Source organism: Streptacidiphilus sp. PB12-B1b (genome assembly GCF_014084125.1).
Lineage (GTDB): Bacteria > Actinomycetota > Actinomycetes > Streptomycetales > Streptomycetaceae > Streptacidiphilus.
Genome location: NZ_CP048405.1, coordinates 1,080,109 through 1,136,798, shown reverse-complemented (window position 1 = coordinate 1,136,798; position 56,690 = coordinate 1,080,109). Strand labels below are relative to the sequence as shown.

Below are 56,690 nucleotides of genomic sequence, written 5' to 3'. Positions count from 1 at the left end.
CTTCCGGCTCCGGCTGGACTTCGACTCGGCCGAGGCCAAGGAGCTGTCCACCCGGATCTCCGAGCGGATCATGCTCGCCGCCTACGAGACCAGCTGCGACCTGGCCGAGCGCCTCGGCAGGCACGAGGCGTACCAGGAGACCCGCGCCGCGCGCGGCCAGCTGCACATCGACCACTTCGACACCGCCACCGCCTGGGCCGACCGCTGGGCCGCGCTGCGCGAGCGGATCGCCGTCACCGGGCTGCGCAACTCGCTGCTGCTGGCGATCGCCCCGACCGCGACCATCGCCTCCATCGCGGGCGTGTACGAGTGCATCGAGCCGCAGGTGTCCAACCTGTTCAAGCGGGAGACCCTGAGCGGGGAGTTCCTCCAGGTCAACCCGTACCTGGTGGCCGACCTCAAGGCGCTCGGGCTGTGGACCTCCGCCGCCCGCGAGTCGCTGCGCGAGGCCAACGGCTCGGCGCTGGAGATCCCCGGCCTGCCGGACGACCTCAAGTCGCTCTACCGCACCGCCTGGGAGCTGCCGCAGCGCGCGCTGATCGACCTGGCCGCGGCCCGGATGCCGTACCTGGATCAGAGCCAGTCGCTGAACCTGTTCCTGGCCTCGCCCACCATCGGCAAGCTCAGCTCGATGTACGCGTACGCCTGGAAGGTCGGCCTGAAGACCACCTACTACCTGCGCTCCCGCCCGGCCACCCGGATCGCCCGCGCCGCCCAGGCGGCCCAGGCCGCCGAGGCCGCGCCGGTCACCGAGGCCGCTCCGCCGCTGAGCCAGCCGGCCGACCTCTCCAACGACCTGCCGATCGTCGAGGACGACGCGGCGATCGCCTGCTCCCTTGAGAACCCCGAGTCCTGCGAGGCATGCCAGTGATGTCCGACCCCGCCACGCCCCGCGCCGCCGAGAAGAACCTGCTCGACCCGGGCTTCGAACTGACCCTGCGTCCGATGCGCTACCCGGACTTCTACGAGCACTACCGCAACGCCATCAAGAACACCTGGACCGTGGAGGAGGTGGACCTGCACTCGGACGTCGCCGACCTGGCCAAGCTGAGCGCGGACGAGCGCCACCTGCTGGGCCGCCTGGTCGCGTTCTTCGCAACCGGCGACTCCATCGTCTCCAACAACCTGGTGCTGACGCTGTACAAGCACATCAACTCGCCCGAGGCGCGGTTGTACCTGTCCCGCCAGCTGTTCGAGGAGGCCGTGCACGTCCAGTTCTACCTGACCCTGCTGGACACCTACCTGCCCGACCCGGAGGACCGCAACGCGGCCTTCGCCGCGGTGGAGAACATCCCCTCCATCCGCGAGAAGGCCCAATTCTGCTTCCGCTGGATCAACGAGGTGGAGAAGCTCGACGCGCTGCACACCAAGGCCGACCGCCGGCGCTTCCTGCTCAACCTGATCTGCTTCGCGGCCTGCATCGAGGGGCTGTTCTTCTACGGGGCCTTCGCGTACGTCTACTGGTTCCGCTCGCGCGGCCTGCTGCACGGGCTCGCCACCGGCACCAACTGGGTGTTCCGCGACGAGTCCATGCACATGGACTTCGCGTTCCAGGTGGTGGACACCGTCCGCGCCGAGGAACCCGACCTGTGGGACGACGAGTTGGGCGCGCAGGTCACCGCGATGCTGGAGGAGGCCGTCGAGGCCGAGCTGCAGTTCGCCCGCGACCTGTGCGGCGAGGGCCTGCCCGGCATGAACACGGACTCCATGCGGCAGTACCTGGAGTGCGTGGCCGACCAGCGCCTCGCCCGCCTCGGCCTGCCGGTCCGCTACGGCTCGGAGAACCCGTTCGGCTTCATGGAGCTCCAGGGCGTCCAGGAGCTCACCAACTTCTTCGAACGCCGGGTCTCCGCGTACCAGGTGGCCGTCGAGGGCTCGGTCTCCTTCGACGACGACTTCTGACCCGGCGTCGACGACCTCGGGCGGGGCGGATCGCGCCTCCCGGCGCGGAAGGCGCGGCGGGAGGCGCGGGTCCGGCGGGTCTAGCCGGCGGAGCGCGCCGCCTGGAGGATGACGCGGTCCACCACCTGCGGGGCGGCGGCCGGGACGTCATGGCCGAGTCGGCGGTGACGCCCCGGGCGCAGGCCCGCTGGGCCATGGAGAACTCGGCCTTGGTCGGGATCGCGTTGTCGTGGAGCGCGACGATCTCCCACTTGGGCACGGAGGCCGGCGGGTTGACGGTGGCCGGCTCCGCCGGCGCGGTCTGCTCCGGGGAGAGGCCGCCGGCGTACACCGAGCTGAAGTCGGCCGGGTTGATGTAGATGTCGGTCCCGCCCGGCTCCGGGCGGGTGAGCAGGTTGCTCCCGGTCAGCTGCGACCCGGGGAACTTGTAGGTCAGCTCCGCGGGGCTCTCGCCCTTCTCGGGGATGCAGGCGGCGACATAGACCAGCGCCTTGACCTCGGGATCCGCCGCAGCCGCGGAGCTGATCAGGAAGCCCGCGTAGGAGTGCCCCACCGGCACGATCGGACCGCTGATGGTCTTCAGGACGCTCAGCAGGTACGCCGAGTCCGACGCCACCCCGCGCAGCGGGTTGGCCACGGCGACGACGGGACAGCCCTTCGCCTCCAGGAAGGCGCACACCCCGCTCACCCGCGAGTCGCTCTCCGGCCTGGACACCCTCATCGTCATCAGCTTCGACTCCGCCCGCACCGCCTCTGGACCAACCTCACCACCCGCCCCACCGCTCTCAGAGCAGGGTCTTCCAGTAGGACCAGAAGCGGATGAGGATCATGCCGCCGATGACCAGGTACCAGAGCAGGGGGCCGAACCAGTGGAGGGTGAGCAGGGCGTCGAGGGGGTTGCGCCAGCGGGCGGGGGTGGGGATGACGCAGTGCTTGAGGTTGTGCAGGGTGACGTACCAGAACAGCGGGAAGATGATCACCCAGACGACCATGCAGTACGGGCAGAGCGCGCCGATGCTGTAGAGGGACTGGCCGACCAGCCAGCAGATCAGGCCGAGGCCGAAGGCCGTGCCGAGCTGCAGGCCGGCCCAGTACCAGCGGCGGTAGCGGGCGCCGGCCAGGAGGCCGGTGCCGACGGCGAGGACGACGGCGAAGCCGGCGATGCCCATCAGCGGGTTGGGGAAGCCGAAGACCGCCGCCTGGGGCTTGGTCATCACATTGCCGCAGCTGATGATGGGGTTGATGCTGCAGCTCGGTACGTATCCGGGCTGGGTGAGCAGCTTGAAGCGCTCGTAGGTGAGCGTGAAGGAGGCCAGGAAGCCCAGGGCGCCGGTGACGACCAGGAACCAGGCCATGGCCCGGCCGGCGCCGACGGGGGCGCCGGCCTCGGGGGCGGTGGTGTCGCGGTCCTGGGCAGCATCAACGTCCATGCTGTCCAGGATCGCCCACGGCCCGGTAGGGCGCGGATAAGACCGGGGCCCGGTCGCGGGCCCGGGGCTCAGTCGTTGGGGACGGTCTCGTAGCGCGGGGTCAGCTCCGCCATCTGCCGCAGGGCGTCCTTGCGGTCCCGCTTGGAGAGCCGGTCGATGTAGAGGTAGCCGTTGAGGTGGTCGGTCTCGTGCTGGAGGCAGCGGGCGAAGAAGCCGGTGCCCTCGACCACGATGTCCTTGCCGTCCTTGTCCTGGCCGCGCACGACCGCGAACTCCGGGCGGGCGAGGTCCGCGTACGCGCCGGGGACGGACAGGCAGCCCTCGGGCGACTCGTCCAGGGTGCGCTGGGCGGGGTCGAGGTCGTCCAGGACCGGGTTGACCACCACGCCGATGTGGCGGACGCCGTCGTCGTCCGGGCAGTCGTAGACGAAGACCCGCTGGGCGACGCCGATCTGGTTGGCCGCGAGGCCCACGCCCTCGGCCGCGTACATGGTCACGAAGAGGTCGTCCACCAGGGCGGCGAGCTCCGGGCCGAACTCGGTGACGGTCGCGCAGGGGTGGTGCAGGACCGGGTTGCCGACGACGGTGACCGGCCGGAACGTCCCCCTGGTCAGGTCCGGCTCCTCGCCGACGACCTGCTGCGGGGCGCGCTCCTCGGCCTGCCCGTCGGCCGGTGCGCCGACGGCCTGCGCGGCGGCGTCCTCAGCGACGTCCTCGACCTGTTCCTCGACCTGCTGTTCCGACATGCCGCTGCCACTCGCCTTCAGTCCGTACACGGGTAAGCCACCAGGGTACGGGGAACCGCGGGGTCAGCAGACTTCTTCCAGGTCACGGTAGGCGCGACCGGCCGGGTTGCCGAGCACCCAGCGGTCCAGCAGCAGGCCGACCAGGTCGGCCGGGGCGGCCATGCCGCACTCGCGTTCGGGGAGCCACAGGGCGCCCGCGCTGCGGTGGCTGAGGTGGCCGAGCTGCCCGTCGTCGTGCGGGTCGTGGTGCTCGCTGTGGCCGTCGTCGGCGGGCATCCGGCTCTCGGAGCAGTCCCGGCACAGCAGCCGCACCGAGGACGTCCAGTCCTCGGCGGCGTAGCCGGCCTCGGAGACCAGCCGCTCCAGGGCGTCCCGGTCGGCCTCGGTCTCGGCCTGCAGCAGCACCACCCAGGTCGGCACCGGGGAGGGCGCCCACAGCTCGATCTCGTCGAAGACCGGGTAGGGGACGCCGTCCGCGACCCGCTCGCCGTGCGGGGTGCCGTCGTGCAGCACCACCTCGCCCCAGCGGCGGCCGGAGGACGGCAGCGGGATCGACAGCACCTCGACCCGGGCCGGGTCGAGTCTGCGGCCCCAGACCACCTCGGACTCGCCCTCCGGGGAGAGCCGCACCGGGGTCGTCCCGAAGTCCAGGCTGACCGGGCCCTCGCCCTGCGGCAGCCGCAGGCCGTACGCCTGCCAGGAGCGCCGGGCCAGGGCCCAGTCCTGCAGCGCGGTCGCGGCGATGCCCAGGTTCCACCAGTCGGGGGCTCCGGGGTTGCGGTCGAGCAGGGCCACGGCGCGCAGCCCGGCCGCCCGCGCCTGCTCCCAGTCCCGGCGGAACTTGTGCAGCAGCGCGAGGTTGAACCAGGAGTCGGACAACCACGGCTCCAGGTCCGCGGCGCGGACCAGCAGCGCCCCGGCGTCCTCCAGGCGTCCGCTCCCGATGAGCGTGAAGGCCCGGTCGGTCGTCTGCCGCCAGCTGGCGGACGGCCTTTGCCGTGCCCGATTGAAGATCTTCACCTCGGCCTGCCACTCGTCCGATTCCACCCGGTGGTCCGGGCTTGCCCGCAGTGGTGCTGTGCGACGTGCGCCTCCACAAGCACGCTACGTCGCCGTGCGCCGCGACGCCACGCACAGCCGTGGTCCTGCTGTCCGCCCCGCCGCCGCATCAGCCGTCTCCTCCGCCGCCTGTCGACGGTTCCACCGACGACGATCGACCGACGACGGCTCACCGACTCCATGCCCGCTCGACGGCCCGCCACACACGTGGGGCCCGCCCCCTTCTCCTGCATCCAACCATGCCAAGGCCCCGGGGCTCGACGCCTCGGGGCCATGGGATGGTTCGGACACTTTCGGTGCGGCCGGGATTTCCGCGCCCGTACGCCGGTCCGCAGGCGGCCCGACCTGGTCGGACCTGCGGCAAGCGGGGAGCGGACGGGGCTCGGCGGCGCGGTCAGTCGCGCGCGACGGCCTCCGCGGCAACGTATGATGCGGCGTCACGACCGGGGCCGGAGTCGGCCGCTGGGGTCGGCACCGGGCTCGCGGCCGAGGATTCGGCGTCCGCCGCGGCCCCGCCCGCAGGCGCGGTGTGAGCGACCAGGTCGCCCTCGACCGGCAGCCCGGCCCGGATCCGCTCGATCCGGGCGAGGACCTTGCCGCGCAGGTCCGAGGGGGCGGTGTCGCACCCGCAGGACCGCTTCACCAGCGCCTTGATGGCCTGCTCGAGGCCGTACTTCTCCAGGCACGGCGAGCACTCGTCGAAGTGCTCGCGCAACTTGGCGCAGTCGCCCTCGCCCATCTCGTTGTCGAGGTACTCGTACAGGTGGTCGAGGACCTCACTGCACTCGGTGTCGTGGTGGTTGCCGCAGCTCATGAGCCCGACCCTTTCGACTGGTCGTGCGGGACACCTGTCCCGGCACCGCTGCCGGCCGGGACCAGTCCGCGCTCGCGGGCGTAGTCCTCCAGCAGCTCCCGCAGCTGGCGGCGACCGCGGTGCAGGCGGGACATCACCGTGCCGATGGGTGTCCCCATGATGTCGGCAATCTCCTTGTACGCGAACCCCTCGACGTCCGCGAGATACACCGCGATCCGGAACTCCTCGGGGATGGACTGCAGGGCGTCCTTGACGTCGCTGTCCGGGAGGTGGTCCAGGGCGACCGTCTCGGCGGAGCGCAGGCCCGTCGACATGTGCGACTCGGCCCGCGCCAGCTGCCAGTCCTCGATCTCCTCGGCGCCGGTGCGCTGGGGCTCGCGCTGCTTCTTGCGGTACGAGTTGATGAACGTGTTGGTCAGGATGCGGTACAGCCACGCCTTGAGGTTGGTGCCCTCGCGGAACTGGTGGAAGGAGGCGAACGCCTTGGCGAAGGTCTCCTGCAGCAGGTCCTCGGCGTCGGCCGGGTTGCGCGTCATCCGCAGCGCGGCGGAGTACATCTGGTCCAGGTAGCCCAAGGCGTCGCGCTCGAAGCGGGCGGAGCGCTCGGCCTCGGACTCCTCGGCGGCGGCCCGGAAGGTGTCGCCGTCCGCGTCGTCGATGGGCACGTCGTGGATGGGCACGGCCCCGATCGGCGCAGCCCCGACCGGCACGGCGGCCTCGGCCTCCCGCGCCCCTCCGGCTGTTCCGGCCTCGTCCTCGGTCCCGGCGACGGGACTCACCTCCTGAGCGAAGAACGCGCGGTCCACGGTGGTGGACCCGCTCGCAAAGGAGCCTATCGGGCTTGTGACGGAACCGCCCATGCCAACGGGCCACTCGGACCAGGACAGAAGCGACCCGCCGACGCCCTCCGGACGCGCGGAGCATGCCGCTGAAACCATGAGCGCTGCCTTCCATGACGTTGCGATGCCGACATGGGAGTGAACCAGGGGACGCGGCCGCACATTCCCGTGTCCGGTTGCGGCTCGCCGAACGGGTGGCCCGCCCCCGGTCCGGGCGGGGATCGGGCCGGGTGCGCGACCCGGGTCAGAACAGGGTGGTTCCGCCCTCCGCGGGCACCGGCTGCCACCGGCGCTGCAACTCGGGGCCGTCGTTGCGGACGCTGCCGACGGCGGCCGACACCGGGCGCACCTCCATCAGCCCCGGCGGCGGCGGTACCAGCAGCGCGCGGACCCGCTCCGGGTCGTTCAGCGCCGGGTCCAGCCACGCGTCCCAGCTGTCGGGGGTCAGCGCCAGCGGCATCCGCGGGTGGACGGCGGCCAGCGCGGGCTCGGCGGCGGTGGTGATCACCGTGCAGGTGGCCCACCAGGCGTCCGGATGGTCCTGCGGGGCCTTGGGGTCGCGCCAGAACTCGTACAGCCCGGCCATGGCCATCACCGAGCCGTCGGCCGGGGTGATGAAGTACGCCTGCTTCGGGGCCCTGCCCTTCCTGGGCGCGCCCGGCTCGGCCTCCGGCGCGACCCACTCGTAGTAGCCGTCGGCCGGCAGCAGGCAGCGCCGGGAGGCGAAACAGCGCCGGTAGGCCGGCTTCTCGTGCACGGTCTCCGACCGCGCGTTGATCATCTTCACCGCCACCGCCGGGGACTGCGCCCACGACGGCACCAGCCCCCACCGCAGCGGACGCAGTTGCCGGACCGGCCCCGCCTGCGGGTCCGCGCCCTTCAGCGGCCGCTCCAGCACCGCGTGCACCGGAACGGTCGGCGCTATGTTCCAGGCCGGCGCGGGCGCCTCGTCGGGATCCCAGGACTCCACCCCGAAGAGCCTGGCCAGATCCTCCGGCTTACGGCTCGACGCATACCGACCGCACATCAGAGTCCCCCGCCTTCCGCCGCCACCGAGGCGTCCAGGATGCCGGATGCCGCACCCCGGCGTCCTGCGTCCGGGCCGTACCGTTCCCGGGGAACCGGGGGCTGCCGCTTTCACATCTGGACATGCGAGGCTTCCCCTCCGTGCCCCGGGCCCGCGGGCACGTGCCGATCAGTCCCGAGCCGAGGTGAGGCGAGTCCATGCAGGCGCACAGCATCAGCGCGGTGTGGAGCGAGGTGACCGGTGTCCAGGCGGCGCCGGACCAGGTCATCGTCTGGGCCACGGCCGCCGTCGCACTGCTGGCGGTGGGCCCGGCGGTGGTGTGGCACTACACCCGGAACGTGGTGACCATCGCCCACGAGGGCGGGCACGGGCTGGTGGCGGTGCTGACCCGGCGCCGGCTGCACGGGATCCGGCTGCACTCGGACACCTCCGGGCTGACCGTCTCCTCCGGCAGGCCGCACGGGCCGGGCATGGTGCTGACCGCCGCCGCCGGGTACTCCGCGCCGCCGCTGCTGGGGCTCGGCGGGGCCTGGCTGCTGTCGGCCGGGCACGTCACCGCGCTGCTGTGGGCGGTGGTGGCGCTGCTGCTGGCGGTGCTGGTGATGGTCCGCAACGCCTACGGGGCGCTGACCGTCGTCGTCACCGGCGGAGTGTGCCTTGCGGTGTCCTGGTTCGGCGGGGCCGCGTTGCAGGGGGCGTTCGCCTATCTGAGCGTCTGGTTCCTGCTGCTGGCCGGGGTGCGTCCGGTGCTGGAGCTGCAGGGCAAGCGGCGGCGCGGCGGCGCCCGGGACTCGGACGCCGACCAGCTCGGACGGCTGACCGGGACGCCGCCGGTGCTGTGGGTGGCGCTGTTCCTGGTGATCGCTCTCGCCGCGCTGGCCACGGGCGGTCGCTGGCTGCTCACCCGCTGAATGCGGCTAGGCTCGGGAGCCATGAGCGACCTGCTGTGGCCCGCACCCACCGCGTCCGACCCTGTGGACGCGGTGGTCTCCGTGCCCGGATCGAAGTCCGCGACCAATCGAGCCCTGGTTCTGGCCGCGCTCGCGGACGATCCCGGCTTCATCCGCCGCCCCCTGCACAGCCGCGACACCCTGCTGATGGCCGACGGCCTGCGGGCGATGGGCGTCGGCATCGAGTCCACGCTGAACAGCAGCAGCGGGGTGCCCGGCGGCGGCGACGCCTGGCGGGTGCTGCCCGCGCCGCTGAAGGGCCACGCCCGGGTGGACGTCGGCAACGCGGGCACGGTGATGCGCTTCCTGCCGCCGCTGGCCGCGCTGGCCGACGGCGAGGTGCGCTTCGACGGCGACCCCCGTTCGTACGAGCGGCCGCTCGGCGGGGTGATCTCGGCGCTGCGGCAGCTGGGCGCGCGGATCGACGACGACGGGCGCGGGGCGCTGCCGCTGACCGTGCACGGCACGGCCGGGCTGGTCGGCGGCACGGTCACGGTGGACGCCTCGTCCTCCTCGCAGTTCGTGAGCGCGCTGCTGCTGTCGGGGGCGCGGTTCCAGCAGGGCGTGGAGGTCCGGCACAGCGGCGGGTCCGGCGGCAGGGTGCCGTCGCTGCCGCACATCCGGATGACGGTGGAGATGCTGCGCGCCGCCGGGGCGCGGGTGGACGCGCCCGAGGACGGCGGCGAGCCGGACGTGTGGCGGGTGGCGCCGGGGGCGCTGCTGGGCCGGGACCTGGTGGTCGAGCCGGACCTGTCGAACGCGGCGCCGTTCCTGGCCGCGGCGCTGGTCACGGCCGGGACGGTGGTGGTCAGGGACTGGCCGCTGCACACCAGCCAGCCGGGGGACCAGCTGCGGGACCTGTTCACCCGGATGGGTGGTTCCAGCGAGCTGACCGAGGAGGGGCTGCGGTTCACCGGCGGCGGCTCCGTGCACGGCCTGGACGCGGACCTGCACGACGTCGGCGAGCTGGCGCCGGTGATCGCGGCCGTCGCCGCGCTGGCCGGATCCCCGTCCTCGCTCCGGGGCATCGCTCACCTCCGTGTGCACGAGACCGATCGGTTGGCAGCGCTCGCAAACGAGATCAATGCTCTCGGGGGCGAGGTCACCGAGACCGCCGACGGCCTGGAGATCACCCCCCGCCCGCTGCACGGCGGCGTCTTCCACACCTACGAGGACCACCGGCTGGCCACCGCCGGCGCCGTCCTCGGCCTGGTCACCGAGGGCGTCCTGGTCGAGGACATCGGCACCACCGCCAAGACCCTCCCGGACTTCCCCGGGCTCTGGGACTCCCTGCTCACCGGCACCGCAGTGAAGGGCTGAAGCACCGCATGCGCCGCTACGGCGAGGACGCCGACGAGGACGACATCCGGGCCCGCCCCTCGCGCCGGGGCTCGCGCCCCCGCACCCGGACCCGCCCGGCCCACGACGAGGCCGCCGAGGGCATGGTCCTCACCGTCGACCGGGGCCGGTTCACCTGCCTGGTCGAGGCCGGGACCAAGCGCGAACGCGAGATCGCCGCCATGAAGGCCCGCGAGCTGGGCCGCAAGGGCGTCGTCGTCGGCGACCGGGTCGCCCTGGTCGGCGACCTCTCCGGCGAGCCCGGCGTGCTGGCCCGGATCGTCCGGGTCGAGGAGCGCCGGACGGTGCTGCGGCGCACCGCCGACGACGACGACCCGTACGAGCGGATCGTCGTCGCCAACGCCGACCAGCTGGCCATCGTCATCGCCCTGGCCGACCCGGAGCCCCGCGCCCGGCTGATCGACCGCTGCCTGGTCGCCGCCTACGACGCCGGGCTGCGGCCGCTGCTGGTGCTCACCAAGTCCGACCTGGCCCCGGCCGAGCCGCTGCTGGAGATCTACCACCCGCTGGGCGTCAACCATGTGGTGACCCGCCGGGACGACCTGGCGGCCGAGGGCGCCGAGCGCGTCCGCGACCAGCTGCGCGGCCTGTCCACGGTCTTCATCGGCCACTCCGGCGTGGGCAAGACGACGCTGGTCAACGCCCTCGTCCCGGCGCACCAGCGGTCCACCGGGATCGTCAACGCGGTCACCGGGCGCGGACGCCACACCACCACCTCCGCGCTGGCGCTGCGGCTGCCCCCGGCGCCCGGCGCGGCCCGGGGCGACCTGCCGGGCTGGGTCATCGACACCCCCGGCTTCCGCTCCTTCGGGCTCTCCCACATCGAGCCCGGACGCGTCATCCTGGCCTTCCCCGACCTGGTGCCCGGCACCGAGGGCTGCCCGCGCGCGTGCAGCCACGACGAGCCGGACTGCGCGCTGGACGCCTGGGTGGCCGAGGGCCACGCCGACCCGGCCCGGCTGTACTCGCTGCGCCGGCTGCTCTCCACCCGCGAGGCCCGCGAGGGCGACTGAGCCCGCCGCAGCCTCAGCCGCCGCCGCGCAGCCCCCGCAGCCCGCAGCCCGCAGCCCGCGCCCGGACGCGCTCCGGATGCCGACGCCGGGATCGCACGCGACCATGTGATCACCGGCGCGATCGGCGTCCGGCGGTCCACTGGCGGCGAGCGGCGAGGGAGTGCGCGGATGGCGTGGGCGATGGTGATCATCGCGGGGTTCCTGGAGACCGGCTTCGCCGTCTGCCTGAAGCTGAGCCACGGCTTCACCCGGCCCTGGCCCGTGGTCGGCTTCGCGCTGTTCGGCGCGGGCAGCTTCGGGCTGCTCTCGTGGGCGCTCAGAAGCCTCCAGGTCGGCCCGGCGTACGCGGTGTGGACCGGCATCGGCGCGGCCGGCACCGCCGTCTACGGCATGGCCTGGCTCGGGGACACGGTCTCGGTGCTGAAGATCGTCTCCATCGGCCTGGTGCTGGCCGGCGTGGTCGGCCTCCAGCTCAGCGGCATCGACCACTAGCCCGGGCAAGGCCCGCGCAGGCAGGGGGCGGGCTGCTCAGCCGGGCGTGTTGGCGTCCCGGAGCGCCCGCATCAGGCCCGCCAGCCGCCCGGCGCGCTCCTCCCCCAGCGGGCCGAGGAAGTGCTCGCGCAGCAGCGCCACGTGGCGGCGCTGGGCCTCCTCGCCGATCCGCAGCCCCTCGGCGGTGAGCACCACGTGCGTCACCCGGCGGTCCTCGGGCGACGGCTGCCGTTCGATCAGCCCGGCGGCGACCATCCGGTCGGCGAGCTTGGTGAACCCGCCGCTGGTCAGCGTGGTCTCGCGGGCGAGCTGGGTCATCGTCAGCTGCTGCCCGGGGGTGCGCAGCAGCCGCAGCAGCACCTCGAACCAGGGGCCGGGAACGTCCACCCCCTCGACCGGGCCGACCTGCACCAGCCGCCCGGTCCGCGCGTACGCCTCGACCACCAGCCCCCACCAGGTGACGAGTTCCCGGTCGTCCACGCCTGAGTCACCCACGGAGCCCATGGGCCAAGCTTAGAAGCCCGGGGCGGCCGGGGGCGCCCACGCCGCTGCTGGCTCCGGCACCGCGCGATCGTTACTGTTCAGGGCATGGCCGACTACCACGACGATCTTCGCCTTGCCCACGTACTCGCGGACCACGCCGACTCGGTGACACTGGACCGGTTCAAGGCGCTCGATCTGAAGATCGACACCAAGCCGGACCTCACCCCGGTCTCCGACGCCGACAAGGCCGTGGAGGAGCTGATCCGCAACGACCTGGCCCGGGCCCGCCCCCGGGACGCGGTCATGGGCGAGGAGCAGGGCAGCACCGGCCACGGCCCGCGCCGCTGGGTGGTCGACCCGATCGACGGGACGAAGAACTACATCCGCGGGGTCCCGGTCTGGGCCACCCTGATCGCGCTGATGGAGGTGGGCCCGAGCGGCGACCAGCCGGTCGTCGGCATGGTCTCGGCCCCGGCGCTGGGACGCCGCTGGTGGGCCGCCAAGGGCACCGGCGCGTTTACCGGCCGCAGCCTGACCAAGGCCAGCCGGATCCAGGTCTCGGACGTCTCCCGGCTGGAGGACGCCTCCTTCGCGTACTCCTCGCTGACCGGCTGGGAGGAGCGGAACCGGCTGGACGCCTTCCTGGACCTCTCCCGGAGCTGCTGGCGGACCCGTGCCTACGGCGACTTCTGGCCCTACATGATGGTCGCCGAGGGGTCGGTCGACATGTGCGCCGAGCCCGAGCTGAGCATCTGGGACATGGCCGCCAACTGCGTGATCGTCGAGGAGGCGGGGGGCCGCTTCACCGGCCTGGACGGCATCCCCGGCGTCCACGGCGGCAACGCCGTGGCGTCCAACGGGCTGCTCCACGGCGAGCTGCTGCAACGGCTGGGCTAGAGCGGCCGGGCCAGGCGGCCGGGCAGGGCGGTCCAGGACCCCCCTTCGCCCCTAGGCCGTCAGGGGTAGGCGCAATCATCCCCTGGCAGTAGCCCGACCCCCCGGCCGCCCCGATACGGTTCGACTGTCCTTTCATCCGCTCATCTGTTGACCGACCACCTGGCTTGCCGGGGCGGCCCTGCTCGGAGGATTCCTGGTGTCCTGGATCAGCGACCATCTGCTGACGCTCAACGGCACCCTGGTGCTCATCGCGGTGTTCCTGCTGCCGGCCCTGGAGTCCTCGGTCTTCCTCGGGTTCGTGATCCCCGGCGAGACCGCGGTGGTGATCGGCGGCGTCACCGCCTACAACGGCACCAATCCGCTGTGGGCGGTGCTGCTGGCGTCCGTCGCCGGGGCGATCGTCGGCGACAGCATCGGCTACGCCGTCGGCAACCGCTGGGGCGACGCACTGCTCACGCGCATCCCGCACAAGCTGCTGAAGCCCGCTCACATCCGGCAGAGCAAGGACCTGATCGCCCGCCTCGGCGGCCGGGCGGTCTTCGCCGGACGCTTCGCCGCCGCGCTGCGGGCGCTGGTGCCCGGGCTGTGCGGGCTGTCGGACATGCGCTACCGCACCTTCGCGGTCTGGAACATGCTCGGCGGCGCGGTGTGGGCCACCGCCTTCACGCTCATCGGCTACTTCGCGGGCGCGAGTTGGCACCGCATCGAGTCCTACGCCAACACCGCGAGCTGGATCCTGGTCGGCGTGATCGTGGTCGCCGTCGCCGGGCTGCTCTACCTCAAGCACCGCTCCGAGAAGCGCGCCTCCGCCCGCTTCGAGGACGACCCCGAGGACGGCACCCGCACGGGCGCCGCCACGGGCGCCGGGAGCGACGCGGCCGACAGCGTCGACCAGCCCACCGGCTGACCCGACCCAGCTTGGACCAGATCTAAGTCGATACGGACACCAATCCTCGACCACCCCGGGCGGCACTGTTATCCTGGCCCCATGAGTGACCTGCTGGAACGTCTCCGAGAGCGCGGCTGGCGGCTCACCGCGCAGCGGCGAGTCGTGGCCCAGGTGCTCGACGGCGACCACGTCCATTACACCGCCGACGAGGTGCACGCCCGCGCCGTGAGCCTGCTCCCGGAGATCAGCCGGGCCACCGTCTACAACACCCTGGGCGAACTCGTCAGCCTGGGCGAGGTGTTGGAGGTCAGCACGGACGGGCGCGCCAAGCGCTACGACCCCAACGCCCACCACGCGCACCAGCACCTGGTCTGCTCCAGCTGCGGCGCGATCCGCGACGTCCACCCCAGCGGCGACCCGATCGCGGCGCTGCCGGACACCGAGCGCTTCGGCTTCGCCATCGCCGACGTCGAGGTCACCTACCGCGGCATCTGCCCGGACTGCGCGGCAGCCCGGGCCTGACCGCGGCTCACCCCGTTCGGCCCACTGCGCGACGCCGTCCCCGGTGAGCGCCCCCGCCGGTCAGGCGCTGAGGTCCGCCCGCAGTGCCTCCAGCAGCCGCCCGGCCCGCTCCGCGACGTCCTGCGGGCCGTCCTCGGCGGCGCGGGTGCACCAGTCCCGCGCCTGCACCAGATCCCCGCGCCGGGCCGCGATCAGGCCCAGCCGCAGCGCCGCCCGGCCGTGGCCGTCGTCCGCCGCGCGGGTGTACCAGAGCATGGCCTCGGCCTCGCTGCCCTCCCGGGCCAGCAGCAGCCCCAGGTTGAAGGCCGCGCTGCGGCTGCCGCCCTCCGCCGCCCGGCGGTACCAGTGCTCGGCGGTGCCGGTGTCGCCGCGCTCGGCCGCGCGGACGCCCACCCGTACCTGGGCGCGGTTGTGTCCGGCCTCGGCGGCTGCCGCGTACCAGCGCTCGACCTCGCCCTCGAAGCGGTCCTCGGCGGCCCGCTCCAGCAGCACCGCCAGCCGGAACGCCGCCTCGCTCGACCCGGCCTCGGCGGCCTGCCGGTAGCGCACGGCGGCCGAGGTGAGGTCCCCGCGCCGCTCCTTGGCGACGGCCAGTTGCAGCGCGGCCTCGGCGTGGCCACCCGCGGCCGCCCGGGCGTACCACTCCTGGGCGTCGTGCTGGTCGCCGCGCCCGGCGTAGAGGATGCCCAGGTTGAAGGCGGCGTCCACGCTCCCGGCCTCGGCGGCCTTGGAGAACCAGGGCTCGGCACCGGGGGTGTCGCCGCGCTGGAACAGCATCACCGCGAGGGCGTTGCTGGCGTCCCGGTGGCCCGCGTACGCGGCCTGCCGGTACCACTGCTCGGCCTGCGCCTCGCGGCCGTCGGCGGCGCAGAGCAGGCCCAGGTTGAAGGCGCCGTTGTGGTCCCCGGCCGCGAGCGCGGTGCGGTACCACTGCTCGGCCATGCCCGGCTCGCCCCAGGAGGCGTGCAGGGCGCCGAGCGCGTTGGCGGCGTTGCCGTCCCCGGCGTCGGCGGCCTCGCGCCACCAGTCGGCCGCGCCTACCTCGTCCCCGCCGTCGCGCAGCAGGAAGCCCAGGGCGCAGGCGGCACGGGGCTCGCCGCCTTGCGCAGACTGCCGGTACCAGCGGGCGGCCTCGTCGCGCTCGCCGCGCCGCTCCAGCCGGACGCCCAGCCGCAGCGCCGCGCCCGCGTGGCCGCGCGCGGCGGCCTGGCGCAGCCACGGCTCGGCCTCGGCCGGGTCGCCGCCGGCCTCCAGCAGCCGGCCGAGGCGGTAGGCCGCCTCGCGGTGCCCGGCGTCGGCGGCGGCCCGGAACCACTTCTCGGCCTGTCCGGCCTCGCGCTGGTGCTCCAGCAGGTCGGCGTAGGCGTAGGCACCGCCGGTGTGGCCCTGCTCGGCCGCTTGGCGCAGCCAGTACTCGGCGCCCGGCTCGTCGCCCCGGTCGCGCAGGTACAGGCCGAGGGCGTGCGCGGCGGGCGCGCTCCCGGCGACCGCGGCCTCGCGCCACCACTCGGCGGCCTCGTCCCGGCGGCCGCGCTGGTGCAGCAGCACGCCCAGGTTGTTGGCCCCGGCGCGGAGCCCGGCGGCGGCGGCCCGGCGCAGGTGCACCTCGGCCTCGTCCAGCTCGCCCCGGCGCAGCAGCATGGCGCCGAGCAGGCTGGCGGCCTCCGGGTCCTCCTCGGCGGCGGCGCGGCAGCGCTCCTCCAGCGCCGCCTCCTCGCGGGCGGCCAGGGCGGATTCGAGGGTGCGGAAGCGGGGCTCGCCGCCGTCCTCGGCGGAGCCGGGGGCGTCCTCGTCGGCGCCCTGCCCGCCGTCCGGGCCCAGCCGCGGATCGCGGACCGGGCCGCGGTCGTGGTCCGGTCCGGCGGAGAGCCGGTCGGCGCCGGGGCGGCGGGCCTGGGCCAGCTCGACGGTGTCCACGAACTGGTCGAGGTCGTCCGGGTCGTGGGGTTCGTCGGAGGCCGCGGGCGGGTGGAACTCGCCGAGGGCGGCGGCGTACCGCGCCTTCTCGGCCTCGCTCATCTCGATCGTCGCGTCGAGGTCGGCGTCGACGTCGTCCGCCGACCCCGTGCGCGCACGCTGAAGCGGCAGTCGACCCGCCCACTGCGGGTCGTCCTGATCGACTCCTGGACCTGCTCCCGAGATCACCGACATGTCGACTCCTGCGTCCGCCGGGTCTTTGGGCATCCCTGGCGCGCACCGGAGCTCATGGCCGCTGTCCGGCCTCGCACCGTCCCCCATGGGGCTCATCGTCGCACCACCCGCAACCCGCGCACTCCTGGTATACCCCAGAGGAAAAGGTTACTTCAGCGCTTTGTCGATTTTGCGACACATCAACCTCGCAACACGGCTGTCCGGGCTGGCTTCTGACGCCGTCGCACCGGCGGCAGCCGCACCATCAGCCCATCTTCCCTGTCCGGGAACAGGTTAGACGTCCCGTCAGATTCACTACCGGAATGGGCGATTGAAGTGACAACCGAACCATCCGACCACTCTGACCAGCCACTTCCGCCCCCCTTGCCGGACAAGCGGAAGGCCCGGTGCGCTTGCACCGGGCCCTCCGACTCCGAGTAGCGGGGACAGGATTTGAACCTGCGACCTCTGGGTTATGAGCCCAGCGAGCTACCGAGCTGCTCCACCCCGCGTCGTTGTGGTGTAACCGTACCCTGACCGGATTGACCAGCGCAAATCCATTACGGCCGACCCGAGATGACCGCCCCGGGACGACCGCCCCGGGACGACGACCGCCCCGCGAGGGCCGCCCCCGGACATGCGGAAGGCCCGGTGCGCTTGCACCGGGCCTTCCGACTTCGCGTAGCGGGGACAGGATTTGAACCTGCGACCTCTGGGTTATGAGCCCAGCGAGCTACCGAGCTGCTCCACCCCGCGTCGTTGTGTTGCAACCATAGCACGCGCCGTTCAGGCCCCCGACCGCCCCGGTTCAGCGGGCACCCGCCGACGACCGGGATCGCCCGCAGCCGGCGACCGGGCGGGACGTGTGAGGATAGGTGGCATGTCCGACACCGCCGCCGAGGCACTGCCTCCCGCCGCCCGACCGATCACCCGCGCCGTCCTCGAGATCGACGAGTACGCCGCCGGGCTCGGCTGGGACCAGCCCGCCCGCCTGTTCGCCCTCGTCGACACGGCCGCGCTGCTGAAGAACGAGCCGGGCATCGCCCGGCAGCTCGGCCTGGAGCCGGGCCCGGAGGGGCAGCTCACCCCGATCGAGCAGGAGGAGATCCCGGCCGGCAAGGCCCTGGACGACTTCCTGGGCACCATCGCCTGGCCGGAGTCGGTGGCGGGCTGCGCACTGGTCGTGGAGCGGCTGATCCTGCCGCCCACCGCCGAGGCCAAGGTGCCCAGCGGGGTCTCCGAGCGGGAGCTGACGGCCTGGGTGGCCAAGCACCCGGAGCGTCAGGAGGTCCGGATGACCGTGGCCGTGCTGCGCGACGGCACCCGCGAGACCGCGCTGCGGCTGCGCGAGAAGGACTCCGCCCGCGAGGTGCTGACCGGCCCGGCGCTGGTGCCCGGCCTGGCCGAGGCGCTGCTCACCACCTTCGCCTGAGCCGCCCGGCGCCGGACCGGCCCCGGCCTCGCCGCCGGTCCCGCGCTCCGGCCGGGCCCCCGCTGCCCGGCCGTGCGGTCACTTGCCGCAGCCGGGCAGCGCCGCGAGGTTCCCCGAGCGGACGTCGCCGAGGTCGGCCAGCGCGCCGGAGAGCGTGGTGACCTTGATCAGCCGCAGCCCGGCCGGGGTGTCCGCGGACGCCTCGGCGCAGTTGGCGGCCGGGGTGAAGAAGTACTGCGCCCCGGCCGAGCGGGCCGCGATGATCTTCATGGAGATGCCGCCGATCGGGCCGACGTTGCCGTTGTCGTCGATGGTGCCGGTCCCGGCCACGAACCTGCCGTCGGTGAGGTTGGTCGGCTGCAGCTTGTCGATGATCCCGAGCGAGAACATCAGCCCGGCGCTGGGGCCGCCGACGTCGCCCAGGTTGATGTTGATGTCGAACGGGAAGGTGTGCTCGGTCCCCGGCTCGATGCCCACGTACGCCTTGCCGGTGGACGGGTTCTTCGCCGTGACCACGGTGACCTGCTGGGTGTCGCCGGCGCTCTTGCCGGGCGGGACGACGGTGAAGACCACGGCCTGACCGGGCTGGTGCCTGGTGACCAGCGTCGCCACCTGGGTCGGGTCGGTGACCTTGGTGCCGTCCACGGCGACGACGGCGTCCCCGGCGTGCAGCTTGCCCACCGACGGGGTGCCCTCGACCACCGCCGAGACGATGACCTCGTTGCCCACCGGGATGTGCAGCTCGCCGAGGGCCGCGGCCTTGGCGCTGTCCTGGGAGGCGGTGAACTCCTCCGCGTTCTGCTGCTCGGACTGCTGCTCGGTCTGGCCGCTGGGGTACAGGGTGTTGCTGGGGACGACCGCCACCGCGTGCTGCAGCCAGCCGCTGACCGCCTCGACCAGGTTCATCCGGTAGTCGGCGTTGGTGACCTCGACCGTGACCATGTTGAGGTTGCCGCTGGTCGGGTAGGTCTTGTGGCCGCTGATGGTGATCACCTGCTGCCCGCCCTGGCTTCCGAGGGTGTTGTACGTCGGCCCCGGACTCATCTCCGAGTAGGGCACCTTGATCAGCAGGGCGGCGCAGAACAGCGCTATCAGCAGCATCGTGGAGGCGAGCATCGTCGCGGAGCGGCGTGGCATGGAACGACAGTACGGGACGACTTCCCGGGTGCGCCCGCCGGAGTACCGGCCGGAGCCGGGCTACGGCGGGCCGGGGGCGTCCCGCTCCATGGCCTCGCGGAAGCGCTGGTAGCCCGCCAGCGAGTCGCTGTCGGCGGTGGAGCGGGTCCGCCGGGACCAGAGCACCCACAGCCAGGCGAGCAGCCCGGCGACTGCGGGGAAGATCCACCAGGCGAGTGCACTCATGCCGTACTCCCAGCTCATCGTGACTATCAGCAGACTAACTGCTCGTCAGCACAACGACCTGGACGCCGGGCGGGTCACGGCCCATCGGCCGACGTCACCGGGTCGGCTCAGCCGGGTCGGCCCAGCCGGGTCGGCTCAGCAGGCGGAGACCCACTCCTCGCTGCCGTCCGCGAAGCGCTGGTGCTTCCAGATCGGCACGGTGTGCTTGATGTCGTCGATCAGGCGGCGGCAGGCGTCGAACGCCTCGGCGCGGTGCGCGCAGGAGACGGCGACGATGACGGCGGCGTCGGTGACCGCCAGCGGCCCCACCCGGTGGACCGCCGCCAGGGCCGCCACCGGGAAGTCGGCCACGACCTTCTCGGCAACCCGCCGCAGCTCCTCCTCGGCGCTGGGGTGGGCGCTGTACTCCAGGGCGGTGACCCCCCGGCCGCCGTCGTGGTCGCGGACGGTGCCGACGAAGACCACCGTGCCCCCGGCCGAGGTGTCGCCGACGGCGGCGTGCACCTCGTCCAGCGAGAGCGGGGTGTCGCGCAGGGCGATCAGGCGGACGGGGTCGGCGGCATGGTGCGTCATACCCTCCATGATGACCGAGCCCCCGACCGCTTGGACAGCTTTTTCCGCATCGCGGACATAATATTCCATTCCTGAGCGGGTTCCGCCGGTCACATCCGCCTGCGCTTGCGCGCCCGGCGGACCAGCGCCGCCGTGCCGACCAGGGCGACGGTGGCGCCCGCCGCGCCCAGCGTGGTCGCCGCGTCCTTGCCGCCCAGCCGCCGGCCGGCCACCGCGTGGTTGCCGGAGACCTGCTCCAGCAGCTCGCCCAGGGCCTGCTCGTTGGTGTGCAGCGGACGCCAGCCCGCCTCGTGCAGCCGGCTGCCGGAGACCACCCACGGGTACATGGTGTACGCCAGGTCCCCGGCCGGGGCCGGGGTCAGCCCCAGCCGGTGCAGCCGGGCGGCCGTGCCCAGGGCGAGCGAGGCGGGCAGCTCCATCCGGCGGATGCCGGTGATCTCCTCCACCTCCTCCTGCTCCAGCCAGCCGTCGCAGCCGACCGTCACCTCGCCCTCGACCAGGCCCAGCACCGCGTACTCCAGCGCCGCCGCCAGGTCGTCCACGTGGCAGAACTGCCAGCAGGGCCGGGAGCCGGCGACCACCAGCAGCCTCGGCGCCTCGAAGTGCCGGGTGAGCACGGTGTCCACGCCGGGGCCGACCACCACCGCCGGGCGCAGCACCGTCACCGACAGCCCGGGGTGGGCCAGCGGGGCCCGCCGGGCCAGCCGCTCGATCTCCAGCAGGTCGCCGACCAGGGAGGCCTCCTCGGTGGCCCGCAGCGGGGCCTCCTCGGCCAGCGGGACGTCGTTGTCGGCCAGCGCGCCGTAGACCATCGCCGAGGTGCACAGCACCACCCGGTGCACCCCGGCCGCGGCGGCGGCGGTGAGCACGGTCTGGGTGCCGCGCACGTTGAAGGCGCTGCGGGCCTTGGGGTCGGCGGACATGCCCAGGTCCAGCGCCAGGTGCACCACCACGTCCACCCCGGCCAAGCGCTCGGCCACGGCCGGGTCGCGGACGTCCAGCACCCGCCACTGCACGCCGGTGACCTCGCCGCGGCGCTCGTCGATGGCCAGAACCCGGCGTACGCAGGGCGAGGCCGCCAGCCGGGCGGCCAGCCGCTCGCCGACGCCGGAGGCCGCGCCGGTGACCGCGACCACCAGCGGCGGCCCGTCGTACTCGGGGCCCGGCGAGACCGCCTCCGCACTCTCCGGCGCACCCTCCGAACCTTCAGGACCGCACTGCTCAGCGGTCAGCCCAGAGCGAACGTGCGAAGGTGGGGAACTCACCGGCTCTCCTCCACGGTTAGTTTTGATGCGTACGTCAGTGTCACGTACCGACCATCCTGCCCGAGGCGAGGGCATGGCGGTGCACCCGGCACGGGGGGCGACCGGCAGCGACCGGAAACCGACCGTGCGGTGCACCCGCCTCGGCCTTGGACCGGCCGCCCCTGACCGCCGCACACCATCCTCGCGCGACGGCTGACGAGATCGAGGCAACTCGTGAGCGACATCCCCTTCGGCTTCGGCCTTCCCCCCGAGGAGCCCGAGGACGGCAAGGAGCGAGGCGAATCGGGTTCGGGCTCGGGCTCGCGTTCAGGCTCCGGCTCGGGGTCCGGCTCGGGGTCGGGGTCCGGGTCGGGGTCCGGCTCGGGCCCGGCCAATCCGTTCGGCTTCGGCTTCCCCGGCCTGCCGGGCGGCGGCGGCTCGGGCAATCCGCTGGAGGGCCTGTTCGGCGGGATGAACCCCGGCGACATCGGCGCGGCGTTCCAGCAGCTCGGCCAGATGCTCTCCTTCGACGGCGGCCCGGTCAACTGGGAGCTGGCCAAGAACCTGGCCCGGCAGGCCGTGGTCCAGGGCGCCGAGGACGGCTCGAAGGACCGCTCGGTGGGTGAGTCCGAACGGGCGGCCGTGGCCGAGGCGATCCGGCTGGCCGAGCTGTGGCTGGACTCCGCGACCTCCCTGCCCGCAGGCGCCAGCAGCGCCGTGGCCTGGAGCCGCGCCGAGTGGATCGAGGCCACCCTCCCGGTCTGGAAGGAGCTGGTGGACCCGGTCGCCGAGCGCGTCGCCGGGGCCATGGGCGGGGTCGTCCCCGAGGAGATGCAGGCCATGGCCGGCCCCCTGCTGGGCGTGATGCGCAGCATGGGCGGGGCCATGTTCGGCTCGCAGATCGGCACCGCGCTGGGCGGCCTGGCCGCCGAGGTGCTCAGCTCCACCGACGTCGGCCTGCCGCTGGGGCCGGCCGGGCGGGCGGCGCTGCTGCCGCAGAACATCGAGGCCATGGGCGAGGGGCTCTCCGTCCCGGCCTCCGAGGTGCGGCTCTACCTGGCCCTGCGCGAGGCCGCCCACCAGCGGCTGTTCGTCCATGTGCCGTGGCTGCGGCAGCACCTGTTCGGCGCGGTCGAGGCGTATGCGCGCGGCATCACCGTGGACGCCTCCCGGCTGGAGGACCTGGTCGGCCAGATCGACCCGAGCAACCCCGAGGCGCTGCAGGAGGCCATGAGCGGCGGCCTGTTCGAGCCCGAGGACACCCCCGAGCAGAAGACCGCGCTGGCCCGGCTGGAGACCGCCCTGGCGCTGGTCGAGGGCTGGGTGGACGCGGTGGTCCACGCGGCCGCCGCCCCGCACCTGCCGCACGCCGCGGCGCTGCGGGAGACCCTGCGCCGCCGCCGGGCCAGCGGCGGCCCGGCCGAGCAGACCTTCGCCACCCTGGTCGGCCTGGAGCTGCGCCCGCGCCGGCTGCGCGACGCCTCCCGGCTGTGGGCCTCGCTGGCCGACGCCCGCGGCGCCGACGGCCGCGACGCGCTCTGGGCGCACCCGGACATGCTGCCCACCGCCAAGGACCTGGACGACCCGGACGGCTTCGTCCACGGCGCGGCCGCGGCCGGGGGCGACGACCTGGGCGAGGGCATCGACTTCTCCAAGCTGGACGAGATGCTGGGCCGAGCCGCCGAGGCCTCCGGCGACGACAAGGACGACAACGGCGGGGACGCCGGCACGGAGGGCAAGGCGTGAGCGCACCGCACCCCGTCGGCGCCCCCCGCCCCGCCGGGGCGCTGCACCGGGACGCGCTGCGGGCGCTGGACTCCTGGGCCGCGCCGGACGACCAGCAGGACCTGCTCCGCCGGGACTACCTGGACCACCTGCGGGAACGCGAGGACGGCGTGTGGCGCAGCTGCCACCCGGCGCACATCACCGCCAGCGCCCTGGTGGTGGACGCCGCCCGCGGCCGGGTGCTGCTGACGCTGCACCCCAAGGTGGGCCTGTGGCTGCAGCTCGGCGGCCACTGCGAGCCGCAGGACGCCACGCTGGCCGGTGCCGCGCTGCGGGAGGCCGTCGAGGAGTCCGGCATCACCGAGGGCCTGGCGCTGGCCGCGTCGGCGGCGCCGGTGAAGCTCGACCGGCACGCGGTGCGCTGCGCCGGGCGGGACCAGCCGGAGAACACCCACCTGGACGTCCAGTACCTGGCGACCGCCCCGGCGGACGCGGTGGCCCGTATCAGCGACGAGTCGCTGGACCTGCGCTGGTTCGGCTTCGACGCGCTGCCCGAGCGCACCGACGGCTCGGTGCGGGACCTGGTGGCCCGGGCGCAGAAGCTGCTGGACTGACCGCCCCGCACCGACCACGCCCGAACCGGGGCCGGGCGGGCCTGCTCTAGCGGGCCTGCCCGGCCGGGTCCTCGGCGTGCCGGGGGCCCGGCAGCTGCGGCGCCCGGGCGGCGGCCGCGGCCCCCTCCAGGTAGCCCCGGGCCCGCTCGGTGCGCGGATAGCCCTCCAGCAGGGCCCAGAAGCGCCGTCCGTGGTCGGCCACCAGCAGGTGGGCCAGCTCGTGCAGCAGCACGTAGTCGACCACGTACTCGGGCATGCCCTGCAGCCGGTGCGACAGCCGGATGGTGCCCTCGGCGGGGGTGCAGGAGCCCCAACGGGTGTTCTGGTTGGTGACCCAGCGGACGCTCGCCGGGCGGGCCGCGCCGTCCAGGTAGCGCTCGGACAGCTCGGCCGCGCGGGCGGCGAGGGCGTCGTCGCCGAGCACCTGCCGGCTCTCCTGGGCGGCGAGCTTGTCCAGCATCAGCGCGACCCAGCGCTTCTCCTCGGCGGCGGACATCCGCTCCGGGATGAGCACCACCGTCCGGTCGCCCTCGCGGTAGGCGGAGACCGTGCGGCTGCGCCGGGCACTGCGGCGCACCTCGACAGCCTGCACCGCGGAGACGTCCTCGGATGCGGCCGGAACACGCCGACGCGGCACAGAAGGACGGGAATCCGGTCCGGCTGCCACCCGCCAGACGTTACCTGCTGGCAGGGACAGAAGTCCCGCCTTCGTGGCTGATTTGTGGTGAACGCTCGGGGCGGCCGGGGCTGGGGATTGGGGCGTTTCCCCGGCATAGCCAGGCGAATCGGATACCGATCATCGGATTGTCATCCACAGGCTGTGGACAACTTTTCGCCTCCTTCGCACACGCAGGGCATGCTCGTCCCGGACGACGCGTTCGCAGCCGTCCGCCGCCCGCCCGGGAGGAGCACCATGCGTCCCTGTCTGAAACCCGCGCTGCGCCGTGCCTGGCGCGACCGGACCACCCTCCAGTTCGGCGTCGGCCCGGCGCACCGGGCGGTACTGGAATCGGCCACGCCCGCCGACGCGGCCTTCCTCGACCTGCTCGACGGCACCCGCGAGCTGCCCGCGCTGACCGCCGCGGCGGCCGGGCTGGGCGTGGGGGCGGAGCGCGTCCGCGAGCTGCTGGACGAACTGCGCGCCTCCGAGGTGCTGGACGACACCGAGGCGCAGCGGGCGCTGCTGGATCTGCCGCCGCCGGAGCGCGCCCGGCTCGGCCCGGATCTGGCGGCGCTGTCCCTGGCCCATCCCCGGCCGGGGGCGGCACCGGCGCTGATGCTGGCGCGGCAGCGGGCCCGGGTGGAGGTGCGCGGTGCGGGGCGGGTCGGCGCCGCCCTGGCCCGGGTGCTGGCCGCCTCCGGCGTCGGCCGGGTGCAGGTGGTGGACGGCGGCCGGGTGGTCGAGCAGGACTGCTCGCCCTGCGGCCTGCCGCCCGAGTCCGTGGGCCGGCCCCGGGCGGCGGCGGCCCGCGCGGCGGTGCGCGGCGGGGCCGCCGCCCGGCCCGACGAGCGGGCCGCCGCGGTGCGCCCGCCGGATCTGGTGGTGGTCGCGCCGCGCGGCGACGCGGCCGGGCTGCTGCCCGATCCCGGGCTCAGCCGCAGCCTGATCCGCAGCGGCACCCCGCACCTGTACGCGGGCGTGCTGGAGACCCTGGGCAGCGTCGGCCCGTTCGTCGTCCCCGGGGTGTCGCCTTGCTCACACTGCCTGGCGCTGCGCCGCGCGGACGAGGATCCGGCCTGGCCCGTGCTGCTGGCCCAGCACTGCTCGGGGCGCGCCACCGCCGTCGCCGCCTGCGACACCTCGCTGGCGACCGCCCTGGCCGGGCTGGCGGCCCTGCACTGCCTGATCTACCTGGACGGGGGTTCACCCCCTAGCCTGGGCGCTGTGGTCGACGTCTCCATGGTGGACGGCTCGATGCGGCGGCGCCGACTGGATCCCCATCCGGACTGCGGATGCTGCTGGAGCACCGGAGTCGGCGGCTCATGGGGGGACAATGATGGAAGTGCGTGACTCGTCAACTGGGAGGCAAGCGTGAGCGATCTTCCGCGGAAGGCCGTGACCCGCACGGCGAAGCTCGCGGCCCTGCCCCTGGGGATAGCGGGCCGCGCCACCCTCGGGTTCGGCAAGCGGATGGGCGGCCGGCCGGCCGACGTGGTGGCGGCCGAGATGCAGCAGCGCACCGCCGACCAGCTGTTCAAGGTGCTGGGGGAGCTCAAGGGCGGCGCGATGAAGTTCGGGCAGGCGCTGTCCGTCTTCGAGGCCGCCCTGCCGGAGGAGGTGGCCGGTCCCTACCGGGCCGCGCTCACCAAGCTGCAGGAGGCCGCGCCGCCGATGCCCGCCGCCTCCGTGCACGCGGTGCTCGCCGAGCGGCTGGGCAGCGACTGGCGGGATCTCTTCCTGGAGTTCGAGGACAGACCGGCCGCGGCCGCCTCCATCGGCCAGGTGCACCACGCGGTCTGGCACGACGGCCGCGAGGTCGCCGTCAAGGTGCAGTACCCGGGCGCGGGCGACGCCCTGCTCTCGGACCTCACCCAGCTCGGCCGGGTCGCCCGGCTGATCGGCCCGCTGATCCCCGGCCTCGATGTGAAACCGCTGATCAGCGAGTTGCGCAACCGGGTCACCGAGGAGCTGGACTACGCCCTGGAGGCCGAGTCCCAGCGGGTGCACGCCGCCGAGTTCGCCGAGGACCCGGACATCACCGTCCCGGACGTGGTCGCCCAGGGCGACCAGGTGCTGGTCACCGAGTGGATGGAGGGCGTGCCGCTGTCCGAGGTGATCGCCTCCGGCAGCCGCGAGCAGCGCGACCGCGCCGGGCAGCTGCTGGCCCGTTTCCTGTTCGCCGGCCCGGTCCGCACCGGGCTGCTGCACGCCGACCCGCACCCGGGCAACTTCCGGCTGCTGGTGGACGACGGCCCGGCCGAGGGCTGGCGGCTGGGCGTGCTGGACTTCGGCACGGTGGACCGGCTGCCCGAGGGGCTGCCGCTGCCGGTGGGCACGGCGCTGCGGATGGCCTTGGCCGGGGACGCCGCCGGGGTGCTGGAGATGCTCCGCCAGGAGGGCTTCGTACGGCCCACCATCGACCTGGATCCGGATGCCGTCCTGGACTACGTGCTGCCGATCATCGAACCGGCCGCCGTGGACGACTTCCACTTCACCCGCAGCTGGATGCGCGCCCAGGCGGCCCGGATCGGCGACCCGCGCTCCCCCGCCTACACCCTGGGCCGGCAGCTGAACCTGCCGCCGGCCTACCTGCTGATCCACCGGGTGACGCTGAGCACCATCGGCGTGCTCTGCCAGCTCGACGCCAACGCGCCGCTCCGGTCCGAGCTGCTGGAGTGGCTGCCGGGCTTCGCCGAGGAGCACGAGCTCCCGGACGGGGACGGACTCCCCGACGGGGAGGGCACCCTCGAGGACGACCTGGCCGAGGTCTGACCGGCCCGGACAGACCGCAGGCCCGGAGCGGTGATCCGCTCCGGGCCTGCGGGCACGGGACTACTGCATGACGACGCTGGCGATGGCCCGGCGGGCCTTCAGCGAGGCGCGCTCGGCGCGCCGCTTCAGCGTGAAAGCGCGCAGCAGGCGTTCGTGCTCTGCCTCCTGCAGCCGCTCTTGCATATGGACACGGGCCAGGGCTTCTGGCATGAGTTGCATGTGGTTGCTCCTGCTCGGGGCACTGTCAAGGACAGCGTTACGGCGTGCTTCCGCGGTCGGCGGGTTGGTGATCTGGAACATTTCTGCCTGCTTGTCGGATGTCGGATCGATGGACGGATGGACGGCGAGCCGCGCGGCGTGGTCGCTCTTGGCGGTGGCTTCCCGCACCGAGCGGCGCAGCGTGTTCGCGGGGGACACGCGGGGGTTCACGCGACGACCTCGTTCTTGCGCGGACGCCCACGGGGCCGCTTGCGGGCCACCACCACGCCCTGGACGAACAGCTCCCCGCCCCACACGCCCCAGGGCTCGCGCCGCTCCAGCGCCCCCTGCAGGCAGGCTTCCTTGACCGGGCAGGTGCCGCAGAGGGACTTGGCGTACTCGACGTCCGCGGGGGTCTCGGCGAAGAAGACCTCGGGGTCGAGCGAGCGGCACGGGATGGGCGCGCCGAGGTTCTCGACCTCGTCGAACGCGGTGATCTGCATCAGGGATACCTCCGGAGGGTGGGCCTGCTCAAGGGCGGGACGTACGGGGCGGGCGGGGCGAGTGGGCTGATCACCGATGACACGTTCGGTCCTCTTGTTCTGGGGTTCGGAGGTTGGAGAAGTACGCGGTTATGGAGTTATGGGTGGCGTTTCGGGCAAACAGAAGGGCCGCGGATCCCGAGTGGGATTCCGCGGCCCTGGATGCCGACCTGATTCAGGATCAGGTTCGTTCTTTCCAGGGTCCAGGCCCGCGGAAGGCCCACATCGGGTGCTGCTGCTCTGCCTGCTCTGCGACTGCCTGCTCGGCGCCGGCCCGGTGGTTTCCGGCACCCGCTGCATAGACGTGGCCGCGATTGGCGGCTGCTTCTGCTGCTACGGATGCCGACATCGGTCGCTTCAGACCGGCGATGGGCAGATCGCTGCCGCCGAAACCGACAACGCCACTGCGGTCGACCAGCCCGGAACCGGACAGGAGGACAGCGGACATGCCGAAGCAGGTGGCGGCCGAGTGCGTCAGGCCCGTCTTGGTGATCAAGGTCGTGGTCACAATGTCCGCCTCCTTCCGGCGTGCTCAGGGCCCGGCTAGCCGAGACCTTCAGATGGTCAGTTGTCTTGGTGGAGCAGCAAGCGATGGTGCAGGTGGGGCATGTCGGGGCGCCCGTGCCGGAAGTGATCCGGCGGGGCCGACGGCCTCGTCTCCTCGACCGTCTCCGGCACGCTAGTGCGCTCCGGACCACCGACGCAAACTATTTTCCGGGAGAGTTCCTCGCGGTGTCGCTACTCGTCCCAGAGGTCCGGGATGTCCCCCGGTGCGGGGGCCGATCCGGGCTCGGGAACGGAGTCCGCGGACTCCCCCGCACACAACGACAGCACGGCCGTACCGTACTTGTCCAGCTTCGCCCGGCCCACTCCGGCGATTCTGGACAGATCACGGATCGAGGCCGGGGCGTCCTCGGCGATGGCGATCAGCGTGGCGTCGGTGAAGACGCAGTAGGTGGGCAGGCCCTGCTGCCTGGCCTGGACGCCGCGCCAGTCCCGCAGCCGCTCGTACAGGGCCTCGTCCAGGTCGGAGGGGCAGCCGGCGCAGCGGCGCAGCTTGCGCTCCACGGCCTCGGTGAGCACCCGCCCGCAGACCCGGCACACCAGCGGCGCCCGGGGGCGGCGCAGGCCCCCGCCCGCGCCGGGACCGGCACCCCGGGCGTCCGGCGCGCCCCCCGGACCGCCGGAGCCGCCGGAGCCCGCGCCGCGCGCCGCGCGCGGGCCGGAGGAGCCCGGCCGCAGCCCGGCCAGGAAGCGCGTCGGCTGCCGCCCGGCCCGGCCGCCCGGGGAGCGGGCCAGCGCCCAGGAGAGCGAGAGGTGCGCCCGCGCGCGGGTGACGCCGACGTACAGCAGCCGCCGCTCCTCCTCGACCTGCTCGTCGGTCTTGGCGTAGGTGATCGGCATCATGCCCTCGGTGAGGCCGACCAGGAACACCGCGTCCCACTCCAGGCCCTTGGCGGAGTGCAGCGAGGCGAGCGTGACGCCCTCGACCGCCGGGGCGTGCTGGGCCGCTGCCCGGGCGTCGAGTTCGGCGACGTACCCGGCCAGGTCGGTGGGCAGCCCGGCCGCGTGCCGGCCCGCCTCGAACTCCTCGGCCAGCCGGACCAGGGCCGACAGCGACTCCCAGCGGTCGCGCACCGCGCCGGAGCCGGCCGGCGGCTGGGGGGTGAAGCCCCGGGTCGACAGCACCGCGCGGACCTGGTCCGCGAGCGCCTCCTGCGCGCCGTCCAGCAGCGGGTCGCTGCCGGCCCGGGCCGCGCCGCGCAGCAGCATGCCGGCCTCGCGCACCTCGGGCCGCTCGAAGAAGCGCTCGGCGCCGCGCAGCTGGTAGGCGATGCCGAGGTCGGCCAGGGCCTGCTCGTACACCGCCGACTGGCCGTTGACCCGGAACAGCACGGCGATCTCGCTGGCGCGCACCCCGGAGGCCAGCAGCGCGGCGATGCGCTTGGCGGTGCCCTCGGCCTCGGCGGTCTCGTCCGGGTACTCGGTGTAGGCCGGGGCCGGTCCGGGCTCGCGCTGCGAGACCAGCTCCAGCCGGTGCGCGGCGGCCTGGCCCCGGGCCTGCGCCAGCAGGCCGTTGGCCAGGTGCACCACCTGCGGGGTGGAGCGGTAGTCGCGGACCAGCTTCACCACCGTCGCCCCGGGGTGCCTGATCCGGAAGTCCAGCAGGTAGGAGGGGGTGGCGCCGGTGAAGGAGTAGATGGTCTGGCTGGCGTCGCCGACCACGCACAGGCTGGAGCGGGGGCCGAGCCACAGGTCGAGCAGGCGCTGCTGGAGCGGCGAGACGTCCTGGTACTCGTCCACCACGAAGTGCTGGTACTGCGCCCTGACCTGCTCGGCGACCTCGGCCCGGTCCTCCAGCACGCCGACGGCGAGCAGCAGCACGTCCTCGAAGTCGATCACGCCCCGGTCCTGCTTCAGCTCCTCGTAGACCTTGTAGACCTGGCGGATCTCGGCCGGATCCCGGGGGGCCTCGCGGCCGGCCTTGCGGACGGCGGCCGGGTAGTCCTCGGGGACGGTCTGGGTGACCTTGGCCCACTCGATCTCGCCGGTGAGGTCGCGCAGCTCGTTGCGGTCCAGCCGCATCCGGCAGCGCGCGGCGGCCTCGGCGACCAGCTGCACCTTGCGCTCCACCAGCCGCGGCAGCTCGCCGCCGACCACCCGCGGCCAGAAGAACTGGAGCTGGCGCAGCGCCGCCGAGTGGAAGGTCCGGGCCTGGACGCCGTCCGCGCCCAGCTCGCGCAGCCGCCCGCGCATCTCCGCCGCCGCGCGGGCGGTGAAGGTCACCGCCAGCACCCGCTGCGGCTGCATCACCCCGCTGCGCACGCCGTAGGCGATGCGGTGGGTGATGGCCCGGGTCTTGCCGGTGCCCGCGCCCGCGAGCACGCACACCGGCCCGTCGAGGGCGGTGGCGACCGCGCGCTGCTCCGGGTCGAGCCCGGCGAGCACGGCGTCGGGGCCCGCGTCCCGGAGGTGGGGGCTGCCGCTGGGGAGGGGCTGTGCGCCCGGGAACTCGGCCTGCATGACCCCATCCTCTCAAGTCCTCCGGACGACGGGCCCCGGGTTGTCCACAGCCCCGGTGTGCTCATACGCACAGCCGGTGCGCGGCCGGAATGTTCGCCGTCACCCGCGCGTTGGACCTGCTGCTCGCCGAACGAAGCGCCGGCCGAACGAAGAAGGAGCGACCTCGATGTCCGCGACGATCACGATGTACAGCACCACCTGGTGCGGCTACTGCAACCGGCTCAAGAAGCAGCTGGACCGCGAGGGCATCGGCTACACCGAGATCAACATCGAGCAGGACCCGGCGTCGGCCGACTTCGTGGAGAAGGTCAACAACGGCAACCAGGTGGTGCCGACGGTGCTGGTGGTGCCCGCCTCGGGCGAGCAGGTCGTGATGACCAACCCGAGCCTGGCCCAGGTGAAGCAGGCCATCGGCGTCTGAGCGCGGCGACGCGACACGGCGGGCCCCCGGCGAGAGCCGGGGGCGCGCCGTCGTGAGCGGGGGCGCGGGGCCGCGCCCCGGCCGGTCACTCCCCGGCGCGCTCCCCGAGGGCGTACACCAGCCGGTTGCGGTCCGCGCAGTAGCGGGTCTCGGTGACCCGGATCGGGCCCGCCGCGGTGAAGCCGGTGCGCAGTTGGACCAGCAGCGGGACGCCCGGCCCGGCCTGGAACCACTGGGCCTCCTCCGGGTTGGGCATCCGCGCGGCCAGCTCGTCCACGCAGCCGATCTCCACGTGTCCGGCGCTGTCGAGGGCGATCTCGTCGCCGCCGACGATCGAGTCCGGGTCCATCAGCGCGGTCCCCGCGGCCAGCCCGACCGGGTAGTGGCTCTCCTCGATGGACCAGGGCTCGCCGTCCATGTGCCGCAGCACCCGCCGCAGCACGACCGCCTCCCCGGCCTTGATGCGCAGCCGGCCGGTGATGTCGGCGGTCGCCCGTACGATCAACATCTGAAAGTCCGAGGACAATTTCCGACCGGCCCGGTCGGCTTCTTCCGCATAAGCGGCGGACGGGGGCGTCAGCGGGGTGCCCGGCGCACCGCCGACCGGCGATCGGTATGCGATGTGATCGAGGACGGGATGGTCCTTGAGGTAGGTCCCCTTTCCCTGGACGCGGATCAGCAGACCCTCGTTGACCAGCACGTCCACCGCCAGCCGCACGGTATTGCGGGCCACTCCGTACTGGTTTTCCAGCTCGCTTTCCACCGGCAGCGGCTCTCCGCTCTGCCACTCGCCGGCCATGATCCGGCGCCGCAGATCCGCAGCCAGTCGCTGGTATTTGGGGGCCTGTCCCGGGCCACGGGAAATGTTCACCCGGCGAATGTAGCCATTTGCTCCGGGCCTTCGCGGAGAAACCAGCCAACATAAGTCAAGTTTGGTGTAGTCCCGGGTATTCCAACCACTTGCGTGCCAGCGGGAACTATGCCCCGGATGGAGCAACGCCGAACGGACGCCCACCGGACCCGGACGCCTGCCCTGCGGCCCGGCGGAAGGCCGCGAAACGGGTCGGCGGGCCCGACGCGGGCGCAGGACGCGGCCGGCGGTTCCGCCCTTCGGGTGAACCGGGGGCTCGAGGCGCACACCGGGCGCGCGGAAACCCCCGCGCGCCCGGTGTGCGTCGTACCTCAGCGGCCGGTCACCAGCGGGCCGTCTCCGGCAGCGGGCCGCCGTACCAGAGCTCCACCAGCCTGCGGGCGATGGAGATGCCGGACGGCGGCAGCACCGTCCCGGCCTCCATACCGGCCCGCAGCTCCTCGCGGGTGAACCAGGCAGCCTCGGAGATCTCCGCACCGTCGACGTCGATGTCGGCGCCGCCGTCGGCCTGGTCCGCGCGGGCCAGGAAGCCCAGCATCAGGCTGGCCGGGAAGGGCCAGGGCTGGCTGGCCACGTAGCTCACCGTGCGCTGGTCCACCCGGACCCCGACCTCCTCGGCCACCTCCCGGGCGACCGCCTGCTCCAGCGACTCCCCCGGCTCCACGAACCCGGCCAGGGTCGAGTAGCGGCCCTCGGGCCACAGCGCCTGCCGGCCCAGCAGCGCCCGGTCCCGGTCGTCGGTCACCAGCATGATCACCGCGGCGTCGGTGCGCGGGTAGTGCTCGTGCGCGCAGGAGGTGCAGCGGCGCACGTGCCCGGCGGCGGCGGGGACCGTCGGGTGGCCGCAGCGCGAGCAGAAGCGGTGCGAGCGGTGCCAGTTCTGCAGCGCCACCGCGTGCACCAGCAGCCCGGAGTCCAGGTCGCCCAGCAGCCCGCCGACCTCGCGCAGCCCGGCCGGGCGGGCGTCGCCGTCCAGCCGCCCGGGCAGCGAGTCCACGTCCAGCGCGAAGTAGGAGACGCCGTCGCCGTTGGTCCCGAGGAAGTAGCGCTCGCCGCCGTCCGGCGCCTCGAACGAGGGCAGCAGCACCAGTTCGCTGCCGGTGCCGGTGTCGATCACGAACGCCTGGCCCTCGGCCACCACCAGCACCCGGGTGTCGGGGTGGCTCCAGGCCGCGGCCAGCCAGGGCTCGTCCAGCCGGTGCTCGGCCGCCCGGTCCACACCCGCCCTGGCCAGCGCCAACGGCGGGTCGATGGCCCCGCCCGGCGCCGTCGCCCCGGTGGCGGACTCCGCCGCGGCCTCGTCCCTCGGCTGCACGATCACGTCCCCAGCTCCCCCTTCATCGGATTCCGAACCCTGCTGACGGCCCCGCTGCGCGAGGCGTCCTCCCACGGCGCCCGCCGCGCTAGCGATCGCCGGGGCCCCAGTGCTCGGCCAGGTCCGACCACAGGTACGCGGCCGTCTCCACGCCCTTGTCCAGCAGGTCCAGCTCGACCTTCTCGTCCACCGAGTGCCAGCTGTCCGAGGGCACCGAGATGCCCAGGAACAGCACCGGCGCGCCCAGGACGTCCTGCAGGTCGGCGGCGGGGCCGGAGCCGCCCTCGCGGGTGAACCTGATCTTCTGCCCGAAGGCCCGGCCCATGGCGCGGACCAGCGACTGCAGCGCCGGGTGGTCCAGCGGGGTCAGGCAGGGGCGGGTGGCGCCGGGCAGCACGATCTCGTGCCGGATGCCGGCCGGCAGCTGCTCGGCCACCCACGCCGACACGGCCTGGCGGACCTTCTCCACCTCCTGCCCGGCGACCAGCCGGAAGGAGAGCTTCAGGTGCGCCTCGGCCGGGACGATGGTCTTGCCGCCGGGGCCGGTGTAGCCGCCCCAGATGCCGTTGACCTCGGCGGTGGGCCGGGCCCAGACCCGCTCCAGGGTGCTGAAGCCGGCCTCGCCCAGGGTGGCGCCGGACTTGGCGACCGACAGCCACTCCTGCTCGTCGAAGGGCAGCTCGGCGAAGAGTTCGCGCTCCTGATCGGTCAGCTCCACCACACCGTCGTAGAAGCCGGGGACGGCCACCCGCCGGTCCTCGGTGTGCAGCGCCGCGACCAGCCGGGCCGCCTCGGTGGCCGGGTTGGGCACCGCGCCGCCGAAGGAGCCGGAGTGGATGTCCTGCGCCGGGCCGTACAGGTCGATCTGGCAGTCCACCAGGCCGCGCATGCCGGTGCAGACGGTCGGGGTGTGCTCGGCCCACATGCCGGTGTCGGAGATGATCACCACGTCGGCGGCGAGCTGCTCGGTGCGCTCCCGGATCAGCGCGCCGAAGTTGGGCGAGCCGGACTCCTCCTCGCCCTCGACCAGCAGCTTGAGGTTGACCGCCGGGGCGGTGCGGCCGGTGGCCGCGAGGTGGGCGCGCACTCCGAGGGTGTGGAAGAAGACCTGCCCCTTGTCGTCGGCGGCGCCGCGGGCGAACATCCGGCCGTCCACCACGGCCGGTTCGAACGGGTCGGTGGCCCAGCCGTCCTCGCGGGCGGCGGGCTGGACGTCGTGGTGGCCGTAGACCAGCACCGTCGGCGCCGCCGCCTCGCCCGAGGGCCACTCGGCGAACACCGCCGGCAGGCCGCCGCCGGGCGTCTCCCAGACCTCCACCACCGGGAATCCGGTGCGGCGCAGCGCGTCGGCGAGCCACTCGGCGGAGCGGCGGACGTCGCCCGCGCGGCCGGGGTCGGCCGAGACCGAGGGGATGCGCAGCCAGGCGGCCAGGTCGTCAAGGAACGCAGTGCGGTTCTGGTCGATGAACTCGCGGACCGCGCTGTCCGGGGAAGTCGTCATGGGTACGACTCTAGTTCGCATGCGCGGCGGCCCCGCACCGTGCCCCTGCCCCGGTCGCGGGGCGCGGGCACGGCACGGGGCCGGGGCGCGGGTCGGGCGGCGCGGGTCAGGCGGTGCGGCGGCTCAGCACCATCCGGGAGCGGGTGCATCCGGCCGCCAGCAGCCAGGCCAGCAGCGGCAGCCCGACGACGATCGCCGCCAGCGTCGTCCACGGCATCACCAGCGGCGCGGACACCGGACCGGTCGGGTCGGCCCCCTGACCGGGGCTGTTCTCGTAGTGCCAGAGCGCCCACGCCGGGACGAGCCCGGCCGCCGAGCCGAGCAGCGCGCCCATGGCCGCGATCACCGCGCACTGGAACCCGGAGAGCACCCGCCGGATCCGGGGGGCGGCTCCGACCGCGGCCAGGGTGGCCAGGTCGGCCTGCGAGTCGGCGGCGGCCAGCCCGGTGGCGATGGCGGCGGCGCCGATGGCGACCACCGAGGCGGCGATGGCCAGCCCGATGGCGATGGCGCTGCTGTTGCTCTGGTAGCCGCGCTCGACCGACAGCGAGTAGCTGGGAGCGACCTTGCCCAGGGCGGCGTTCAGCCGCTGCTGGTCGGCGCTGCTCATCACCTGCGGCGGGGCCCAGACCGAGCCGAGGGCGGCGGTCCGCAGCCCGGCACTGGCGGCGGCGGAGGGCGAGAGCAGCGCGGTCACGGCGGCGGGCTTGCCGGTGACCACCTCGGCGGGCAGTTGGACGGTGGTGGTGGTGGCCTTGGAGTCGGAGTTGGCCGCGTCGGAGACCTTCTGCAGCTCCAGCGTGATGTGGCCGTCGGTGACGTACTCGGGGTCGGTGACCAGGACCGTGCCGTCGGCCAGCGCCTGGGCGGCGGCCTGGTCGTGGATGCCCAGCAGGTCGGGCAGGGCGGCCGCGCTGCCGACCACGACGCTCTGCCCGGCGAAGGACTCGTTGCCCCAGAGGGCGTGCGTGCAGGTGCTCGGCAGCTCCGCGTCCGGCGCGCCCCAGCCGCCCGCGCCGGGCGGGCAGTGGGCGGCGGCCGGGGGCTGGAGCGCGACGTTGCCGCAGGGGCCCTCGCTGGTGGTGTCGCAGTCGTTGCGGAAGACCAGCTTGTAGAGGTCCCCGCGCGGGCCGAGGTCGGCGATGGTGCTCTGCACGGCGGCGACCTCGGCCGCGACCCGGGCCGGGCTGTCGCCCGACTGCAGTTGCAGCGCGACCGAGCCCATCGGGCCGGAGGCCTGGTAGGCGGCACGGGACTCGGCCTCGCTGCTGGACTGGTAGACGCTGACCGCGACCGCTCCGGCGACGGCGGCCATCACCGCGGCCACGGCGGGCGCGGTGCGGCTGCGGTTGCGGGTGGAGTCGCGCAGGGCCAGCCGGGGGCCGAGCGGCAGCCGTCCGCTGAGCCTGCCGAACAGCCCGACCAGGAACGGGGTGCAGGCGACCACGCCGAGTTCGGCGACGACCGAGCCGCCGAGGATGGAGCTGCTGCCCTGGCCGGTGCCGACGCCGAGCAGCGCGACCGCGGTGCCCCCGGCGATGCCGAGCACGCCGAGCCCGGTGAGCCATCGCGGCGGGGACTTGATGGTGCCGCGGCCGGTCAGCGACGCGACCACGTCCTGCCGGGCGGCCTGGACGGCGGGGACGACGGCCGCCAGCAGCCCGGTGACCAGGCCCACCAGCACGATGCCGAGCAGGTCGGTGGGGTTCAGCGCGAAGCTGCCGAAGCGCTGGCCGGCGTACTGCTCCAGCCTGCCGCGGCCCAGCGCGACCGCGAGCGCGCCCACGACGATGCCGACGGCCGCCCCGGTCGTGCCGAGGACGACGCCGCCGCCGAGGACGACCGCGCGGATCTGCGAGCGGTTGCCGCCGCCGGCGGCGATCAGGCCGAGCTGGCGGCGGGAGCGGCGGGCGCCGACGGCGAAGGCCGGTCCGGCGAGCAGCACGATCTCCAGCAGCGCCATGCCGACGACGGTGGACAGCAGGGTCACCGTGCGGGCGTCGCCGCCGCCGGAATCGGACTGGTACTCCGGGTCCTGGTAGATCGGCACGGCGCTGTGCGGCGGCGGGTCCAGCAGGACCGCCCGTGAGGTCACGCTGAAGCCGTACGCGTCGGCCTTGAGCACGTCGGCCCAGGTGAAGGGGGTGTGGTCGGGCAGCGCGACCAGCCAGGAGCCCGCCGTGGAGGCCGCGGAGGAGTCGTCCGAGCCGGTGCTCGCCCCGGTTCCGGCGCTCTGCGCGGCGACCGCGTCGGTCAGGTCGTCCGGGCGCAGCACCAGCTGGGGCTGGTTCAGCGCGTCCGGGAACTCCACGGCGGCGGTGATGGTCAGCGGCAGGTGGGTGCCGACCGGGGTGGTGGTCTGCCCGACGCTCAGGCCGGACTGCTCGAGGAAGGCGGTGCTGGCCGCGACCTGGTCGTGGCCGGTGGGCCAGCTGCCCCGGTCGAGCACGACCATGCCGTGGGAGAGCGGGTCGGACGAGTCGAATCCCTGGGCCTGGACCTGCAGCACGCCGGTGGCGGTGCTGGTGGACAGCAGTGTCCCGTTGCTGATCGGCAGCAGGCGGGCGCCGGCCGGCAGCGCCTGGGCCAGCAGCCGGGAGACCGGCTCGGCGGCCCTGGCCTGCTCCTGCGCGGTCGGGTGCGGCTTGGAGCCGTCCTCGGAGGGGACGTCGGTCTGGCCGTTGCCCGGGTCCGGGGTCTGCTCCAGCCGCCAACCGAGCTGGGTCGGGGTGATCAGGGCCTCGGCCGTGCCCATGGCGCGGGTGATCTTCTGCTGCACCGTCAGCTGCGAGCTGCGGTAGGTGACGTCGGCGGCGGAGACGCCCACGATCGGGATGGCGATCATGGCGATGACCAGGGCGCTGCGCCCCTTGGCGCGCAGGGCGTCGCGCCGGGCGACCCGGAGCGCGACCCGCCAGGCGGCGAGCTTCACAGCGTCCCCGTCCCGTGGGACGAGTTCGGCGCGGAGCCGCTGAGCAGCGCCTCGGCGGCGAGCGGCGCGGACTCGTCGACCAGCCGGCCGTCGCGCAGGAAGACGACGCGGTCGGCCCAGGCGGCGTGCCGGGCCTCGTGGGTGACCATGACGGCCGCGGCGCCGGCGTCGCAGCGGGCGCGCAGCACGGCCAGCACGGCCTCGCCGGTGGTGGAGTCCAGGGCGCCGGTGGGCTCGTCGGCGAGGACCAGGCGGCGGTCGCCGATCAGGGCGCGGGCGATGGCCACGCGCTGCTGCTGGCCGCCGGACATCTCGTCGGGGAAGCGGTCGGCGAGGTCGGCGATGCCGATCTCGCGCAGCGCGGCCAGGGCCTCGGTGCGGGCCTTGCGCCCGGAGAGGCCGTCCAGCTCGCGGGGCAGCGAGACGTTCTCGGCCGCGGTCAGCGCGGGTATCAGGTTGAAGTCCTGGAAGACGTAGCCGATGGAGCGGCGGCGGACGGCGGCCAGGGCCTTGCGGGAGAGCGCCCCCAGCTCCTGGCCCTCCACCAGGATCTCGCCGCCGGTGGCGCTGTCGAGGCCGCCCGCGAGGGTGAGCAGCGTGGACTTGCCCGAGCCGCTGGGCCCCATCACGGCGACGAACTCGCCGGGCAGCACCGCGAGGTCGACCTCGCGCAGCGCGTGCACCTCGGCGGCGCCGTGGCCGTGGACGCGGGAGACGCCGCGCAGCCGCAGCACTGCCCCGTCGGGCGTCCGGGGGGCGTCCCCCCGGTCTGTGTTGTCCCACCCCTGTGTGCTCATCGGCTCTCGGCTCCCTCTCGTGCGGGTACGGCAGGTGTCTCGGGTCGTGCGGCGGCGGGCCGGCGGGCGGCCAGCCGCTCGGCGTGGCGGACCAGCCGGGTCTCGCAGTGGTCCAGCCAGCGGACCTCGGCCTCGGCCTGGAAGATCAGCTGGTCCAGGACCAGCAGCCAGGCCAGGTCCTGGCCGGCGGCGGCGGCGTCGTCCGGCCCGGCTCCGGCGGGGGCCTCGGCGGGCGCGGCCTCGGTGGCGGCGAGTGCCCGGGCCTTGAGCCGGGTGTAGTCCTGGAGCGCGCGGACGGTGTGGACGCGCTGGCGCTGGATCACCGCGGCGACATCCACCCCGACCACGGTGACGGCCATGGCGAGCTTGATCGCCAGCTCGTCGCGCGGCGGGTTGTCGCGGCGTACCGGGCTGCCGAACCAGCTGCGCAGTTCCTCGCGTCCGTGATCGGTGATGGCGTAGAAGACGTGGCCCTCGGAGTCCTCGCCGTCGGGGCGGACCAGGCCGTCCCGTTCCAGCCGGCCGAGGGTGGTGTAGACCTGGCCGACGTTGAGCGGCCAGGTGGCGCCGGTACGTGCTTCGAACTCGGTGCGGAGCTGGTAGCCGTAGCGGGGGCCTTGTTCGAGCAGCGCGAGCAGCCCGTGACGGATCGACATACCGAGTATGTATACCCGGTATGCAGGGGGCATTCAACCCGCCACAGGTCCCCGAACGGCCGACCGGCGACCTGCGCGGGACCGCCGCACGACCGCAGGGCGCCGCCGGAGCGACACCGGGCCGACCCCGGAACGCACTATCTTCGGCACGTGAGCCAGCTGCGCATCGCCACCTTCAACCTGCTGCACGGCCAGTCCCTCGGCCCCGACGGCAGACCCCTCGCCCTCCCCGGATCCACCGATCCCGGCGGGCCCCTGGCCGAGGCCGTGGCCGCCCTGGACGCCGACGTCCTGGCGATGCAGGAGGTGGACCGCCACCAGCCCCGCTCCGGCCTGGTGGACCAGGCCGCCGTCGCCGCCAAGGCCATGGGCGCGGCCGACTGGCGCTTCGCCGCCGCCCTGCACGGCCGCCCCGCGCCGGTCGCCGGCTGGATCCCCGAGCCGGGCGTCCCCGGGCTGCGGGTGTACGGGCCGGAGGAGATCGGCGTCGGCGCGGAGCTGCCCTCGTACGGCACCGCGCTGCTGACCCGGCTGCCGGTACGCCAGTGGCGGGCGCGGCGGTTCGCCCCGGCGCCGTTCGGACTGCCGCTGCGGGTCGCCGGGCGGCGCGGGCTGACCCCCGTGCCGGACGAGCCGAGGGCGGCGGTCGCGGCCGTGCTCGAGGGCCCGGCCGGGCCGTTCACGGTGGTGGCGGCGCACCTGTCGTTCGTCCCCGGCTGGAACATGGGCCAGCTGGCCGGCATCCGCCGGTGGATCTCCGACCTGCCCGCGCCCTACCTGCTGCTCGGGGACTTCAACCTGGTCGGCGCGGTGCCCCGGACCGTGCTCGGCGGCGCGGCCATGGTGGACGGCCTCGGCCGCCGCTCGGCGCACCCCCGCCCCGGCCGCTGGCGCGAGGGGCAGTGGCGCGACGGCCGCTGGCGCGATGCGCAGTGGCGGGACGGGCAGTGGCGCGAGGGGCGGGAGGCGCGCCGGGCGCGGCGGACGCTGTCCCAGCGCGCGGTGCTGCGCGGCTGGCGGGACCTGGCCCGCACCCCCACCTATCCGGCGCACCGGCCGACGGTCCAGTTCGACCACGTACTCTCCGTGGGCGTCCCGCGCAGCGCCGTACGGGCCACCAGCACCCCGGCCGTCGGCGTCTCCGACCACCGGCCGCTGCTGGTGGTGCTGGAAGTCTGACCCGCGACCGGCCCGCGACCGCGCGTTAGCGCACTTCCTCGCTGGCCCCGCCCCGGGGGCGGCCGACCTTGTGCAGCGCCACGTAGGCGGTCGCCGCCTCCGGCGCCACCGGCCACGGCTGGGCCGGCGGCTCGTACTGGAGCAGCAGCATCGCCGCGTCGTCGCCGAGCTGGCGGCCGACGTGCCGGCGGACGTCCTCGTGCAGCCGTTCCAGCACGTCGGCCGGGTTGTCGGCGACCGCGCAGTCCGGCAGCCGCTCGGCCAGCGGGTAGAAGACGCCCCAGCTGTCCCGGGCCTCGATCACGCCGTCGGTGTAGAGCAGCAGCCGGTCGCCGTCCACGAAGGGGAAGCGCAGCACCGGCGGGCAGACCTGGGCGGGCTCCAGCACGCCCAGCGGCGGCACCCGCACCTCGGACTCCAGCAGCATCGACGGCTCCTCGCCGCGCAGCAGCAGCGGGCCGGGGTGGCCGCAGTTGACGATCTCGGCCACGCCGTCCGGGCGCACCCCCACCAGCACCAGGGTGACGAACTCCTCGTCGACGCCGTCGTGGTCGCTCTCGTGCAGGGACCGGTCCAGGCTGTCCGCCAGCCAGGAGGCGACCCGGTCCAGCTCCGGCTCCTGGTGCGCGGCCTCGCGGAACGCCCCGAGCACCGCCGCCGCCGTCTCCACCGCGCCCAGCCCCTTGCCCCGGACGTCGCCGATCACCGCGCGCACGCCGTAGCGGGTCTGCACCACCTCGTACAGGTCGCCGCCGATGCTGGCGTGGGCGGCGGCCGCGGCGTAGTGCACCGCCGCGCGCACCGGGCCGATCCGGTCCGGGATGGAGCGCAGCAGCACCCGCTGGGCCACCTCGGAGACCAGCCGGGCGTCGGCCAGCTCCTGCTCCTGCCGGTTGCGCAGCAGCACGCTGGCCGAGCCGATGGCGGCGATCAGGATGATGGCGACCACGCTCGCGCCGTGCACCGACTGGGTCATCGTCCCGTCGTGCACGGACAGGCCGAAGGCCACGCCCACGGTGATTCCGCCGACCAGCACCGGGTACCAGGTCCGGTGGGAGACGACGGCGGCCAGGGCGGGCCCGACGGTGAGAGCGGGCTCGAAGGTCACCCGGGGGCTGCGGCTGGCGGCGTCGAGCGCCAGTACGAAGGCGATCCCTATGAACGGAAGCACCAATATCGCGCGGTGCCAGGGGATGCTGCGGCGAAGCCTTCCGGTGGGACTCAACGTCGTTTCTCCTGCGGGCGCTGTGCTACGGCGATAGGAAGGAAGGCGGGCTGACTACTTGTCGTTCAAAATTGGACAGGGGTTGACTGGTTGATGCCAATAACATTAGGCACGAAAAGGACATGATGCACAGTCCTTTCACGAAATTCCCGTGGCACCCCCATCTATAGGCCGCCCGTTCGGAGTAATGGGTACGAGCAGCTGTTCCAGCTCCTCCCGCCCCGGCAGCCGCTCCGGGCGGACGACGCTTCCGGTACGCACATACAGGAACGCCGCGGACACCTGCTCCGGCGGGACGCCCCGCAGCTCCGCCCAGGCCAGCCGGTACACCGCCAGCTGCAGCGGATCGGCGGTCTGCTGCCGGTTGGTCTTCCAGTCCACCACCTCGTAGGCGTCCGGGCCGGTCCGGTAGACCGCGTCGATCCGGCCCCGCACCACCCGCCCGGCCAGCAGCAGCTGGAACGGCTCCTCCACCCGGTGGGGTGTGAGCGCGGCATAGGGCGTGCGCAGGAAGGCCTCCTTGAGCCGGGCCAGATCGCGTTCGTCCTCGATCCACTCGTCCTCCGCGCCCGGCAGGGCGTCCTCGCCCAGCAGCATCAGCGGCTCGAACCGGGACTCCACCCAGGCGTGGAAGCGGGTGCCGCGCCGGGCCGCGGGCTGCGGCGGGCGCGGCATCGGCCGGGCCAGCTCCCGGGCGAAGCCGTCCGGGTCCTCCGCCAGCCGCAGCAGCTGCGAGGCGGAGAGCGCGGCCGGCAGCGGGACGTCCCGGCGGCTGGCCCGGGCCCGCAGCAGCTCGCCGGAGAGGGCCTCCAGATCGCGGTCCCAGGAGGCCACCAGGCGCTGCTCCTCGGGGACGAGCCCGGCGTCCGGGTCGGCGCCGGGCTCGGCCGGGGCCTCGCCGCGCAGCCCGGCCAGCACCCGCAGCCCCGCGGCCCGGCGGGCGGCCTGGGCGTCCCGGTCCAGCGGCAGCGGCCAGGGGTGGTCGGCGGTGCGCGCCAGCGACGGGTTCTCCGCGCCCTCGCCCGGCGGCTCGGCCCACACCTCGATCTCGCCGCCGACCCCGCTCTCGCAGTACTCCCGCAACTGCTCCAGGAACGGCGACGGGCCCCGGGGCCGCTTCTGCGACGGGCCCCACCAGTGCCCGGAGGCCAGCAGCAGGTCGCGCGGGCGGGTGAAGGCGACGTAGCCGAGCCGCAGCTCCTCGGTGGCGGCGTGCTCCTTCATCTGCGCGGTGAACGCCCTCATGCCCGGGCCGGTCCAGGCCGGGGTGGGCGGCAGGGTCGCCGCGTCGCCGCGCAGGTCGTGCGGCAGCGCCTCCGGGCGGCCGGTCCACCGCTCGCGCCCCTTCTCGCCCGGGAAGCCCCCCTTGACCAGCCCGGGCACGGCCACGACGTCCCACTCCAGGCCCTTGGACTTGTGCACGGTGAGCACCTTCACCGTGTCGTCGCCGCCGGGCAGGGTGTTGTCCAGCCCCCGGTCGAACTCCTGCGCGGCCCGCAGGAAGCCCAGGAAGGCGGCCAGCGACGGGTCGCCGTCGAGGTCGGCGAAGCCCGCCGCGACGTCCAGGAAGGCGTTCAGGGTCTCCCTGCGGCGGGCGGCCAGGGCGTGCGGCGAGGCCGCCAGCTCCACCTCCAGGCCGGTGACGGCCAACACCCGGTGCAGCACGTCCATCAGCGGCTCGGCCAGCGCCCGGCGCAGGTCGCGTATCTCCGCCGCCAGCCGGGCGAAGCGGGAGCGCGCCTCGTCCGAGACCGGCAGCTCCCGCTCCCGGTCCTGCGGGTGCAGGAAGGTCTCCAGGGCGTCGGCCAGCGAGACCACCTCGGTCGGGTCGGTCCCGGCCACGGCCTCGGCCAGCCGGTCGGGGCCGGGCGCGTCAGCCCCGCCGGTCCGGACCAGGTCGCGGGCTCGGCGGCCGAGCAGCGCCAGATCCCGGGGGCCGATCCGCCAGCGCGGGCCGACCAACAGCCGCACCAGCGCCGCATTGGCCGTCGGATCCTGCAGCACCTCGCAGGTGGCGACCAGGTCCGCCACCTCCGGCAGGTTCAGCAGCCCGGACAGGCCGACCACCTCCACCGGGACGTCCCGGGCGACCAGGGCGGCGTGCATGTCGGGGAAGAGGTCCCGCCCGGCCCGGCACAGCACCGCGATCCGGCCCGGCCGGGTGCCGGTGCGGACCAGGTGCGCGATGGAGTCGGCCAGCCAGGCCACCTCCTGGTCGTGGCTGTCCAGCAGGGCGCAGCGGACGAAGCCGTCGCGCTCCGCGCCGGGCGCCGGGCGCAGCGCCGCCACGCCCCGGTGCAGTTCGCGCAGCGGCGCGGCCAGCTCGTTGGCGAACTCCAGCAGCCGTCCGCCGCTGCGGCGGTTCTCGGAGAGCGAGTAGCGGTCGGCCGGGCCGCCGCCGGCCCGGGGGAAGTGCTCAGGGAAGTCGTCCAGGTTGGCGACGGAGGCCCCGCGCCAGCCGTAGATGGCCTGGCAGGGGTCGCCGACGGCGGTGACCGGGTGGCCCGAGCCCGCGCCGAAGAGGCCTGCGAGCAGCAGCCGCTGGGCGACGGAGGTGTCCTGGTACTCGTCCAGCAGCACCACCCGGAACTGCTCGCGCAGCAGTCGGCCGACCTCGGGGTGGTCCTGGGCCAGCCGGGCGCAGGCGGCTATCTGGTCGCCGAAGTCCATCAGCCCGGCGTCCTGCTTGCGGGCCCGGTAGCGCTGGACCAGGTCGGCCAGCTCCAGCCGGGCGGCGGCGGCCCGGGGGACCTTGCGCAGGTCCTCGTTGCCCAGCCGGACGCCGTCGAGCGCGGCCAGCAGCCCGCTGTCGTACGCCCGCAGGCGCTCGGGGGCGACCAGGTGCTCGGCGAGCTCGCCGTCCAGCGTCAGCAGGCTGTCGATCAGCGTGGAGAAGGCGCCGGTCAGCGCCGGGTAGGGGCCGGGGGCCTGGCGCAGGACGCGGGCGGCGAGCTGGTAGCGGGTGGCGTCGGCGAGCAGCCGGACATCCGGCTCCAGCCCGATCCGCAGCCCGTGGTCCTTCAGCAGCCGCCCGGCGAAGGCGTGGTAGGTGGAGATCTCCGGCTCGCCCAGGACGTCGTCGTCGGCGACCGGGTCGGTCTCCACCACCCCGGCCTGCACCAGGGCCTTGCGGACGCGTTCGGCCAGCTCGCCGGCGGCCTTGTTGGTGAAGGTCAGCCCCAGCACCTGCTCCGGGCGGACCTGCCCGGTGCCGACCAGCCAGACCACGCGGGCCGCCATCACCGTGGTCTTGCCCGAGCCCGCGCCCGCGACGATCACCGCGGGGGCGAGCGGCGCGGTGATCGCGCGCGTCTGCTCCGCGGTGAAGGGGATGCCCAGGAGCTGCTTGAGCTGCTCGGGGCTGCTGATGGCTGGGTGCACCCCGGAAACGCTAGCGGCTGCCACCGACAACCCGCGCCACCGCTCCCGCCCGGCCCCCTTCCGGGGCAGGGCTACTCGACGACCTGGCGGCCCTCCGGCTGCCCGGAGCAGCTGCGCCGGAACGAGCAGTGGTCGCAGGCCGGGCCGACGGTCGGCACGAAGCGCTCGTTCACCACCCGGTCGGCGGCCTCGGCCAGCAGCCCCTCGATCCAGCCCGGGTCCTCGCCCAGCGCCGGCTGCGGCTGGACCTTCGGCTCGTCCTCGCGCTCCCGGCCCGCGGGCTGGCGCAGCTGCACCAGCTCCGCGCCGCCGGGCTCCGGGCGCTCCCCGGCGAAGGCGTCCAGGCCGTCGACCGCGCCCGCGCGCACCGCCAGCTGGTAGACGCCCAGCTGCGGATGGGCCGCCAGCTCCGCGGAGGAGACCACCCGCTTGCCGGTCTTGAAGTCCACCACATAGGCCGCGCCGGTGGCCCCGTCCCGCTCGACCCGGTCCATGCTGCCGCGGATCCGCACCGCGTGGTCGCCGACCTTCAGCTCCACCTCGAACGGGTGCTCGGTGGCGGCCGGGGTGCGGCCCCGCTCATGGGCGTGCCACCGCAGGAAGCGCTCCAGCGCGGCCCTGGCCTCGCCCTTCTCCTGCTCGGACTTCCACGGCGCGTCGAAGGCCAGCGCGTCCCAGACCGTGTCCAGCCGCTCCATCAGCACGCCCAGATCGGCCGGGGTGCGGCCGGAGCCGACCTCGTCCGCGAGCACGTGCACCACGTTGCCGAAGCCCTGCGCCCCGCTGGAGGGGCTCTGCGCCCACACCTCCCGGCCCAGGAACCACTGCAGCGCGCAGGAGTCCAGCTGCTCCAGGGCGCTGCCGGACAGCTGCAGCGGCCCGGCCGGGTCGCGGACCGGGACGCTGTTCTCGGTCGCGTCCGCCATCCCCCACCAGCGCTGCGGATGCGCGGCGGGCACCAGCGGCAGGCCGTCCTCGTCGGTGAGCGCGGCCAGCCGGGTCAGCCGCTCCGCCGCCGCCTCCCGCAGCCCCGGCCCGGCCTGGGGGTCGACGCTGACCGCCCGCAGCTCGGCCACGAGCGCGGCCACCGCCAGCGGCCGGCGCGGGCGGTGCGTGACGTCCTCGACCCGGACGTCCGGCACCCGGGTGCCGTCCGGACGCTCCTGGTACAGCTCGCGCAGGAAGCGCGAGGGCTCGTCGCCGTCGTCCGCCGGGGCCTTCACCGCGGTGACGATCAGCCGCTCCCGGGCGCGGGTGACGGCCACGTAGAACAACCGCCGCTCCTCGGCCAGCAGCGCGCCCGGGCTGAGCGGCTCGGCCAGGCCGTCCCGGCCGATCCGGTCGGCCTCCAGCAGCGAACCGCGCCGCCGCAGGTCGGGCCACAGGCCCTCCTGCACCCCGGCGACCACCACCAGCCGCCACTCCAGGCCCTTGGAGCGGTGCGCGGTCAGCAGCCGCACCGCGTCCGGGCGCACGGTCCGGCCGGAGAGGGTGTCCGCGGCGATGTCCTGCTGCTCCAGCTCGGCCAGGAAGTTCAGGGCGTCCCGGGGCCCGCGCAGCCGCTCGCCGGAGCGGGCGGCGGTCTCGAACAGCGCGCAGACCGCGTCCAGATCCCGGTCGGCGTTGCGTCCGGCGGTGCCCGGGCGCAGCGCCGCCGACTCCAACCGCAGCCGCCACCGCTCCGAGCCGTCCCACAGCGCCCACAGCGCCTCCTCGGCGGACGCCTCGCCCGCCAGCGACTCCCTGACCTTGCGCAGCAGCTGCCCGAGGTGGTGCGCCCGGCGGGCCGCCGGGCCGTCCAGGGTGACCAGCCGCTCCGGCTCGGCCAGGGCCTCGCGCAGCAGCTGGTCGGCGGGCCGCACCGGGCGCTGCCGCTCCGGCGGGAGGGTGCGCAGGGCGGTCCGCTCGTCCTCGCGCAGCTCCCGGCCCAGCCGACGCAGATCGGCCCCGTCCAGGCCGCCGAGCGGCCCGGTGAGCAGTTGCAGGGCCAGCTCGGCGGTCAGCGGGTCCTCGGCCCCGGGGCCGTCCTCGGCCGCCGAGCGGCGCCGGTCGTACGCGGCGCCGTGCGCGCACACCCGCAACGCGGTGAGCAGCGGGGCGACGGCGGGCTCGGCGTGCAGCGGCAGGTCGTCGCCGTCCACCTCCAGCGGCACCCCGGCCGCGCCCAGCGCCCGGCGGAACCCGGGGATGGACCGGGCCCCGGCCCGGACCAGCACCGCCATCTCGCCCCAGGGCACGCCCTCCTCCAGGTGCGCGCGGCGCAGCAGGTCGGCGATGTTGTCCACCTCGGAGCCGGGCGTCGGGTAGGTGTAGACCTCGGCCCGGCCGGACTCCCGGGACGGGACCAGCTGCCGGTGCTGTGCCAGGGCGGCGGCCGGGAGCCGGCCCATGGGCATCCGCCGGGTGACCGCGCGGGAGGCCGCCAGCAGCAGCGAGCCGGCCCGGCGGGACACCCGCAGCACCTTCACCGGCGCGGGCGTGCCGTCCGGCCGCGGGAAGTCCTGCGGGAAGCCGAGGATGCCGTTGATGTCGGCGCCCCGGAACGCGTAGATGGACTGGTCCGGATCGCCCATGGCGACCAGCTCCCGGCCGTCCCCGGCCAGCGCCCGCAGCAGCCGGACCTGCGCCGGGTCGGTGTCCTGGTACTCGTCGACGAAGACCACCCGGTACCGGCGCCGCAGCTGCGCGCTGACCTCGGGCCGCTCGGCCAGCAGCACCGCCCGGTGCACCAGCTCCGAGTAGTCCAGCACGCCCTGGGCGTCGAGCACGTCCAGGTACTCGGCCAGGAACTCGGCGGCGGCGCCCCAGTCCGGGCGGCCGACCCGGGCGGCGAAGCGCCGCAGCTCGTCCTCGCCCAGGCCCAGCTCGCGGGCGCGGGCCAGCACCGCGCGCACCTCGTCGGCGAAGCCGCGGGTGGTCAGGCAGGCCCGCAGCTCGTCCGGCCAGCGGATGCCGCGCCCGGCCCGGGCGTCCTCGGCGCCGCCCGCGAGCAGCTCGCGGACCAGCACGTCCTGCTCGGGGCCGGAGAGCAGCCGGACCGGGTCGGCGAACAGGTCGGCGTCCTGGTGGGCCCGGACCAGGGCGTAGCAGAAGGAGTGGAAGGTGGTGGCCTGCGGCACGCCGCCCGGGCCCGCAGCCGCTCCGGCGCGCTCCCCTCCGGCGGGGGCCGCTGCGGCGGAGGCGGGGTGGGCGGCCCGGGCGGTCATCCGGTCCCGCAGCTCCACCGCGGCCTTGCGGCTGAAGGTCAGCACCAGGATCTGCTCGGCCGGGACGCCCTCGGCGATCCGCGCCGTCACCGCCTCCACCAGGGTGGTGGTCTTGCCCGTGCCCGGGCCGGCGAGCACCAGCAGCGGCCCGCCCCGGTGGTCCACGACGGCCTGCTGGTAGGCGTCGAGGACGGGCGGGGCGGGGGCCGCGAGCGGGTCGCGCACCAGGCGGTACGCGCTGCCGCGTACGCCGGGGGCGGCGGGCTGCGAGGTCATGGGCACGGTCCAGGGGAAGTACATCGGGCAGGCACGGACGACGGCACACACGACACCGTCTGCCGCGAGCCTACGATCCTCCCCCGTCAACCCCGTCGCTGTCCCCGGTTCACGTGAATCCCGGCGGCCCCTCCCGGAGCGCGCCGGACCCCGCCGGGGCGGGCCGTCAGCGGCCGTCCCAGCGGGCCCGGGCCAGGTCCACCCGGGGCAGGTCCTCGGCCGCGGCCGAGGAGCGCGCGGGCCCCCGGCCGCGCACCGTGCGCAGCGGAGTGCCCTCCGCCCGGTACTGCTCCAGCGCACGCAGCTCGTGTCCGGGCAGCAGCGCGCCGTCCGCGCGCACCACCCGCCACCAGGGCACCGAGCCGCCGTACAGCGCCATCACCCGCCCCACCTGGCGCGGGCCGCCCACCCGTCGCCCGGCCCCCTTCCCCGGGGGAACCGCCTCGCCCTCCTCCCCCGCCAGGTACTCGGCCACGTCGCCGTAGGTCATCACCCGCCCCGCGGGGATGCGCTCCGTCAGTTCCAGCACCAGCTCGGCGAAGGGCGGCAGCGAACCCGGGATCTCGTCAGCGCTCACCCTCGGCATTGTGTCCCATCCCACTGACACGACCGGGTGGTCCGGTCACGGAACCTCCTCGCCCACCCGGGCGGGGGAATGTAGCATCCGCCGAGGGTCGGCGCGGTGCCCACCTGGTAACGACGCTCCTCCCCAGCCCATGCCACCCTTGAGGGGGCGACACCAGGCGACCAGAAGGCAAACACCACGATGACCGGATCGAACGCGAACGCCGACCAGGCGGCGGGCGTGTCCGAGGCCGTGCCAAGCGGTGGCGCCGAGCCGCTGATCCCCCCCGAACCCCGCGTCGACCTGGTCAAGCACCCGCGCACCCCGCTCCCGCCCGAGACCCGCACCAGCGCGCACGTCTCCGTGGACGAGCCGCTGCTGGCCGCCCGGGTGCACCGCCCGGCCGACCTGATCCGGGTGCTGCTCGGCATCGTCGGCATCGCGGCCGTGCTGGTGCTCGCCAGCATCGCCCAGCACTCCACCAAGGGCCTGCAGACCGACATCGCCTCCGGCGCGACCAAGGTCCCCAGCTTCCTGAGCACCATCATGGGGTTCGTCTCCACCGCGGCCGTGCTCATCGTGCCGCTGGCCTTCGCCGTGGAACGCCTGATCAAACGGGACGGGCTGCGGGTCGCCGACGGCGTGCTGGCGGCGGTGCTGGCCCACGGCGTCTCGCTCGCCGCCGACCTGTGGGTGGTCAAGGGCGCGCCGCTGGTGATCACCTACGCGCTGACCCAGCGGCTGCCGGGCGACACCCTGACCGATCCGGTGCAGAGCTACCTCACCCCGGTCATCGCCTACATGACGGCCGTGGGCATGGCCAGCCGACCACGATGGCGGGTCGCGCTGTGGGGCGTCGTCCTGCTCGACTCCATCTCCGAACTGATCAGCGGCCACACCACGCCGCTGTCCATCGCGGTAACCATCCTGCTGGGCCTCACCGTCGCCTACGGCACGCTCTACGCGGTGGGCACCCCCAACGTCCGCCCCACCGGCGAGCACCTGCTCACGGGGCTGCGCAAGGTCGGCTTCGCGCCGGTCAGCGCCCACCGCTCGCCGGACGGCCCGGAGGGCACCCGGCGCTACCTGATCATCCAGGAGGGCGGCTCCCCGCTCGACGTCCACGTCATCGACCGCGAGCAGCAGGCGTCCGGCTTCTTCTACCGGATGTGGCGCCGGCTCCAGCTGCGCACCGTCGCCGTCCGCTCCAGCCCGCAGTCGCTGCGCCAGGCCCTGGAGCAGGAGGCGCTGATCGCCTACGCGGTGAACGCCGCCGGGGCGCACTCGCCGCACCTGCTGGCCACCTCGGAGCTGGGCCCGGACGCGGTCATCCTGGTCTACGAGCGGATCGAGGGGCGCTCCCTCGACAGCGTGGACACCACCGACCTCACCGACGAGGTCCTCGCCGACGTCTGGGGCTCGGTCCGGGCCCTGCACGACCGGCGGATCGCCCACCGGCGGCTGACCGGCGAGTCCATCCTGGTCACCGCCGACAACCGGAGCTGCCTGGTCAACCTGGCCGGCGGGGACATCGCCTCCGGCGACCTGACGCTGCGGATGGACATCGCGCAGCTGCTCACCACCCTGGCGCTGCGGGTCGGCCCGGAGCGCGCCGTGGCCTCCGCCAACGCCGCGCTCGGCGCCGACCGGACCGCCAGCGCGCTGCCGCTGCTGCAACCGGTCGGGCTGAACCGCTCCACCCGGCAGTCGCTCAAGCAGTACAACCGGGCCCGCAAGGCCGAGGCGGACGCGCTCCACGCCGAGCAGCTCAAGTCCGGCGTCCGGGTCGAGGACGCGCTGCTGGAGCCGCCGGTCGCGCAGGACCTGCTGTCGCAGATCCGCGAGCAGATCCTGGAGATCGTCCCGCAGGCCGTGGTGGCCCCGGCCAACCTGCAACGGCTCAAGCCCCGGACCCTGGTCACCGTCATCGCCGGGGCCTTCGCCGGCTACCTGCTGCTGACCCAGATCGCCGCCAACAACCCGGTCACCGCACTGTCCCGGGCCGACCTGGTCTGGGTGCTGCTGGCGGTGGCCGCCTCGGTGCTCAGCTACGTGGGCGCGGCGATGAGCCTGGCCGGCTTCGTCCCGGAGCAGCTGCCGTTCTGGCGCACCTTCCTGGCGCAGGTGGCCGGCTCCTTCGTGAAGCTGGTGGCCCCGGCGGCCGTCGGCGGGGTGGCGCTGAACGCGCGCTTCCTCCAGCGCGCCGGGGTGCGGCCTGGGCAGGCCGTGGCCAGCGTCGGGGCCTCGCAGCTGGTCGGCCTGGGCATGCACATCCTGCTGCTGCTGGGCTTCGGCTTCGTCGCCGGGACCGGCAGCAGCTCCGACATCCCCTCCTCGCGCACGGTCATCGCCGGGCTGCTGGTGGCCGCCGTACTGGTGCTGGTGGCGGCGGCGATCCCGCCGCTGCGGCGCTGGCTGACCGCGCAGGTGCGCTCGCTGTTCCTCGGGGTGGTGCCGCGAATGCTGGACCTGCTGCGTTCGCCGTCCAAGCTGGCCACCGGCTTCGGCGGGATCGTGCTGGTCTCGGTGGCCTTCGTGGCCTGCCTGGACGCCAGCATCCGGGCGCTGGGCGGGTCGCTGCCGTTCGCCACGGTCGCCGTGGTCTACCTGGCCGGGAACGCGGCCGGTTCGGCGGTGCCGGTGCCCGGCGGCATCGGCCCGATCGAGCTGGCGCTGACCGGTCTGCTCACCGGCGCGGGGCTGCCGCTGGCGGTGGCCACCCCGGCCGTGGTGCTGTTCCGGGTGCTGACCTTCTGGTTCCCGGTGCTGCCGGGCTGGGTCTCGTTCACCTATCTCCAGCGCAAGAAGGCGCTGTGAGCCCGGGGAGCCCCGGGGAGCGGACGGACGAGGGCGCGCCACCCGCGGGTGACGCGCCCTCGCCGCTGCTGCCCGATCGGTCGGTTTAGTAGACCGGCTTCTGCGGCTCGATCTGGTTGACCCAGCCGATGACGCCGCCGCCGACGTGCACCGCGTCGGAGAAGCCGGCCGAGTGCAGCACGGCCAGCACCTCGGCCGAGCGGACGCCGGACTTGCAGTGCACCACGATCTTCTTGTCCTGCGGCATCCGCTCCAGGGCGTCGCCCATCAGGAACTCGCCCTTGGGGATGAGCACCGCGCCCGGGATGTTGACGATCTCGTACTCGCCGGGCTCGCGGACGTCGACCAGGAAGATGTCCTCCTCGTCGTCCTGCCACTGCTTCAGCTGCTTGGGCGTGATGGTCGAGCCCACCGCCGCCGCCTGGGCCTCGTCGCTGACGACGCCGCAGAACGCCTCGTAGTCGACCAGGTCGGTGACGGTCGGGTTGGCGCCGCACAGCGCGCAGTCCGGGTCCTTGCGGACCTTGACCTGGCGGTACTGCATCTCCAGGGCGTCGTAGATCATCAGTCGGCCGACCAGCGGCTCGCCGATGCCGGTGAGCAGCTTGATGGCCTCGGTGACCTGGATCGAGCCGATGGAGGCGCAGAGCACGCCGAGCACGCCGCCCTCGGCGCAGGAGGGCACCATGCCGGGCGGCGGGGCCTCCGGGTACAGGCAGCGGTAGCAGGGGCCGTGGTCGGCCCAGAAGACGCTGGCCTGGCCGTCGAAGCGGTAGATCGAGCCCCACACGTAGGGCTTGCCGAGCAGCACCGCGGCGTCGTTCACCAGGTACCGGGTGGCGAAGTTGTCGGTGCCGTCGACGATCAGGTCGTACTGGGCGAAGATCCCCTTGACGTTGTCGACGTCCAGGCGCTCCTCGTGCAGGACCACCGTGACATAGGGGTTGATCTCCTTGACCGAGTCCCGGGCGGACTCGGCCTTGGAGCGGCCGATGTCGGACTGGCCGTGGATGATCTGGCGCTGGAGGTTGGACTCGTCGACGGTGTCGAACTCGACGATGCCGAGCGTGCCGACACCGGCCGCGGCGAGGTACATCAGGGCGGGAGAGCCCAGGCCGCCGGCGCCCACGCACAGCACCTTGGCGTTCTTCAGCCGCTTCTGCCCGGCCATCCCGACGTCCGGGATGATCAGGTGGCGGGAGTACCTGCGGACCTCGTCCACACTCAGCTCAGCGGCCGGCTCGACCAGGGGTGGCAGCGACACGGGGGGACTCCGGTGGTCGGTTTTCTGAACGGTTCTCCGGCCAACAGTGCCACGCCGCCCGGTATTCCAGCGCCCCGGGTCCGAGGTGCGAGACGGCCGCTGAGACGCGGCGGACCCGCCGGGGGCGTCAGACCCGACAGGCGGTCTCGGTCCAGATGTCGGCCAGGGACTCCTCCAGCGGCACCCGGGGACGCCAGCCCAGGCGCTCGCGGGCGGTGCGGATGTCGGCCTGCCGCCACAGCACCTCGCCGGGGCGGTCGGTGCCGTCCGCGCCGGGGATCGGACTGCGGGCCTCCTCCAGCAGCCGGCCCTCGAAGCCGGAGGCGCGGACCAGCAGGTGCGCCGCGTCGCGCAGCCGCACGCCGGTGCCGCCGCCGATGTTGATCACCCCGGTGGCGGCCGAGACCGCCGCCGACTGGACCGCCCGGGCGACGTCCCGGACGTCCACGAAGTCCCGGAACGCCGACAGGTCGGCGGCGCGCACCTGCGGCTCGCCGCGCTCCAGCGCCCGGCGCAGCCCCTCCGACAGCCGGCCGAACAGCGAACCTGCCGGGACGCCGGGGCCGACCACGTCGAAGATCCGCAGGACCACCGCGTCCAGCCCGGAGGAGAGCGCCAGCTCCGTCCCGGCCAGCTTGGTCACGCCGTAGGGGCCGAGCGGGCGCGGGTCGGCGGTCTCCGGGGTGGCCGTGCCGATCGGCACCGCGCCGTACTCGGCGGCCGAGCCGACGTGGACCAGCCGAGCCGGGTCGTGGCTGCGGCGGATCGCCTCGCAGACGGTGGCCACCGCCTGGGTGTTGGCCCGGACCAGGTCCCGGGGGCTGCCGTAGGTGGCCCCGGCGCAGTTGACCACGACCCGGGGCATGACCGCGTCCAGGAAGCGGGCGAGCGCGCCGGGACTGCCCGAGGCGAGGTCGAACCGGATGTCGGCGGTGTCCCGCCGACCGAGCACGGTCACCTGCAACTCCGGGTCGACGAAGAGGCGGTCGGCGACGCGGCGGCCGATGAATCCATCGGCGCCCAGCAGCAGCACCCTCATGAGGTGGTCCTTCCTTGGGCGGACCCGGGGCGGGTCCGCGATGTTCCAGAAACCAGCGGGAATTCGGAGACGCCGCGGTCCTCGGATCGGTGCGATTCGGGCCGATGTGACTCGGACCGGTGCGATTCGGGCCGGTGCGACTCGGGTCGCAGCAGGACCGCCCAGGCGTACGGCAGCAGCAGCGCCGCGGTGGCACCGCAGCCCCACAGCAGCGCCGGGGCCGGCCCGGGTATCCCGGCTGCGCCCGGACGGTCGGTCAGCGCGGCCGCCACGCCCACCGCGGACAGGCAGCACAGCAGCGCGGCCAGGGCGTCCCGGTGCCGACCGCAGCGCCAGAGCAGCAGCACGAGCAGCAGCAGCAGGCCGGTGCAGCCCTGGGCGGCCCAGGCGGTGCCGCCGGCTCCGGCGACGGCCTCGGCCACGCCGCCGCCTGCGGCCCGGCGGCGGGCCAGGGCCAGCGCGGCGAAGGTGGTCGCGGACAGCGCGCTCAGGTACAGCCCGACGGCGACCGGCAGCACCGGCCGCATCCGCTCGCCGAACTCGGCCCGGGAGCGGGCGGTGTCCAGGTGGCCCCAGCCGATGTGGCGGAACCACCGGGCGCACCACTCGGCCGCGCCGGTGCCGCAGGCCAGCGCGGCGGCCATGACCGGATCGGCCCCGGGAGCGGCCGTGGCCGACGCGAGCAGCACGGCCAGGCCGAGCGCGTAGCCGAGCCGGGCCGGGAGCGAGCACCCCCGCCCGGCGGTGACGGCGACGGCGACCGCGAACAGCCCGGCGGCCAGGCCCAGGGCGGCCGCCGGGCCGGGCCCGGCGCCCGGCCACAGGGTGCGCCCGGCGGCCCACAGCGCCAGGCCGGGCAGCAGGTGGAGCACGGCGGTCAGGGCGGACGGCAGGGCCCGGCGGCGCCACGGGTCGGCCGGCAGCGGCGGCCGCAGTGCGGCCGGGCGGCGCGGAACGCGGGCGTACAGCTCCTCGGCGAGCGAGAAGACGTCGGCGTGCCGGTAGCGCCCGGCCGTGCCCGGGCCGATGCCGGCGGCCTCCAGCTCGGCGGCGATCTCCAGCGGGTGCACGGCCGCCTCGCAGCAGACGAGGTGGCGCTCGCGCAGGGCGTGCACCGGATCGGCGGTCATCCGGCACCCGCTTCCACCGGCACGGCCTCGCGCGCCCGGGCCGGAGCGGCTCCGGCCGCGACCCAGTAGTCGGCGGGGCGGCCGAAGGGCTGCCGGGCTGCGGCGACCGTGTCCGGCCGCACCGCCGCGGGGCCGGGCCAGCCGGACACCAGCTCCAGGTACAGCGAGCGGAAGGCGGTCGCGGCGGGCTCGACCGCGTACAGCTCCTGGGCCCGCAGCCGGCCGGCGTTGCCGAGCCGGGAGCGCCGCTCCGGATCCGCCAGCAGCGCCGCGCAGGCCGCCGCGAGGGCGCGCGGATCCTCCGCCGGGACCAGCAGCCCGGTCGGTCCGACGACCTCCCTGGCTGCGCCGACGTCGGTGGCGACCACCGGCCGCCCGCTGAGCATGGCCTCGGCCAGCTGCCTGGGCGGCGCGCCGTTGGCGCCGGAGAAGACCAGCACCCCGGCCTGCCGGTGGACCGCCCCGGGCTGCGCCGAGGCGTCCTCGAACACCACGGCCCCGGGGTGCTGCGGGGCGACCAGCCGGGCCAGCTCGCGGCAGCCCTCGGCGTAGCGGGCGGCCCCGGGCGGGATCTCGCCGTGGATCCGCAGGACCGCCTCCGGCAGCTGTCGGCGCAGCTCGGCGAAGGCCCGCAGCATCGTCCCCAGGCCGCCGTACGGCGCTATCGGGCCGGACCAGGCCAGGGTGGGCACCGGCGGCTCGGCGCCCGCGGCCGGTCTGTCGGCGGTGCCGGTGCCCTCGTAGACGACCCGGATGGCGGCCGGGTCGGCGCCGCAGTGGATCTGCCAGCGGCGGTCGTAGGCGCTGCCGGGGGTGATCAGCCCGGCCTGGCGGTAGCCCTCGCGGGCCAGCAGCCGGAAGAAGGCCAGCAGCAGCGCCCGCACCGGCCAGCGGTACGGGGCCGTGCGGTAGCCGCGGGCCCGCTCCCGCAGGTGCAGGCTGTGCTCGGTGATGATCAGCGGTATGCCGTGCTCGTGCCTGGCCAGCAGGCCCGGGAGCACGGCCAGGCCGCCGTCGACGGCATGGCAGACGTCCGCCGAGGCCAGGCCGTCCGGCCCGTACCAGGGGGCGGAGAGCGGGCGCAGGCAGCGCTCCAGCAGGTCGACGGCGACCAGGGCGTCCCGGACCAGGGGCTCGCCGACCGAGCCGGGGCCGACCGTGCCGCGCGCCCCCGGCGTCCGCCAGGCGGCCTCGACGGTGTCCAGCGCCGCGCCGGAGCGCAGCAGCGCGGGCAGGCCGCCGCCGCGCGCCGACTCGGCCAGGGCGTACAGGGCGGGGCCGAAGCCGTCCGCGCCGCCCGGCTCGACCAGCGCGCCGACCAGGGCGCGGTAGGCGGCCAGCGCCCGGCGGCGGCGCGGGCCGTGCAGCCCGCCGCCGAGCCGGGCCCCGGCCTGGCGGCCGAGCAGTCCGCCGCCG

General features: G+C 74.5%; 49 protein-coding genes and 2 tRNA genes (2 of these 51 only partly in view). 17 read left to right on the top strand and 34 right to left on the bottom strand.

The features are described from left to right. Together GXW83_RS05285 and GXW83_RS05280 are read left to right on the top strand one after the other, a co-directional pair. A protein-coding gene (locus GXW83_RS05285; protein WP_225446767.1) for a ribonucleoside-diphosphate reductase subunit alpha crosses the window boundary here: on the top strand, positions 1-871 show its 3' end. It extends 1,559 nt beyond the left edge of the window; 871 of the gene's 2,430 nt are visible here — the last part of the coding sequence; the start codon falls outside the window, past its left edge; the stop codon is at positions 869-871. After that, positions 871-1,902 carry a ribonucleotide-diphosphate reductase subunit beta gene (locus GXW83_RS05280; RefSeq protein WP_182441737.1) on the top strand — a complete coding sequence of 344 codons (1,032 nt, stop codon included), beginning with the start codon at positions 871-873 and terminating at the stop codon, positions 1,900-1,902. Before GXW83_RS05285 ends, GXW83_RS05280 begins: the two co-directional genes overlap by 1 nt. Here the strand turns inward: GXW83_RS05280 and GXW83_RS05275 are convergent. From GXW83_RS05275 to GXW83_RS05245, 7 genes are all read right to left on the bottom strand, one after another. Next, complete coding sequence (locus tag GXW83_RS05275) at positions 1,823-2,623, bottom strand: alpha/beta hydrolase (protein ID WP_182441736.1); 801 nt, start codon at positions 2,621-2,623, stop codon at positions 1,823-1,825. The two genes, GXW83_RS05280 and GXW83_RS05275, sit on opposite strands and share 80 nt — an antisense overlap. 64 nt (positions 2,624-2,687) lie before the next feature. Next, the gene (locus GXW83_RS05270; RefSeq protein ID WP_182441735.1) at positions 2,688-3,332 is read right to left on the bottom strand and encodes a vitamin K epoxide reductase family protein; all 645 of its coding nucleotides are present in this window, start codon (positions 3,330-3,332) and stop codon (positions 2,688-2,690) included. A 68-nt stretch (positions 3,333-3,400) separates the two neighbouring features. Further along, positions 3,401-4,078 (bottom strand): peptide deformylase, encoded by a 678-nt coding sequence (def, locus tag GXW83_RS05265; RefSeq protein ID WP_182441734.1) that lies wholly within the window; start codon positions 4,076-4,078, stop codon positions 3,401-3,403. A gap of 63 nt (positions 4,079-4,141) precedes the next feature. Then, on the bottom strand, positions 4,142-5,098 hold the full coding sequence (locus GXW83_RS05260) for a hypothetical protein (protein WP_182447095.1): 957 nt from the start codon (positions 5,096-5,098) through the stop codon (positions 4,142-4,144). A gap of 433 nt (positions 5,099-5,531) precedes the next feature. Beyond that, on the bottom strand, positions 5,532-5,951 hold the full coding sequence (rsrA, locus tag GXW83_RS05255) for a mycothiol system anti-sigma-R factor (protein ID WP_182441733.1): 420 nt from the start codon (positions 5,949-5,951) through the stop codon (positions 5,532-5,534). Next, positions 5,948-6,625 (bottom strand): sigma-70 family RNA polymerase sigma factor, encoded by a 678-nt coding sequence (locus GXW83_RS05250; RefSeq protein WP_182447094.1) that lies wholly within the window; start codon positions 6,623-6,625, stop codon positions 5,948-5,950. Before GXW83_RS05250 ends, rsrA begins: the two co-directional genes overlap by 4 nt. A 409-nt stretch (positions 6,626-7,034) precedes the next feature. Beyond that, a complete protein-coding gene (locus GXW83_RS05245; protein WP_182441732.1) occupies positions 7,035-7,817 on the bottom strand; it encodes an SOS response-associated peptidase in 783 nt (260 codons plus the stop codon). 197 nt (positions 7,818-8,014) lie between these two features. Here GXW83_RS05245 and GXW83_RS05240 point away from each other — a divergent pair, with 197 nt between their 5' ends. The 4 genes from GXW83_RS05240 (at position 8,015) to GXW83_RS05225 (ending at position 11,631) form a co-directional block, all read left to right on the top strand. Continuing rightward, positions 8,015-8,728, top strand: a complete 714-nt coding sequence (locus GXW83_RS05240) for a M50 family metallopeptidase (RefSeq protein ID WP_182441731.1) — start codon at positions 8,015-8,017, stop codon at positions 8,726-8,728. Positions 8,729-8,749: 21 nt separating this feature from the next. After that, positions 8,750-10,087, top strand: coding sequence for a 3-phosphoshikimate 1-carboxyvinyltransferase (aroA, locus tag GXW83_RS05235; RefSeq protein WP_182441730.1), 1,338 nt, complete (start codon positions 8,750-8,752; stop codon positions 10,085-10,087). Positions 10,088-10,095: 8 nt separating this feature from the next. Beyond that, complete coding sequence (gene rsgA, locus GXW83_RS05230) at positions 10,096-11,139, top strand: ribosome small subunit-dependent GTPase A (protein ID WP_182441729.1); 1,044 nt, start codon at positions 10,096-10,098, stop codon at positions 11,137-11,139. Between the two features lie 168 nt (positions 11,140-11,307). Further along, the gene (locus GXW83_RS05225; RefSeq protein ID WP_182441728.1) at positions 11,308-11,631 is read left to right on the top strand and encodes a multidrug efflux SMR transporter; all 324 of its coding nucleotides are present in this window, start codon (positions 11,308-11,310) and stop codon (positions 11,629-11,631) included. A 36-nt stretch (positions 11,632-11,667) separates the two neighbouring features. Here the strand turns inward: GXW83_RS05225 and GXW83_RS05220 are convergent, their stop codons facing one another. Further along, on the bottom strand, positions 11,668-12,135 hold the full coding sequence (locus tag GXW83_RS05220) for a MarR family winged helix-turn-helix transcriptional regulator (protein ID WP_182441727.1): 468 nt from the start codon (positions 12,133-12,135) through the stop codon (positions 11,668-11,670). Positions 12,136-12,219: 84 nt separating this feature from the next. Between GXW83_RS05220 and hisN the strand changes: the two genes are divergently transcribed. From hisN to GXW83_RS05205, 3 genes are all read left to right on the top strand, one after another. Next, positions 12,220-13,011 (top strand): histidinol-phosphatase, encoded by a 792-nt coding sequence (hisN, locus tag GXW83_RS05215; RefSeq protein WP_182441726.1) that lies wholly within the window; start codon positions 12,220-12,222, stop codon positions 13,009-13,011. Positions 13,012-13,207: 196 nt separating this feature from the next. Then, positions 13,208-13,918 (top strand): DedA family protein, encoded by a 711-nt coding sequence (locus GXW83_RS05210; protein ID WP_182441725.1) that lies wholly within the window; start codon positions 13,208-13,210, stop codon positions 13,916-13,918. An 81-nt stretch (positions 13,919-13,999) separates the two neighbouring features. Then, a complete protein-coding gene (locus GXW83_RS05205) occupies positions 14,000-14,422 on the top strand; it encodes a Fur family transcriptional regulator (RefSeq protein ID WP_182441724.1) in 423 nt (140 codons plus the stop codon). Positions 14,423-14,482: 60 nt separating this feature from the next. Here the strand turns inward: GXW83_RS05205 and GXW83_RS05200 are convergent, their stop codons facing one another. The 3 genes from GXW83_RS05200 to GXW83_RS05190 form a co-directional block, all read right to left on the bottom strand. Then, positions 14,483-16,573 carry a tetratricopeptide repeat protein gene (locus tag GXW83_RS05200; RefSeq protein ID WP_225446766.1) on the bottom strand — a complete coding sequence of 697 codons (2,091 nt, stop codon included), beginning with the start codon at positions 16,571-16,573 and terminating at the stop codon, positions 14,483-14,485. A 417-nt stretch (positions 16,574-16,990) separates the two neighbouring features. Continuing rightward, positions 16,991-17,064: transfer RNA gene (locus tag GXW83_RS05195), tRNA-Met, on the bottom strand. A gap of 170 nt (positions 17,065-17,234) precedes the next feature. Continuing rightward, positions 17,235-17,308 (bottom strand) — tRNA-Met (locus GXW83_RS05190). Positions 17,309-17,432: 124 nt separating this feature from the next. Between GXW83_RS05190 and GXW83_RS05185 the strand changes: the two genes are divergently transcribed. Next, entirely contained in the window at positions 17,433-17,984 is a 552-nt protein-coding gene (locus GXW83_RS05185) for a PPA1309 family protein (RefSeq protein ID WP_182441723.1), read from the top strand. A 78-nt stretch (positions 17,985-18,062) separates the two neighbouring features. Here GXW83_RS05185 and GXW83_RS05180 read toward each other — a convergent pair whose 3' ends face one another. From GXW83_RS05180 to GXW83_RS05165, 4 genes are all read right to left on the bottom strand, one after another. Then, complete coding sequence (locus GXW83_RS05180; protein ID WP_182441722.1) at positions 18,063-19,121, bottom strand: PDZ domain-containing protein; 1,059 nt, start codon at positions 19,119-19,121, stop codon at positions 18,063-18,065. Positions 19,122-19,181: 60 nt separating this feature from the next. Beyond that, positions 19,182-19,346: a hypothetical protein gene (locus GXW83_RS05175; protein WP_182441721.1), complete on the bottom strand. Its 165-nt coding sequence runs from the start codon at positions 19,344-19,346 to the stop codon at positions 19,182-19,184. Positions 19,347-19,481: 135 nt separating this feature from the next. After that, positions 19,482-19,919, bottom strand: coding sequence for a molybdenum cofactor biosynthesis protein MoaE (locus GXW83_RS05170; protein WP_182441720.1), 438 nt, complete (start codon positions 19,917-19,919; stop codon positions 19,482-19,484). 89 nt (positions 19,920-20,008) lie between these two features. Continuing rightward, a complete protein-coding gene (locus tag GXW83_RS05165) occupies positions 20,009-21,184 on the bottom strand; it encodes an NAD-dependent epimerase/dehydratase family protein (RefSeq protein ID WP_182441719.1) in 1,176 nt (391 codons plus the stop codon). Positions 21,185-21,397: 213 nt separating this feature from the next. On the opposite strand from GXW83_RS05165, the gene GXW83_RS05160 reads away from it, so the two are divergent. Then, positions 21,398-22,909 carry a zinc-dependent metalloprotease gene (locus GXW83_RS05160; protein WP_182441718.1) on the top strand — a complete coding sequence of 504 codons (1,512 nt, stop codon included), beginning with the start codon at positions 21,398-21,400 and terminating at the stop codon, positions 22,907-22,909. Beyond that, positions 22,906-23,502, top strand: coding sequence for an NUDIX hydrolase (locus tag GXW83_RS05155; protein ID WP_182441717.1), 597 nt, complete (start codon positions 22,906-22,908; stop codon positions 23,500-23,502). Before GXW83_RS05160 ends, GXW83_RS05155 begins: the two co-directional genes overlap by 4 nt. A 46-nt stretch (positions 23,503-23,548) precedes the next feature. On the opposite strand, the gene GXW83_RS05150 is transcribed toward GXW83_RS05155, so the two are convergent. Further along, on the bottom strand, positions 23,549-24,139 hold the full coding sequence (locus GXW83_RS05150; RefSeq protein WP_225446765.1) for a M48 family metallopeptidase: 591 nt from the start codon (positions 24,137-24,139) through the stop codon (positions 23,549-23,551). Positions 24,140-24,415: 276 nt separating this feature from the next. On the opposite strand from GXW83_RS05150, the gene GXW83_RS05145 reads away from it, so the two are divergent. Together GXW83_RS05145 and GXW83_RS05140 are read left to right on the top strand one after the other, a co-directional pair. Beyond that, entirely contained in the window at positions 24,416-25,513 is a 1,098-nt protein-coding gene (locus GXW83_RS05145) for a TOMM precursor leader peptide-binding protein (RefSeq protein WP_182441715.1), read from the top strand. Between the two features lie 21 nt (positions 25,514-25,534). Beyond that, a complete protein-coding gene (locus GXW83_RS05140; protein ID WP_182441714.1) occupies positions 25,535-26,935 on the top strand; it encodes an AarF/ABC1/UbiB kinase family protein in 1,401 nt (466 codons plus the stop codon). A 60-nt stretch (positions 26,936-26,995) separates the two neighbouring features. On the opposite strand, the gene GXW83_RS05135 is transcribed toward GXW83_RS05140, so the two are convergent. From GXW83_RS05135 to GXW83_RS05120, 4 genes are all read right to left on the bottom strand, one after another. After that, a complete protein-coding gene (locus tag GXW83_RS05135) occupies positions 26,996-27,265 on the bottom strand; it encodes a hypothetical protein (protein WP_370466861.1) in 270 nt (89 codons plus the stop codon). A gap of 95 nt (positions 27,266-27,360) precedes the next feature. Further along, positions 27,361-27,636 (bottom strand): WhiB family transcriptional regulator, encoded by a 276-nt coding sequence (locus GXW83_RS05130; RefSeq protein WP_182441713.1) that lies wholly within the window; start codon positions 27,634-27,636, stop codon positions 27,361-27,363. 220 nt (positions 27,637-27,856) lie between these two features. Next, complete coding sequence (locus GXW83_RS05125) at positions 27,857-28,183, bottom strand: hypothetical protein (RefSeq protein WP_182441712.1); 327 nt, start codon at positions 28,181-28,183, stop codon at positions 27,857-27,859. Between the two features lie 230 nt (positions 28,184-28,413). Next, positions 28,414-30,699 (bottom strand): ATP-dependent DNA helicase UvrD2, encoded by a 2,286-nt coding sequence (locus GXW83_RS05120; protein WP_182441711.1) that lies wholly within the window; start codon positions 30,697-30,699, stop codon positions 28,414-28,416. A 166-nt stretch (positions 30,700-30,865) separates the two neighbouring features. Between GXW83_RS05120 and GXW83_RS05115 the strand changes: the two genes are divergently transcribed. After that, positions 30,866-31,120 carry a mycoredoxin gene (locus GXW83_RS05115; protein ID WP_182441710.1) on the top strand — a complete coding sequence of 85 codons (255 nt, stop codon included), beginning with the start codon at positions 30,866-30,868 and terminating at the stop codon, positions 31,118-31,120. A gap of 85 nt (positions 31,121-31,205) precedes the next feature. On the opposite strand, the gene GXW83_RS05110 is transcribed toward GXW83_RS05115, so the two are convergent. The 6 genes from GXW83_RS05110 to GXW83_RS05085 form a co-directional block, all read right to left on the bottom strand. After that, positions 31,206-31,991 carry a GntR family transcriptional regulator gene (locus GXW83_RS05110; RefSeq protein WP_182441709.1) on the bottom strand — a complete coding sequence of 262 codons (786 nt, stop codon included), beginning with the start codon at positions 31,989-31,991 and terminating at the stop codon, positions 31,206-31,208. 322 nt (positions 31,992-32,313) lie between these two features. Beyond that, a complete protein-coding gene (gene nudC / locus GXW83_RS05105) occupies positions 32,314-33,306 on the bottom strand; it encodes an NAD(+) diphosphatase (RefSeq protein WP_370466860.1) in 993 nt (330 codons plus the stop codon). A gap of 88 nt (positions 33,307-33,394) precedes the next feature. Further along, positions 33,395-34,807, bottom strand: coding sequence for a dipeptidase (locus tag GXW83_RS05100; protein WP_182441708.1), 1,413 nt, complete (start codon positions 34,805-34,807; stop codon positions 33,395-33,397). Positions 34,808-34,913: 106 nt separating this feature from the next. After that, positions 34,914-37,739, bottom strand: a complete 2,826-nt coding sequence (locus GXW83_RS05095; RefSeq protein WP_182441707.1) for an FtsX-like permease family protein — start codon at positions 37,737-37,739, stop codon at positions 34,914-34,916. After that, the gene (locus tag GXW83_RS05090; protein ID WP_182441706.1) at positions 37,736-38,536 is read right to left on the bottom strand and encodes an ABC transporter ATP-binding protein; all 801 of its coding nucleotides are present in this window, start codon (positions 38,534-38,536) and stop codon (positions 37,736-37,738) included. The genes GXW83_RS05095 and GXW83_RS05090 overlap by 4 nt, the downstream gene beginning before the upstream one ends. Next, on the bottom strand, positions 38,533-39,192 hold the full coding sequence (locus GXW83_RS05085; protein WP_182441705.1) for a PadR family transcriptional regulator: 660 nt from the start codon (positions 39,190-39,192) through the stop codon (positions 38,533-38,535). Before GXW83_RS05085 ends, GXW83_RS05090 begins: the two co-directional genes overlap by 4 nt. A gap of 150 nt (positions 39,193-39,342) precedes the next feature. Here GXW83_RS05085 and GXW83_RS05080 point away from each other — a divergent pair, with 150 nt between their 5' ends. Continuing rightward, entirely contained in the window at positions 39,343-40,371 is a 1,029-nt protein-coding gene (locus GXW83_RS05080) for an endonuclease/exonuclease/phosphatase family protein (protein WP_182441704.1), read from the top strand. A 25-nt stretch (positions 40,372-40,396) separates the two neighbouring features. Here the strand turns inward: GXW83_RS05080 and GXW83_RS05075 are convergent, their stop codons facing one another. The 4 genes from GXW83_RS05075 to GXW83_RS05060 form a co-directional block, all read right to left on the bottom strand. Further along, positions 40,397-41,596 carry a PP2C family protein-serine/threonine phosphatase gene (locus tag GXW83_RS05075; protein WP_182441703.1) on the bottom strand — a complete coding sequence of 400 codons (1,200 nt, stop codon included), beginning with the start codon at positions 41,594-41,596 and terminating at the stop codon, positions 40,397-40,399. A gap of 138 nt (positions 41,597-41,734) precedes the next feature. After that, positions 41,735-44,977 (bottom strand): ATP-dependent DNA helicase, encoded by a 3,243-nt coding sequence (locus GXW83_RS05070; protein ID WP_182441702.1) that lies wholly within the window; start codon positions 44,975-44,977, stop codon positions 41,735-41,737. 71 nt (positions 44,978-45,048) lie between these two features. Then, a complete protein-coding gene (locus tag GXW83_RS05065) occupies positions 45,049-48,459 on the bottom strand; it encodes an ATP-dependent DNA helicase (protein ID WP_225446764.1) in 3,411 nt (1,136 codons plus the stop codon). Between the two features lie 166 nt (positions 48,460-48,625). After that, a complete protein-coding gene (locus tag GXW83_RS05060) occupies positions 48,626-49,060 on the bottom strand; it encodes an MGMT family protein (protein WP_370466558.1) in 435 nt (144 codons plus the stop codon). Between the two features lie 165 nt (positions 49,061-49,225). Here GXW83_RS05060 and GXW83_RS05055 point away from each other — a divergent pair, with 165 nt between their 5' ends. Next, the gene (locus GXW83_RS05055) at positions 49,226-51,841 is read left to right on the top strand and encodes a lysylphosphatidylglycerol synthase transmembrane domain-containing protein (RefSeq protein WP_182441700.1); all 2,616 of its coding nucleotides are present in this window, start codon (positions 49,226-49,228) and stop codon (positions 51,839-51,841) included. An 85-nt stretch (positions 51,842-51,926) separates the two neighbouring features. Here GXW83_RS05055 and moeZ read toward each other — a convergent pair whose 3' ends face one another. The 4 genes from moeZ to GXW83_RS05035 all read right to left on the bottom strand — a co-directional run. Then, positions 51,927-53,105 (bottom strand): adenylyltransferase/sulfurtransferase MoeZ, encoded by a 1,179-nt coding sequence (gene moeZ, locus GXW83_RS05050; RefSeq protein WP_182441699.1) that lies wholly within the window; start codon positions 53,103-53,105, stop codon positions 51,927-51,929. Between the two features lie 127 nt (positions 53,106-53,232). Beyond that, on the bottom strand, positions 53,233-54,144 hold the full coding sequence (locus GXW83_RS05045) for an NAD(P)-dependent oxidoreductase (RefSeq protein WP_182441698.1): 912 nt from the start codon (positions 54,142-54,144) through the stop codon (positions 53,233-53,235). Next, the gene (locus GXW83_RS05040) at positions 54,141-55,274 is read right to left on the bottom strand and encodes a hypothetical protein (RefSeq protein ID WP_182441697.1); all 1,134 of its coding nucleotides are present in this window, start codon (positions 55,272-55,274) and stop codon (positions 54,141-54,143) included. Before GXW83_RS05040 ends, GXW83_RS05045 begins: the two co-directional genes overlap by 4 nt. Then, on the bottom strand, positions 55,271-56,690 hold the 3' portion of the coding sequence (locus GXW83_RS05035) for a DUF3492 domain-containing protein (protein WP_182441696.1). It continues 188 nt past the right edge of the window; only the last 1,420 of its 1,608 coding nucleotides appear in the window; the start codon falls outside the window, past its right edge; it ends in the stop codon at positions 55,271-55,273. The genes GXW83_RS05040 and GXW83_RS05035 overlap by 4 nt, the downstream gene beginning before the upstream one ends.

Coding starts and splice junctions, on each gene's coding strand:
- GXW83_RS05280 (WP_182441737.1), top strand. CDS start 871: ATGTCCGACCCCGCCACGCCCCGCGCCGCCGAGAAGAACCTGCTCGAC.
- GXW83_RS05275 (WP_182441736.1), bottom strand. CDS start 2,623: ATGAGGGTGTCCAGGCCGGAGAGCGACTCGCGGGTGAGCGGGGTGTGC.
- GXW83_RS05270 (WP_182441735.1), bottom strand. CDS start 3,332: ATGGACGTTGATGCTGCCCAGGACCGCGACACCACCGCCCCCGAGGCC.
- def (WP_182441734.1), bottom strand. CDS start 4,078: ATGTCGGAACAGCAGGTCGAGGAACAGGTCGAGGACGTCGCTGAGGAC.
- rsrA (WP_182441733.1), bottom strand. CDS start 5,951: ATGAGCTGCGGCAACCACCACGACACCGAGTGCAGTGAGGTCCTCGAC.
- GXW83_RS05245 (WP_182441732.1), bottom strand. CDS start 7,817: ATGTGCGGTCGGTATGCGTCGAGCCGTAAGCCGGAGGATCTGGCCAGG.
- GXW83_RS05240 (WP_182441731.1), top strand. CDS start 8,015: ATGCAGGCGCACAGCATCAGCGCGGTGTGGAGCGAGGTGACCGGTGTC.
- aroA (WP_182441730.1), top strand. CDS start 8,750: ATGAGCGACCTGCTGTGGCCCGCACCCACCGCGTCCGACCCTGTGGAC.
- rsgA (WP_182441729.1), top strand. CDS start 10,096: ATGCGCCGCTACGGCGAGGACGCCGACGAGGACGACATCCGGGCCCGC.
- GXW83_RS05225 (WP_182441728.1), top strand. CDS start 11,308: ATGGCGTGGGCGATGGTGATCATCGCGGGGTTCCTGGAGACCGGCTTC.
- GXW83_RS05220 (WP_182441727.1), bottom strand. CDS start 12,135: ATGGGCTCCGTGGGTGACTCAGGCGTGGACGACCGGGAACTCGTCACC.
- hisN (WP_182441726.1), top strand. CDS start 12,220: ATGGCCGACTACCACGACGATCTTCGCCTTGCCCACGTACTCGCGGAC.
- GXW83_RS05205 (WP_182441724.1), top strand. CDS start 14,000: ATGAGTGACCTGCTGGAACGTCTCCGAGAGCGCGGCTGGCGGCTCACC.
- GXW83_RS05200 (WP_225446766.1), bottom strand. CDS start 16,573: ATGTCGGTGATCTCGGGAGCAGGTCCAGGAGTCGATCAGGACGACCCG.
- GXW83_RS05185 (WP_182441723.1), top strand. CDS start 17,433: ATGTCCGACACCGCCGCCGAGGCACTGCCTCCCGCCGCCCGACCGATC.
- GXW83_RS05180 (WP_182441722.1), bottom strand. CDS start 19,121: ATGCCACGCCGCTCCGCGACGATGCTCGCCTCCACGATGCTGCTGATA.
- GXW83_RS05175 (WP_182441721.1), bottom strand. CDS start 19,346: ATGAGTGCACTCGCCTGGTGGATCTTCCCCGCAGTCGCCGGGCTGCTC.
- GXW83_RS05170 (WP_182441720.1), bottom strand. CDS start 19,919: ATGACGCACCATGCCGCCGACCCCGTCCGCCTGATCGCCCTGCGCGAC.
- GXW83_RS05145 (WP_182441715.1), top strand. CDS start 24,416: ATGCGTCCCTGTCTGAAACCCGCGCTGCGCCGTGCCTGGCGCGACCGG.
- GXW83_RS05130 (WP_182441713.1), bottom strand. CDS start 27,636: ATGCAGATCACCGCGTTCGACGAGGTCGAGAACCTCGGCGCGCCCATC.
- GXW83_RS05120 (WP_182441711.1), bottom strand. CDS start 30,699: ATGCAGGCCGAGTTCCCGGGCGCACAGCCCCTCCCCAGCGGCAGCCCC.
- GXW83_RS05115 (WP_182441710.1), top strand. CDS start 30,866: ATGTCCGCGACGATCACGATGTACAGCACCACCTGGTGCGGCTACTGC.
- GXW83_RS05100 (WP_182441708.1), bottom strand. CDS start 34,807: ATGACGACTTCCCCGGACAGCGCGGTCCGCGAGTTCATCGACCAGAAC.
- GXW83_RS05090 (WP_182441706.1), bottom strand. CDS start 38,536: ATGAGCACACAGGGGTGGGACAACACAGACCGGGGGGACGCCCCCCGG.
- GXW83_RS05085 (WP_182441705.1), bottom strand. CDS start 39,192: ATGTCGATCCGTCACGGGCTGCTCGCGCTGCTCGAACAAGGCCCCCGC.
- GXW83_RS05065 (WP_225446764.1), bottom strand. CDS start 48,459: ATGACCTCGCAGCCCGCCGCCCCCGGCGTACGCGGCAGCGCGTACCGC.
- GXW83_RS05055 (WP_182441700.1), top strand. CDS start 49,226: ATGACCGGATCGAACGCGAACGCCGACCAGGCGGCGGGCGTGTCCGAG.
- GXW83_RS05045 (WP_182441698.1), bottom strand. CDS start 54,144: ATGAGGGTGCTGCTGCTGGGCGCCGATGGATTCATCGGCCGCCGCGTC.
- GXW83_RS05040 (WP_182441697.1), bottom strand. CDS start 55,274: ATGACCGCCGATCCGGTGCACGCCCTGCGCGAGCGCCACCTCGTCTGC.